The organism is Streptomyces sp. NPDC006997 (genome assembly GCF_040635175.1).
Lineage (GTDB): Bacteria > Actinomycetota > Actinomycetes > Streptomycetales > Streptomycetaceae > Streptomyces.
On the sequence record NZ_JBEYHH010000024.1, the window covers coordinates 1 to 57,380 of the forward strand.

Sequence of the window (57,380 nt, forward strand, 5' to 3'; positions counted from 1 at the left end):
GACCGGCGCCTCGACGCCCGGCTGGCGTCCGCGCTGATGGGCATCCAGGCGATCAAGGGCGTCGAGGTCGGCGACGGCTTCGGCCTCGCCCGGGTCCCCGGTTCCCGGGCGCACGACGAGATCGTCACCACCGACGAGGGCATCCGCCGCGCCACCGGCCGCTCCGGCGGTACCGAGGGCGGCCTGACCACCGGCGAGCTGCTGCGCGTGAGGGCGGCGATGAAGCCGATCGCGACCGTCCCGCGCGCCCTGAGGACGGTGGACGTCGTCACCGGGGAGCCCGCTGCCGCCCACCACCAGCGCTCCGACGTGTGCGCGGTGCCCGCGGCCGGGATCGTCGCGGAGGCGATGGTGGCGCTGGTGCTGGCCGACGCGGTCGCGGAGAAGTTCGGCGGCGACAGCGTCACCGAGACCCGCCGCAACGTCCGCGGCTACCTCGACAACCTGGCGATCCGGTGACCGGGCCGCTGCTCGTCCTGGTCGGCCCGATGGGCGTGGGCAAGTCCACCGTCGGACACCTGCTCGCGGAGCACCTCGGCACCGGCTACCGGGACACCGACGACGACATTGTCACCGCCGAGGGCCGCACCATCGCGGAGATCTTCGTCGACGAGGGAGAGGACGCCTTCCGGGCGATCGAGAAGCGGGCGGTGCGCAGCGCCCTCGCCGAGCACGACGGCGTCCTGGCCCTGGGCGGCGGCGCGGTCCTCGACGCCGACACCCGCGCCCTGCTCGCCGGGCAGCCCGTCGTCTACCTCTCCATGGACGTCGAGGAGGCGGTCAAGCGCACCGGCCTCAACGTCGCCCGGCCGCTGCTCGCGGTCAACCCGCGCAAGCAGTGGCGGGAGCTGATGGAGGCCAGACGGCACCTGTACGAGGAGGTCGCCGCCGCGGTCGTCGCCACGGACGGCCGTACGCCCGAAGAGGTCACCCAAGAGGTCCTGAAAGCCCTGGAGTTGAAGGAAGCATGAGCGAGGCAGTCACCCGGATCCAGGTCGGCGGCACGGCGGGCAGCGACCCGTACGAGGTCCTGGTGGGCCGTCAGCTGCTCGGCGAACTCGGCGGACTGATCGGCGCGAAGGCCAAACGGGTCGCCGTCATCCACCCCGAGGCGCTCGCCGAGACCGGTGAGGCGCTCCGCGCCGACCTGGCCGAGCAGGGCTTCGAGGCGGTCGCCATCCAGGTGCCCAACGCCGAGGAGGCCAAGACCGCCGAGGTCGCCGCCTACTGCTGGAAGGCGCTGGGCCAGTCCGGGTTCACCCGCAGCGACGTCGTCGTGGGCGTCGGCGGCGGCGCCACCACCGACCTCGCCGGGTTCGTCGCCGCGACCTGGCTGCGCGGGGTGCGCTGGATCGCCGTCCCGACGACCGTGCTGGCCATGGTGGACGCCGCGGTCGGGGGCAAGACCGGCATCAACACCGCCGAGGGCAAGAACCTGGTGGGCTCCTTCCACCCGCCCGCGGGCGTCCTGTGCGACCTCGCCGCGCTGGACTCGCTGCCGGTCAACGACTACGTCTCCGGGCTCGCGGAGATCATCAAGGCCGGGTTCATCGCCGACCCGGCGATCCTGGAGCTGATCGAGTCCGACCCCGAGGCCGCCCGCACCCCGACCGGCCCGCACACCGCCGAGCTGATCGAGCGCTCCATCCGGGTGAAGGCCGAGGTGGTCTCGTCCGACCTGAGGGAGTCGGGCCTGCGGGAGATCCTCAACTACGGCCACACGCTCGCCCACGCCATCGAGAAGAACGAGCGGTACCAGTGGCGGCACGGCGCCGCCGTCTCCGTGGGGATGCACTTCGCCGCCGAACTGGGCCGTCTCGCGGGCCGGTTGGACGACGCGACCGCCGACCGGCACCGCGCGGTCCTGGAGTCGGTCGGGCTGCCGCTGACCTACCGCTACGACCAGTGGCCCAAGCTGCTGGAGACCATGAAGGTCGACAAGAAGTCCCGCGGCGACCTGCTGCGCTTCATCGTCCTGGACGGCCTGGCCAAGCCGACCGTCCTGGAGGGCCCGGACCCGGCCGTGCTGCTGGCCGCGTACGGGGAAGTCGCGGAGTAGGACCGTCCGGTCGGGCACTTCGGGTGCTCCCCGGCCGTTCACCAGAGGACGACCGGGGAAGGTACCGTTCGGTAGCAGGCGGAGCCGTGTACGGCGCCGCCGCCAGCGCCAGTTGACTTGCACGAGACGGAGTTGGGACGGGATGCAGCACGCAGTGGGGTCCGAGCTGCCGCCGCCCCACCAGCCGGGACGGGCCCCCGGCTGGTCACCGGCCACCGCCCACCAGGGTCCGGGCCAGGGGCCGGACCCGGCGCACCCCGGCTACGGCGGGGCGCCCGCGGGACCCCCTCCGCCGATGCGGCCCGCACCGCAGTCCGCGGGATCGCGGGGACCGTCCGGGCCGTCTGGTGCGCATCCGCCGGTGCCGCATCCGCCTGGTCCGCCTGGTCCGTCGGGTCCGTGTGGGGGACAGCCTGGCGCGCACCCGCCGGGTCTGCCGGGTCCGTCCGGGCCGTCTGGGGTGCAGCCCGGTGGGCACCCGCCCGTGCCGCGTCCGCCTGGGCCGCCGGGGCCGTCCGGGGGGCAGCCTGGAGCGCACCCGCCGGTCCCGCCCGCGCCGCATCCGCAGGGCCCGTCCGGGCCGCGTCCGGCTGGACCGCCCGCGCCGCCCCCCGGTGCGCACGCGCACCCGCCCGTGCCGCAGCACCCGGCGCCACGGCAGGCGCCGCTCCAGCCTCCGCTCCCGCCCACGCCGGACACCACCGGCCATGTGCCGTTGCCGCCCGGTGGCCCCGTGGGCGTGCCGAGTCCGCCGCCCGCGATGGCCGTTCCCGACGCGGCCACCACCACCCTCGCGGTGCTGCTCATCGGCCCCGCGGGCGCGGGCAAGACCAGCGTCGCCAAGTTCTGGGCCGACCGCCGCCGGGTCCCCACCGCCCACATCAGCCTCGACGACGTCCGCGAATGGGTGCGCTCCGGCTTCGCCGACCCCCAGTCCGGGTGGAACGAACACTCCGAGGCCCAGTACCGCCTGGCCCGCCGCACCTGCGGCTTCGCCGCGCGCAACTTCCTCGCCAACGGCATCTCCTGCATCCTGGACGACGCCGTCTTCCCCGACCGCCCCGTGGTCGGTCTCGGCGGCTGGAAGCGGCACGTCGGCCCCGGGCTGATGCCGGTGGTGCTGCTGCCCGGCCTCGACATCGTCCTGGAGCGCAACGCCGAACGCTCCGGCAACCGCCGCCTCAGCGACGAGGAGGTGGCCCGCATCCACGGCCGCATGGCGGGCTGGTACGGCTCGGGGCTCCCGATCATCGACAACTCCCAGCTCGACGTGGAGCAGACCGCGCAGGTGCTGGACGACGTCCTCGCCCGGTCGATCGCCAGCCCGCCGCAGTGGTAGCCCACTCGGCCGTCCCCGACCGGCGCCCCGGCCGGGAAGCTCTTACGCTCGGGTCATGTCAGAGGTGTACGCGGCGCGCCGGACGCGGCTGAGGGACCGGTGCAACGCGGGCGGCAGCGCGGCGGCGCTGGTCTCCCGGCCCGCCAACGTGCGGTATCTCGCGGGCGCCGCACCCCACGGTGCCGTCCTGCTGCTGGGCGAGCGCGAGGACCTGCTGGTCTGCGCCGGTCCACCGGAGGACCGCCCCATCGACGGGCGGCGCGACGAGACGCTGGGCGTGCACGCCCTGCCCGGCCCCGGCGGTGACACGGCCGTCGCGGCGGCCGACCTCGCCACCGCGCAGGGCGCCGACTCGCTCGCCGTGGAGGAGCACCACCTCACCGTGGCCCGGCACCGCGCCATCGGCTCGGTCGCCCCGCGGCTGCGGCTGGCCGACCTGGCCGGTGCGGTCGAGCAGCTCAGGGTGGTCAAGGACGAGGAGGAGATCTCCTGTCTGCGGATCGGCGCGGAGATCGCCGACCAGGCCCTCGGGGAGCTGCTGGAGTCCATCCTGGTGGGCCGCACGGAACGGCATCTCGCCCTGGAGCTGGAGCGCCGCCTGGTCGACCACGGCGCCGACGGGCCCGCCTTCCCCACCTCCGTCGCCACCGGCCCGCACGCCGGGCGCCGGGGCCACCGGCCCACCGACCGGCGGGTGGAGGAGGGCGACTTCCTCTCCGTCTGCCTGGGCGCCACCTACCGCGGCTACCGCTGCGAGATCGGCCGTACCTTCGTCATCGGCACCAGCCCCGCGGACTGGCAGATCGAGCTGTACGACCTGGTCTTCGCCGCCCAGCGGGCCGGACGCGAGGCGCTGGCGCCGGGCGCCGCCTTCCGCGACGTGGACCGCGCGGCACGCCAGGTACTGGACTCCGCCGGGCACGGCGAAGGGCTCCAGCCGCTGACCGGGCACGGTGTGGGGCTCGAAATCGACGAGGACCCTCAGTTGGCTCCCTCGGCCATGGGTAAACTGGACGCTTGCGTGCCGGTCACCGTCGAACCGGGGGTCCACCTCCCGGGCCGGGGCGGTGTCCGGATCGATGACACGCTCGTCGTACGCCCCGAGGCGGACGGCGGACCCGAGCTACTCACCATCACGACCAAGGAGCTGCTCGCGCTGTAGCGCGTGTCTTCTGGTCGTCCACGTCAGTCCAGGAGATTCCGCAACCGTGGCTTCCACGAACGACCTCAAGAACGGCCTGGTGCTCAAGCTCGAAGGCGGCCAGCTCTGGTCCGTCGTCGAGTTCCAGCACGTCAAGCCCGGCAAGGGCCCGGCCTTCGTGCGCACCAAGCTCAAGAACGTGCTCTCGGGCAAGGTGGTCGACAAGACCTTCAACGCCGGCGTCAAGGTCGAGACGGCCACTGTCGACAAGCGCGACATGCAGTTCTCCTACATGGACGGCGAGTACTTCGTCTTCATGGACATGGAGACCTACGACCAGCTGATGGTCGACCGCAAGGCCGTCGGCGACGCCGCCAACTTCCTCGTCGAGGGCTTCACCGCCACCGTCGCGCAGCACGAGGGCGAGGTGCTCTTCGTGGAGCTGCCCGCCGCCGTCGAGCTGACCGTCAAGGAGACCGAGCCCGGCGTGCAGGGCGACCGCTCCACCGGCGGCACCAAGCCCGCCATCCTGGAGACCGACTACCAGATCCAGGTCCCGCTCTTCATCACCACCGGTGAGAAGATCAAGGTCGACACCCGTTCCAGCGACTACCTCGGCCGGGTGAACAGCTAACCGTGGCTGCCCGCAACACGGCCCGCAAGCGCGCCTTCCAGATCCTCTTCGAGGGCGACCAGCGCGGCGCCGACGTCCTGACGGTCCTCGCGGACTGGGTCCGGCTGTCCCGGAGCGACTCGCGGCAGCCGCCGGTGAGCGAGTACACGATGCGGCTGGTCGAGGGGTACGCGGAGCACGTGACCCGGATCGACGAGCTGCTCGCCCAGTACGCCGTCGGCTGGACGCTGGACCGGATGCCGGTGGTGGACCGCAACATCCTGCGGCTCGGCGCCTACGAGCTGATCTGGGTCGACGAGACCCCGGACGCCGTCGTGCTGGACGAGATGGTGCAGCTGGCGAAGGAGTTCTCCACGGACGAGTCCCCGTCGTTCGTCAACGGCCTGCTCGGCCGTCTGAAGGAGCTGAAGCCGTCGCTCCGGCGTGCCGAGGACTGAGCCGCGCGGGACCCCGGCCGTCCGCCGGTCCGGGGAGACGCGGAGAAGGGGCCACAGCAGCGTGCTGTGGCCCCTTCGGCGTCTCGCGCGCCCGCCGTCCTCGGCGGTACGTTTCTGCGGGTGAGGAGGGCTGTCAGACCTCTTCGTGGGAGACCGCGCGGCGGGCGTCCGCGTCCAGTACGCCCCAGCTGATCAGCTGCTCGGTGAGGACCGAGGGCGACTGGTCGTAGATGACGGCGAGTGTGCGCAGGTCGTCCTGGCGGATCGACAGCACCTTGCCGTTGTAGTCACCGCGCTGGGACTGGATCGTGGCGGCGTAGCGCTGGAGGGGGCCCGCCTTCTCGGCCGGGACCGAGGCCAGCCGCTCCAGGTCGAGGACCAGCTTCGGCGGCGGCTCGGCGGCGCCGCCCGGGGTGGTGCCCGGCAGCAGTTCCTGGACCGGAACGCCGTAGAAATCCGCCAGCTCCGCAAGGCGCTGCACGGTCACGGCGCGGTCGCCACGCTCGTACGAACCGACCACGACCGCCTTCCAGCGTCCCTGGGACTTCTCCTCGACACCGTGGAGGGAAAGGCCCTGCTGGGTGCGGATGGCCCGGAGCTTGGCCCCGAGCTGTTTGGCGTATTCGCTGGACATATAGCTCCCCGGCACTGTGTCGACGCGGCCTGGCCGTGTTCCTGGCCGCGCAGTTGGTAACTCACTGTGAGGTTACGCAGCGTTACTCTCCCGCGTCAAGCCGAATGGTCCGCACCGATGCTTCCGTGGTAGCGGTGGCCGGTTGGGCCGGACGGGTGGTTCTGGGGCGGTCGAGGGGGTGGTCCGGGGGGTGTCCGGGGGTGTCGGAGGGGCCTGCTACCGTGGGTGGCGCAAATCCGACGTCCTTTAAGGTCCGTCCCGTGAGGCGGAGAAGGGGGTCCGTTTCCTATGGACAAGCAGCAGGACAGGCAGCAGGACGAGCAGCAAGCCGGTCAGCGGGACGCGCAGGCGTCCGACGCCCGGCCCGTTCTCGAAGGCCCCGACATCGCGCGGGTCCTGACCCGTATCGCCCACGAGATCGTCGAGCGCGCCAAGGGCGCCGACGACGTGGTGCTCCTCGGCATCCCGACCCGGGGCGTCTTCCTCGCCCAGCGGCTCGCCGCCAAGCTGGAGCAGATCACCGAGCGCAAGGTGCCGTGTGGCTCGCTCGACATCACGATGTACCGCGACGACCTGCGGATGCACCCGCCGCGCGCGCTCGCCCGCACCGAGATCCCCGGTGACGGCCTCGACGGCCGCCTCGTCGTCCTCGTGGACGACGTGCTGTTCTCCGGGCGCACCATCCGCGCCGCCCTCGACGCCCTGAACGACCTCGGGCGCCCCCGCGCGGTCCAGCTCGCGGTCCTCGTCGACCGCGGCCACCGCGAACTGCCCATCCGCGCCGACTACGTCGGCAAGAACCTCCCGACGTCGCTGCGGGAGACGGTCAAGGTCCAACTCGCCGAGGAGGACGGTCGCGACACCGTCCTGCTCGGTGCCAAGCCGACCGCCCAGTAGCAGCCGAGGCGTACGCACCGCCGTACGCCTGCTCCGGCGCGCCCTCACGCGCGCGTGTCTGCCCCGAAATCTCCCGTTCTCCCGAACGAACTGCCTTACGGAGCCTGAAAGATGCAGCGTCATCTCATCTCGGCCGCCGACCTCACCCGCGACGACGCCGTCCTGATCCTCGACACCGCCGAGGAGATGGCCCGGGTCGCGGACCGGCCCATCAAGAAGCTGCCGACCCTGCGCGGCCGCACCGTGGTCAACCTCTTCTTCGAGGACTCCACCCGCACCCGGATCTCCTTCGAGGCCGCCGAGAAGCGGCTGTCGGCGGACGTCATCAACTTCACCGCCAAGGGCTCCAGCGTCTCCAAGGGCGAGTCCCTGAAGGACACCGCCCAGACGCTGGAGGCGATGGGCGTGGACGCGGTCGTCATCCGGCACGGGGCCTCCGGGGCGCCGTACCGGCTGGCCAACTCGGGCTGGATCGACGCCGCCGTCATCAACGCCGGTGACGGCACCCACCAGCACCCCACGCAGGCCCTGCTGGACGCCTTCACCATGCGGCGCCGACTGGTCGGCCGGGACGCCGGGCTCGGGCGGGACCTGTCCGGGCGCCGGATCACCCTCGTCGGCGACGTGCTGCACAGCCGCGTCGCCCGCTCCAACGTCGACCTGCTGCACACCCTCGGCGCCGAGGTCACCCTCGTCGCCCCGCCCACCCTGGTGCCGGTCGGCGTCGAGACCTGGCCCTGCGAGGTCTCCTACGACCTGGACTCCACGCTCACGAAGTCCGACGCCGTGATGATGCTGCGGGTCCAGCGCGAGCGGATGAACGCCGCGTTCTTCCCCACCGAGCGCGAGTACTCCCGCCGCTACGGCCTCGACGGCGACCGGATGGCGCGGATGCCCGAGCACGCCATCGTGATGCACCCCGGCCCGATGGTCCGCGGCATGGAGATCACCGCCGAGGTCGCCGACTCCGACCGCTGCACCGTCGTCGAACAGGTCGCCAACGGGGTCTCCATCCGGATGGCCGTCCTGTACCTGCTGCTCGGCGGCAACGAGCCCGCCGTCACCCACGCCCGCACCAACGAGGAGAAGTAGGACCCATGAGCAAGACCCTGATCCGTGGTGCGAAGGTGCTCGGCGGCGAGCCCCGGGACGTGCTGATCGACGGCGGGACCATCGCCGAGGTGGGCACCGGACTGTCCGCCGACGGCGCCGAGGTCGTCGAGGCCGACGGCAAGGTGCTGCTGCCGGGCCTGGTCGACCTGCACACGCATCTGCGCGAGCCCGGCCGCGAGGACTCGGAGACCGTCCTCACCGGGACCCGCGCCGCCGCCTCCGGCGGCTACACCGCCGTGTTCGCCATGGCCAACACCTTCCCCGTGGCCGACACCGCCGGCGTCGTCGAGCAGGTCTACCGGCTCGGCCGGGAGCACGGCTACTGCGACGTCCAGCCCGTCGGCGCCGTCACGGTCGGCCTGGAGGGCAGCAAGCTCGCCGAACTGGGCGCCATGCACGAGTCGGCCGCCGGGGTCACCGTCTTCTCCGACGACGGCAAGTGCGTCCACGACGCCGTGATCATGCGCCGCGCGCTGGAGTACGTGAAGGCGTTCGGCGGCGTCGTCGCCCAGCACGCCCAGGAGCCCCGGCTGACCGAGGGCGCCCAGATGAACGAGGGCGTCGTCTCCGCCGAACTCGGACTCGGCGGCTGGCCCGCCGTCGCCGAGGAGTCGGTCATCGCGCGCGACGTGCTGCTCGCCGAACACGTCGGCTCGCGCGTGCACATCTGCCACCTGTCGACCGCCGGGTCCGTGGAGATCGTCCGCTGGGCCAAGTCGCGCGGGATCGACGTCACCGCCGAGGTCACCCCGCACCACCTCCTCCTCACGGAGGAGATGGTCCGCAGCTACAATCCCGTCTACAAGGTCAACCCGCCGCTGCGCACCGAGCGTGACGTGCGGGCGCTGCGCGAGGCGCTCGCGGACGGCACGATCGACATCGTCGCCACCGACCACGCCCCGCACCCGCACGAGGACAAGGACTGCGAGTGGGCCGCCGCCGCCATGGGCATGGTCGGCCTGGAGACCGCGTTGTCAGTGGTCCAGGAGACGATGGTCGACACGGGCCTGCTGGACTGGGCCGGGGTAGCCGACCGGATGTCCTTCACGCCCGCCCGGATCGGTCAGGCCCAGGGCCACGGTCGTCCCGTCTCGGCAGGTGAGCCCGCCAACCTCACCCTCGTCGACACGGCATACCGTGGCTCCGTGGACCCCGCGGGCTTCGCCTCGCGCAGCCGCAACACCCCGTACGAGGGGCGTGAGCTGCCGGGCCGGGTCACGCACACCTGGCTGCGGGGCAAGGCCACCCTCGTCGACGGGAAGCTCACGTGACATCCGTAATCCTGCTGGCCGCCGAGAAGGAATCGGCGGAAGTGACCGACTGGGCCGCCCGGATCGGCTGGGTCGTCGGTCTCGCCCTGTTCGTCGCGCTCGTCTACTGGCTGATGCGCGAGGGCTGGAAGTGGCGCGGCACGCTCCAGAGCGACCTGCCGGAGCTGCCCAGCGCGCCGGACGACCCCGGTGAGGCGAGACTGACGATGGAGGGCCGCTACCACGGCTCCACCACCGCCGGCCAGTGGCTGGACCGGATCGTGGCGCACGGCCTGGGCGCCCGCAGCCGGGTCGAGCTGACCCTGACGGACGCCGGACTGGACGTCGTACGCCCCGGGGCGGCCGACTTCTTCGTCCCCGCCGCCGCGCTGCGCGAGGCCCGGCTGGACAAGGGCATCGCGGGCAAGGTCCTCACCGAGGGCGGACTGCTGGTGGTGACCTGGGAGCACGGCGGGAAGCTGCTCGACTCCGGCTTCCGCTCCGACCGCGCGGCCGAGCACACCGAGTGGGTCACCACTCTGAACGACATGATCAACAAGAGGGAAGGCGCACGATGACGACCTCCACCAGGGGAGCCTCCAAGGTTCCCGCCGTACTCGTCCTGGAGGACGGCCGGATGTTCCGCGGCCGCGCCTACGGGGCCGTGGGGGAGACCTTCGGCGAAGCGGTGTTCTCCACCGGCATGACCGGCTACCAGGAGACCCTCACCGACCCGTCGTACCACCGCCAGGTCGTCGTGATGACCGCCCCGCACGTCGGCAACACCGGCGTCAACGACGAGGACCCCGAGTCCCAGCGGATCTGGGTCGCGGGCTACGTCGTGCGCGACCCCGCGCGCGTGCCGTCCAACTGGCGCTCCCGGCGCTCCCTCGACGAGGAACTGCGCCACCAGGGCGTCGTCGGTATCTGCGGCATCGACACCCGCGCGCTCACCCGCCACCTGCGGGAGCGCGGCGCCATGCGCGTGGGCATCTTCTCCGGCCACGCGCTGCCCGACGACGGCACCATGCTCGCCGAGGTCCGCCAGGCCCCCGAGATGACCGGCGCGAACCTGTCGGCGGAGGTCGCCACCAAGGAGGCGTACGTCGTCCCCGCGATCGGCGAGAGGAAGTACACCGTCGCCGCCGTCGACCTCGGCATCAAGGGCATGACCCCGCACCGGATGGCCGAGCGCGGCATCGAGGTGCACGTCCTGCCCGCCACCGCCACCGTCGACGACGTGTACGCCGTCCAGCCCGACGGCGTGTTCTTCTCCAACGGCCCCGGCGACCCCGCCACCGCCGACCAGGCCGTCTCGGTGATGCGGGGCGTCCTGGAGCGGAGCACCCCGCTGTTCGGGATCTGCTTCGGCAACCAGATCCTCGGCCGCGCGCTCGGCTTCGGCACCTACAAGCTGAAGTACGGCCACCGCGGCATCAACCAGCCCGTGCAGGACCGTACGACCGGCAAGGTCGAGGTCACCGCGCACAACCACGGATTCGCCGTCGACGCCCCGCTCGACCAGGTCTCCGACACCCCCTACGGCCGCGCCGAGGTCTCCCACGTCTGTCTCAACGACAACGTCGTGGAGGGGCTCCAGCTCCTCGACCGCCCGGCCTTCAGCGTCCAGTACCACCCCGAAGCGGCAGCGGGCCCCCACGACGCCGCCTACCTGTTCGACCGCTTCGTGAAGCTCATGGAGGGCCAGCGTGCCTAAGCGCACCGATATCCAGTCCGTCCTGGTCATCGGCTCCGGCCCGATCGTCATCGGCCAGGCCGCCGAGTTCGACTACTCCGGCACCCAGGCGTGCCGGGTCCTCAAGGCCGAGGGACTGCGGGTCGTCCTGGTCAACTCCAACCCGGCGACGATCATGACCGACCCGGAGATCGCCGACGCCACCTACGTCGAGCCGATCACCCCCGAGTTCGTAGAGAAGATCATCGCCAAGGAGCGCCCCGACGCCCTGCTGCCCACCCTGGGCGGCCAGACGGCCCTGAACACCGCGATCTCCCTGCACGACAACGGCGTCCTGGAGAAGTACGGCGTCGAACTGATCGGCGCCAAGGTGGAGGCCATCCACAAGGGCGAGGACCGCGACCAGTTCAAGGAGGTCGTCGAGGAGGTCCGCAGGAAGACCGGGCACGGCGAGTCCGCGCGGTCCGTCATCTGCCACTCCATGGACGACGTCCTCGCCGGTGTCGGGGAACTCGGCGGCTACCCCGTCGTCGTACGCCCCTCCTTCACCATGGGCGGCGCCGGTTCCGGCTTCGCCCACGACGAGGACGAGCTGCGCCGCATCGCCGGACAGGGCCTCACCCTCTCGCCGACCACCGAGGTCCTCCTGGAGGAGTCCATCCTCGGCTGGAAGGAGTACGAGCTGGAGCTGATGCGCGACAAGAACGACAACGTCGTGGTCGTCTGCTCCATCGAGAACTTCGACCCGATGGGCGTGCACACCGGCGACTCCATCACCGTCGCCCCCGCGATGACGCTCACCGACCGCGAGTACCAGGTGCTGCGCGACGTCGGCATCGCCATCATCCGCGAGGTCGGCGTCGACACCGGCGGCTGCAACATCCAGTTCGCGGTCAACCCCGCCGACGGGCGGGTCATCGTCATCGAGATGAACCCGCGCGTGTCGCGGTCCTCGGCGCTCGCCTCCAAGGCGACCGGCTTCCCCATCGCCAAGATCGCCGCTAAGCTCGCCGTCGGCTACACCCTCGACGAGATCCCCAACGACATCACCCAGGAGACCCCGGCCTCCTTCGAGCCGACCCTCGACTACGTCGTGGTCAAGGCGCCCCGGTTCGCCTTCGAGAAGTTCCCGCAGGCCGACTCCACGCTGACGACCACCATGAAGTCCGTCGGCGAGGCGATGGCGATCGGCCGCAACTTCACCGAGGCGTTCCAGAAGGCGCTGCGCTCGCTGGAGAAGAAGGGCAGCCAGTTCACGTTCGTCGGCGACCCGGGCGACAAGCGGACGCTGCTGGAGGAGTCCGTCCGGCCCACCGACGGGCGCGTCAACACCGTCATGCGGGCCATCCGCGCGGGCGCCACGCCCGAGGAGGTCTTCGAGTACACGAAGATCGACCCCTGGTTCGTCGACCAGCTCTTCCTGATCAAGGAGATCGCCGACGAGCTGGCGGAGGCCGCCGAGCTGACCCCCGAGCTGCTCGCCGAGGCCAAGCGGCACGGCTTCTCGGACGTCCAGATCGGTGAGATCCGCGGCCTGCGCGAGGACGTGGTCCGCGAGGTGCGGCACGCCCTCGGCGTCCGCCCGGTCTACAAGACCGTCGACACCTGCGCCGCCGAGTTCGCCGCCCGGACGCCGTACTTCTACTCCTCCTACGACGAGGAGACCGAGGTCTCCCCGCGCGAGAAGCCCGCGGTGATCATCCTGGGCTCCGGGCCCAACCGCATCGGCCAGGGCATCGAGTTCGACTACTCCTGCGTGCACGCCTCCTTCGCGCTGTCCGACGCCGGGTACGAGACGGTGATGGTCAACTGCAACCCGGAGACCGTCTCCACGGACTACGACACCTCCGACCGCCTCTACTTCGAGCCGCTGACGCTGGAGGACGTGCTGGAGATCGTGCACGCCGAGCAGCAGGCCGGACCCGTCGCGGGCGTCATCGTCCAGCTCGGCGGCCAGACCCCGCTGGGCCTGGCGCAGGCCCTGAAGGACAACGGCGTACCGATCGTCGGCACCTCCCCGGAGGCCATCCACGCCGCCGAGGACCGCGGCGCCTTCGGCCGCGTCCTCGCCGAGGCGGGCCTCCCGGCCCCCAAGCACGGCACCGCCACCACCTTCGCCGAGGCCAAGGCCATCGCCGACGAGATCGGCTACCCGGTCCTCGTCCGGCCGTCCTACGTGCTCGGCGGGCGCGGCATGGAGATCGTCTACGACGAGGCCCGGCTGTCCGCCTACATCGCCGAGTCGACCGAGATCAGCCCCTCCCGGCCGGTCCTCGTCGACCGGTTCCTGGACGACGCCATCGAGATCGACGTCGACGCCCTCTACGACGGCGAGGAGCTGTACCTCGGCGGTGTGATGGAGCACATCGAGGAGGCCGGCATCCACTCCGGCGACTCCGCGTGCGCCCTGCCCCCGATCACCCTCGGCGGCTTCGACATCAAGCGGCTGCGCGCCTCCACCGAGGGCATCGCCAAGGGCGTCGGCGTCCGCGGCCTGATCAACATCCAGTTCGCGCTCGCCGGGGACATCCTCTACGTCCTGGAGGCCAACCCGCGCGCGTCGCGCACCGTCCCCTTCACCTCCAAGGCGACCGCCGTGCCGCTGGCGAAGGCCGCCGCCCGGATCTCGCTCGGCGCGACCGTCGCGGAGCTGCGCGCGGAAGGGCTGCTGCCGAAGGAGGGCGACGGCGGCGAACTGCCCATGGACGCGCCGATCTCCGTCAAGGAGGCCGTCATGCCGTGGTCGCGGTTCCGCGACATCCACGGCCGCGGCGTCGACACCGTCCTCGGCCCGGAGATGCGCTCCACCGGCGAGGTCATGGGCATCGACTCCGTCTTCGGCACGGCCTACGCCAAGTCGCAGGCCGGGGCCTACGGGCCGCTGCCGACCAAGGGCCGCGCCTTCATCTCCGTCGCCAACCGCGACAAGCGGTCGATGATCTTCCCGGCCCGGGAACTGGTCGCGCACGGCTTCGAGCTGCTCGCCACCTCCGGCACCGCCGAGGTCCTCAGGCGCAACGGCATCAGCGCCACCGTGGTGCGCAAGCAGTCCGAGGGGCCCGGACCGAACGGTGAGAAGACCGTCGTCCAGCTCATCCACGACGGCGAGGTCGACCTCATCGTCAACACCCCGTACGGCACCGGCGGCCGACTCGACGGCTACGACATCCGCACCGCCGCCGTCGCCCGCTCCGTCCCGTGCCTGACGACGGTGCAGGCGCTCGCCGCCGCCGTCCAGGGCATCGACGCGCTCAACCACGGCGATGTGGGCGTGCGTTCCCTGCAAGAACACGCGGAACACCTGACCGCGGCCCGCGACTAGCGGCCCGACGAGGGGGACACCGGAAACGGTGTCCCCCTCTTCATGAGCCCCACCGTTCACGGGGCTCACTTCTCATGAGGCCTACGAGGACACCATGTACAAGACCTTCTTCACGCTCGTCTTCCGGCGGATGGACCCGGAGCGCGCCCACCACCTCGCCTTCCGCTGGATCCGCCTGGCCGCGCGCGTCCCCGTGCTGCGCACCTTCGTCGCGGCCGTCCTCGCCCCCCGCTACGCGGAGCTGCGCACCGAGGCCCTCGGGCTGCGGATGCACGGCCCCTTCGGGCTGGCCGCGGGCTTCGACAAGAACGCCGTCGCGATCGACGGCATGGCGATGCTCGGCTTCGACCACATCGAGATCGGCACCGTCACCGGGGAGCCCCAGCCCGGCAACCCCAGGAAGAGGCTGTTCCGGCTGGTGCCGGACCGGGCGCTGATCAACCGCATGGGCTTCAACAACGACGGCTCCGCGGCCGTCGCCGCCCGCCTGGCGGCCCGCCAGGAGGTCTTCAGGACCGTCGTCGGCGTCAACATCGGCAAGACCAAGGCCGTCCCGGAGGCGGAGGCCGTCGCGGACTACGTCAAGTCCGCCGAGCGCCTCGCGCCGCACGCCGACTACCTCGTGGTCAACGTCTCCTCGCCCAACACGCCCGGACTGCGCGACCTCCAGGCCACCGAGGCGCTGCGCCCGCTGCTGACCGCCGTCCGCGAGGCCGCCGACCGGGCCGTGGCCACCCGGCGCGTCCCGCTGCTGGTCAAGATCGCGCCCGACCTCGCCGACGAGGACGTGGACGCCGTGGCCGACCTCGCCGTGGAACTGGGCCTGGACGGCATCATCGCCACCAACACCACCATCGCGCGCGAGGGGCTGGGCCTCACCGCCGACCCCGCCCTGGTCGCCGAGACCGGCGGCCTGTCCGGCGCCCCCCTCAAGGCCCGCTCCCTGGAGGTACTGCGGCGCCTGTACGCGCGCGTGGGGGACCGCGTCACCCTGGTCGGCGTCGGCGGCGTCGAGAACGCCGAGGACGCCTGGCAGCGCATCCTCGCGGGCGCCACCCTGGTCCAGGGCTACAGCGCCTTCATCTACGAGGGCCCCTTCTGGTCCCGGGCGATCCACAAGGGCCTCGCCGCCCGGCTGCGCACCAGCCCGTACGCCACCCTCGCCGACGCGGTCGGCGCCGACGTGAAGGAGACCGCATGACCGCCCTGGAGCCCTTCGGCGCCCGGCTGCGCCGCGCCATGGACGAGCGCGGCCCGCTCTGTGTCGGCATCGACCCGCACGCGTCCCTGCTCACCGCCTGGGGACTGAACGACGACGTCGCCGGACTGGAGCGGTTCAGCCGCACGGTCGTCGAGGCGACGGCGGACCGGGTCGCCGTCCTGAAGCCGCAGAGCGCGTTCTTCGAGCGGTTCGGCTCGCGCGGGGTCGCCGTCCTGGAGAAGTCCGTGGCGGAGGCCCGCGCGGCCGGCGCCCTGGTCGTCATGGACGCCAAGCGCGGCGACATCGGCTCCACCATGGCCGCCTACGCCGAGTCCTTCCTGCACAAGGACGCCCCGCTGTTCTCCGACGCGCTGACCGTCTCGCCGTACCTGGGCTACGGCTCGCTGCGGCCCGCCGTCGCGCTGGCCCGGGAGAGCGGCGCCGGGCTCTTCGTGCTGGCGCTGACCTCCAACCCGGAGGGCGGCGAGGTGCAGCACGCGGTGCGCGCGGACGGCCGGAACGTGGGCGCGACCATGCTCGCCCACCTGGCCGCCGAGAACGCCGACGAGCACCCGCTGGGCTCCTTCGGCGCCGTCGTCGGGGCCACGCTGGGTGACCTGTCGTCGTACGACCTGGAGATCAACGGGCCGCTGCTCGCGCCCGGCATCGGCGCCCAGGGGGCGAGTCCGGCCGATCTTCCGCAGGTCTTCGGCGCGGCGGCGCGCAACGTGGTGCCGAACGTCAGCCGGGACGTGCTGCGGCACGGTCCCGACGTCGTCGCGCTGCGTGGTGCCACGGACCGGTTCGCCGAGGAGATCCGGGCGGCGCTGGCGGCGGTCTGAGGTGGTCCGGGAGGGACCGCGGAGAGGTCGGCGTCTGGATACATCCTCAAATCCAGGGCAGTATGTCTGAAATGTACTGTCCTGACAGAGGCTGACCAGGACTTTTCCGCTGTTCTCGCTGACTCTGGCGGACTTGCCCGCTAGTCTCCGACGAGTGAGGGCCCCTCCCCCACTCCCAAGGCGGTGGGGGAGAAGCGGGCGAGCGTGTTGCTCGTGGCCCCGCAGGTGTGGGGCGACTAGGTTCCTCACCGGTCCGTATCCGACAGTTCGACATCCGAGGTGACGTAGGCGTGGCTCTTCCGCCCCTTACCCCCGAACAGCGCGCAGCCGCGCTCGAAAAGGCCGCCGCGGCTCGCCGGGAGCGGGCCGAGGTCAAGAATCGACTCAAGCACTCCGGCGCCTCCCTTCACGAGGTCATCAAGCAGGGCCAGGAGAACGACGTCATCGGCAAGATGAAGGTCTCCGCACTCCTGGAGTCCCTGCCGGGCGTGGGCAAGGTCCGCGCCAAGCAGATCATGGAGCGACTGGGGATCTCCGAGAGCCGCCGTGTGCGCGGTCTCGGTTCCAACCAGATCGCCTCCCTGGAGCGCGAGTTCGGCAGCACCGGCTCCTGAGTCCCGGGCGCCGGGCGATTGCTGGAATAATCGCCGCATGAGTGAACGTCCGCGGCTGACCGTGCTCTCCGGCCCTTCGGGGGTCGGCAAGAGCACGGTCGTCGCCCATATGCGCAAGGAACACCCCGAGGTCTGGCTCTCGGTGTCGGCGACGACCCGTAAGCCCCGCCCCGGCGAGCGGCACGGAGTCCACTACTTCTTCGTCACCGACGAGGAGATGGACAAGCTGATCGCCAACGGCGAGCTGCTGGAGTGGGCCGAGTTCGCCGGCAACCGCTACGGCACACCGCGCGCGGCCGTGCTGGAGCGGCTGGAGGCGGGTGAGCCGGTGCTGCTGGAGATCGACCTCCAGGGTGCCCGGCAGGTCCGCGACACCATGCCGGAGGCCCAGCTGGTGTTCCTGGCTCCGCCCTCCTGGGAGGAGCTGGTGCGCAGGCTCACCGGCCGGGGCACCGAGCCGCCCGAGGTCATCGAACGCCGCCTGGGCGCGGCCAGGGTCGAGCTGGCGGCCGAGCCGGAGTTCGATATGACCCTGATCAACACCTCTGTCGAGGACGTGGCGCGCGAGCTGCTAGCCTTGATGGCAGTTGTGTGATCATGACTGGTCTTTTCCCATCCATCGGAAGGTAGAGCGTGTCCTCTTCCATCTCCGCGCCCGAGGGCATCATCAACCCGCCGATCGACGAGCTTCTCGAGGCAACCGACTCGAAGTACAGCCTCGTGATCTACGCGGCCAAGCGTGCCCGTCAGATCAACGCGTACTACTCGCAGCTCGGCGAGGGCCTCCTTGAGTACGTCGGTCCGCTCGTCGACACCCACGTCCACGAGAAGCCGCTCTCGATCTCCCTCCGTGAGATCAACGCGGGCCTGCTGACCTCCGAGGCCATCGAGGGCCCGGCGCAGTAAGTACTATCTTCAGCTTGAAGCTGGCTTATCCACAGGCCCGGCAGCGCGACTGCCGGGCCTGTGGTGTGTGATGGGGGGCGTACGGTCGTCGAGGTGCGGGGAGTGACGGTGGACAAGCCGAGGGTCGTTCTGGGGGTCAGCGGTGGCATCGCCGCCTACAAGGCGTGTGAGCTGCTGCGCCGGCTGTCGGAATCCGGTCATGACGTGCGGGTCGTCCCCACCGACTCCGCGCTGCACTTCGTCGGCGCCGCGACCTGGTCGGCCCTGTCCGGCCACCCCGTCTCCACCGAGGTGTGGGACGACGTCCACGAGGTGCCGCACGTCCGCATCGGCCAGCACGCCGACCTGGTGGTGGTCGCCCCGGCCACCGCGGACATGCTGGCCAAGGCGGCTCACGGCCTCGCCGACGACCTGCTGACCAACACCCTCCTCACCGCCCGCTGCCCGGTCGTCTTCGCCCCCGCCATGCACACCGAGATGTGGGAACACCCGGCCACCCAGGAGAACGTGGCGACACTGCGCCGCCGCGGTGCCGTCGTCATCGAACCGGCCGTCGGCCGCCTCACCGGCGTCGACACCGGCAAGGGCCGCCTGCCCGACCCCGCCGAGATCTTCGAGGTCTGCCGCCGGGTGCTCGCCCGGGGCGTGGCCGGACCCGACCTCGGGGGCCGCCATGTCGTCGTCAGCGCGGGCGGCACCCGTGAGCCCCTCGACCCCGTCCGCTTCCTCGGCAACCGCTCCTCCGGCAAGCAGGGCTACGCCCTCGCGCGGACGGCGGCGGCCCGCGGCGCCCGCGTCACCCTGGTCGCCGCCAACACCGGCCTGCCGGACCCGGCGGGTGTGGACGTCGTCCCGGTCGGCACGGCCGTGCAGCTCCGGGAGGCGGTGCTGAAGGCGGCGGCCGACGCCGACGCCGTGGTGATGGCCGCGGCGGTGGCGGACTTCCGCCCGGCGGTGTACGCCGCGGGGAAGATCAAGAAGCAGGACGGCCAGGACCCCGAGCCCGTCGCGCTGATACGCAATCCCGACATCCTCGCGGAGATCTCGGCCGGCCGCCCCCGCGCGGGACAGGTCGTCGTGGGCTTCGCCGCCGAGACCGACGACGTCCTGGCCAACGGCCGCACCAAGCTCCGCCGCAAGGGCTGCGACCTGCTCGTGGTGAACGAGGTCGGCGAGCGCAAGACCTTCGGTGCCGAGGACAACGAGGCCGTGGTGCTCGGCGCCGACGGCAGCGAGACGCCCGTGCCGCACGGTCCCAAGGAGGCGCTGGCGGACGTCGTCTGGGACCTGGTCGCGGCTCGGCTCGGGTGACCTCACAGGCGGCCGGAGTGTGGCTGGAGTGGCGACATTGCGGTGTGGCGACCCTGGCCAAGGCGGCGGGCCATTGGGCAGAATGCGGGTGCCGCAGGTCACAGCGCTTCCGAGAGGCGAGACAGGGGGGCCGGTGACCGAACGCGACCGATAAACTGTTCTTGGACGACGCCGGGCGCAGCCCCCGTCCCGTCCGCCAATGATCAGCCAGCAGCCGCTGCAACCCCAGGGAGCGTTGTGTCCCGTCGCCTGTTCACCTCGGAGTCCGTGACCGAGGGCCACCCCGACAAGATCGCTGACCAGATCAGCGACACCATTCTCGACGCCCTGCTCCGCGAGGACCCCTCCTCCCGGGTCGCCGTCGAGACCCTGATCACCACCGGTCTCGTGCACGTGGCGGGTGAGGTCACGACCAAGGCCTACGCGCCGATCGCCCAGCTGGTGCGCGACAAGATCCTGGAGATCGGCTACGACTCCTCGAAGAAGGGGTTCGACGGCGCCTCCTGCGGCGTGTCGGTGTCGATCGGCGCGCAGTCCCCGGACATCGCGCAGGGCGTGGACACGGCGTACGAGAGCCGAGTCGAGGGTGCCTCCCGAAGGGAAACGGAAGACGAGCTGGACCGGCAGGGCGCCGGCGACCAGGGCCTGATGTTCGGCTACGCGACGGACGAGACGCCGACGCTGATGCCGCTGCCCATCTTCCTCGCGCACCGGCTCTCCAGCCGCCTGTCCGAGGTCCGCAAGAACGGCACCATCCCCTACCTGCGCCCGGACGGCAAGACCCAGGTCACCATCGAGTACGACGGCGACAAGGCGGTCCGCCTGGACACCGTCGTGGTCTCCTCGCAGCACGCCTCCGACATCGACCTGGAGTCGCTGCTCGCCCCGGACATCCGGGAGTTCGTCGTCGAGCCCGAGCTGAAGGCGCTGCTGGAGGACGGGATCAAGCTCGACACCGAGGACTACCGCCTGCTGGTCAACCCCACCGGCCGCTTCGAGATCGGCGGCCCGATGGGCGACGCCGGACTGACCGGCCGCAAGATCATCATCGACACCTACGGCGGCATGGCCCGGCACGGCGGCGGCGCCTTCTCCGGCAAGGACCCCTCCAAGGTGGACCGCTCCGCCGCGTACGCGATGCGCTGGGTCGCCAAGAACGTCGTCGCGGCCGGTCTCGCCTCCCGCTGCGAGGTCCAGGTCGCCTACGCCATCGGCAAGGCCGAGCCGGTGGGTCTGTTCGTGGAGACCTTCGGCACCCACAAGATCGACACGGACAAGATCGAGCAGGCCATCGAGGAGGTCTTCGACCTCCGTCCGGCCGCCATCATCCGCGACCTCGACCTGCTGCGCCCGATCTACTCCGCGACCGCCGCGTACGGCCACTTCGGCCGTGAGCTGCCCGAGTTCACCTGGGAGCGCACGGACCGGGTGGACGCGCTGCGCGAGGCCGTCGGCCGGTAAGGCCACCGTCCGCTGCGCCGAGCTCGTCGGCGGGGCCCGGTCTCCCCTCGGGGCGGCCGGGCCCTTCGCGTGGGGTGGTCGCGGGCCGCGGCGATGTCAGTGCCGTTTGTAACAATGCAACCGTGAGCAGCGACGACGGGCAGGGGAGCGGGGGTGCCGAAGGGGCGCCGCCGGAGCAGCTCGCGCTCATCAGGGAGAGTGTGCGGGGGGCGAAGGCGCCGCGGGCCAAGCCGCGGACCTGGCGGGGGGCCGCGCTGGCCCGGGAGTTGCCGGTCGCGCGGGTGCTCGTCGACAAGGGCGTGCTCCATCTCGACCGGTACTTCGACTACGCCGTCCCCGAGGAGCTGGACGCCGACGCGCAGCCCGGGGTGCGGGTGCGGGTGCGGTTCGGGGCCGGGCGGCACCGGGTGCGGGAGGGGCGCCGGGAGGGCGGCGGGCTGATCGACGGCTTCCTGATCGAGCGGCGGGCCGAGTCCGACTACTCCGGGCCGCTCGCCGCGCTCGCCCAGGTCGTGTCCCCCGAGCCGGTGCTGGACGACGAACTCCTCGGACTGGCCCGCGCCGTCGCCGACCGGTACGCCGGGAGCCTCGCCGACGTGCTGCAACTGGCCATCCCGCCGCGCAGCGCGCGTGCCGAGCAGCGTCCCTCGCCGGCGCCGCTGCCGCCGCCACCGGCGCCGGAGGCGGGGTCCTGGGCGCGTTACGAGCACGGGCCCGCGTTCCTGGCGGCGCTGGCCTCCGGAGGCGCCCCACGCGCCGTCTGGCACGCCCTGCCCGGACCCCGTTGGAGCGCGGAGCTGGCCCGGTCCGTCGCCGCGACGCTGGCCTCCGGGCGCGGGGCCCTGGTCGTCGTGCCCGACGGGCGGGCCGCCGCGCGGGTCGACGCCGCGCTGACGGAGCTGCTGGGTGAGAGGCGGCACGCGCTGCTCACCGCCGACGCCGGGCCCGAGAAGCGGTACCGCGAGTGGCTCGCGGTCCGGCGCGGGTCCGTACGGGCCGTCGTCGGGACGCGCGCCGCCATGTTCGCGCCCGTGCGGGACCTCGGGCTCGTCGCCCTCTGGGACGACGGGGACGACAGCCACAGCGAACTGCACGCCCCGCAGCCGCACGCCCGTGAGGTGCTGCTGCTGCGGGCCGCGCAGGACCGGTGCGCGTTCCTGCTGGGCGGCCTCGGCTGCACCGTGGAGGCCGCCCAGCTCGTCGAGAGCGGCTGGGCCCGGCCGCTGGTCGCCTCCCGCGAGCAGGTGCGGGCCGCCGCGCCGCTGGTGCGCACGGTCGGGGACACCGACCTGGCCCGCGACGAGGCCGCCCGCGCCGCCCGGCTGCCCACGCTGGCCTGGCAGGTCGTCCGGGAGGGGCTCACGCACGGGCCGGTCCTCGTGCAGGTGCCCCGGCGCGGTTACGTCCCGCGGATGGCGTGCGCCCAGTGCCGGGCGCCCGCGCGGTGCCGACACTGCGCCGGGCCGCTCCAGGCCCGCGACTCCGCGGCGCTGGCCTGCGGCTGGTGCGGGCGCGAGGAGAACGCCTGGCACTGCCCCGAGTGCGGGTCCTTCCGGCTGCGGGCCCAGATCGTCGGAGCGCGGCGGACGGCGGAGGAACTGGGCCGCGCCTTTCCCGCCGTGCCGGTGCGTACGTCGGGGCGGGAGCAGGTGCTCGACACCGTGTCCGGCGCGCCCGCGCTGGTGGTGAGCACGCCGGGCGCCGAACCGGTCGCCGAGGGCGGCTACGCGGCGGCTCTGCTGCTCGACGGCTGGGCCATGCTGGGGCGGCCCGACCTGCGGGCCGGTGAGGACGCGCTGCGCCGCTGGATCGCCGCGGCGGCGCTCGTCCGGCCGCAGGGCGAGGGCGGCACGGTGGTCGCCGTCGCCGAGCCGACCCTGCGGCCCGTGCAGGCGCTGGTGCGCTGGGACCCGGTCGGGCACGCGGTGCGCGAACTGGCCGAGCGGGCCGAGCTGGGCTTCCCGCCGGTGTCCCGGATGGCGGCGGTGTCCGGGCCACCGGAGGCGGTCGCGGAGTTCCTCGGCATGGCCGAACTGCCCGCGGAGGCGGAGGTGCTGGGACCGGTACCGGTGCCCGGGACGACGGCGCGGCGGCCCCGTCGCCCGGGCGCGCCCCCCGTCGGCGAGCACTGGGAGCGGGCGCTGATCCGGGTGCCGCCGGGGCGGGGCGCGGCACTGGCGGCGGCGCTGAAGACCGCGCAGGCGGCACGGATGGCCCGGGGGAGCGGACCGGCGGGGGCGGGCACGGGAGCGGCGGGGCAGGCGGTGCGGGTGCGGATCGATCCGCCCGACATTGGCTGAGGCGGCGCGGGCTGGGCTGGTCGCTGGGTGTGGGCTGGGGTGATGTGGGGCGGGCTGGTCGCTGGGTGTGGGCTGAGATGGCGTGGGCCGGGCTGGCCGTCTCACCTGAGGATGCAAGGCAGATGCCGTCGGGCGATACGGCTGCCCTCCCGGGCGTGGGCCGGGAGGGCAGGGCGGCTCAGCCGGACTGGGCGGCCGGGGTCAGCCGGACTCGGCGGCCAGGGTCAGCCGTAGGGTGTTGAGCGGGTCAGCCGTTGCGGGGGCCCGGGAAGGCGGTCGGGCGGATGTCCTCGCGGAGGGCGGGGCTGCCCGCCGTCGGCTGGGTCGGCATCGAGCGGGCCGCGGGGACCGTGGGCATCGCGGGGATGCCCGTGTTGACGCTGACCGTGCGGGTGCCCGAGGGCTCGGTGGACCGCTCCGCCTCGGCGGTGGCCTGGGCGCTGGCGCGGCGGGAGCCGTAGCGGCGGTGGACCGCCTGCTTGGTGACCCCGAGCGCGGAGCCCACCGCGTCCCACGAGAAGCCGAGCGAGCGGTCGAAGTCGACCGCGGCCGTGACCAGGGTCTCGACACTGTCCCGCAGCTCCTGGGCGAGGCGGACGGTCGGGGCGGGGGCGCGTCCGTAGACGACGAAGCCCGTGGCGGGGCCGGAGCGGCGCGGGCGGTAGACGTTGCCGAGTTGGGCGGTGAGCGTGCGCAGTGCGTCCACCTGCCGGCGGACCCGCTCGATGTCCCGCACCAGCAAGTGCAGGCTGGCCCGAGCCTGGGCGTCGTGGGTTGCGTGGTCGGCCATGAACAAGCCTCTCGAACCGGCGTTGAGGAGAAAGGATCGGGCCACAACGGCGGCCCGTAGGTCAACTCTTTCTAGACCAACGCCTTTTTGCGTGACTGGTCACGCTCCAGGGGCGTATGGGCTTATGCGTACGCCCCCGGCGGGAAGTGTGCGCGGGAGCGTGGACGGGAGTGTGCGGGGAGGCACCCATAGACTGGTGCGTCGCCCGTCGTTCACCCCGCCCGAGAGGCCCGTGTCCCCTCATGAAGCTCGTCTTCGCCGGTACCCCCGAGGTCGCCGTTCCCGCCCTGGACGCCCTGATCGCCTCCGGGCGGCACGAGGTGGCCGCCGTCGTCACCCGGCCGGACGCCCCGGCGGGGCGGGGGCGCAGGCTGGTCGCCTCCCCGGTCGCCGAGCGGGCCGAGGAGGCCGGGATCGAGGTACTGAAGCCCGCCAAGCCGCGCGACCCCGAGTTCCTGGAGCGGCTGCGGGGGATCGCCCCCGACTGCTGCCCCGTCGTCGCCTACGGCGCCCTGCTGCCCCGCGTCGCCCTCGACATCCCCGCGCACGGCTGGGTCAACCTGCACTTCTCCCTGCTGCCCGCCTGGCGCGGCGCAGCCCCGGTGCAGCACGCCGTCATGGCGGGCGACGAGATCACGGGCGCGTCGACCTTCCTGATCGAGGAGGGCCTCGACTCCGGCCCGGTGTACGGGACGGTCACGGAGACCGTCCGGCCCACCGACACCAGCGGCGACCTGCTGACCCGGCTCGCCTTCGCGGGCGCCGGGCTGCTGGCCGCGACCATGGACGGCATCGCGGACGGCACCCTGAAGGCCGTACCGCAGCCCGCCGAGGGCGTCACCCTCGCGCCGAAGATCACCGTCGAGGACGCCCGCGTCGACTGGGCCACGCCCGCCCTGCGCGTGGACCGGGTGGTGCGGGGGTGCACGCCCGCACCCGGCGCCTGGACCACCTTCCGCGGTGAGCGGCTCAAGCTCGTCCAGGTGGCCCTGGCGCCCGAGCTGACCGACCTCACCCCGGGGCAGCTCGCCGTCGGCAAGAACAGCGTCCACGTCGGCACCGGCTCGCACGCCGTGGAGCTGGTGTGGGTGCAGGCGCAGGGCAAGAAGCCGATGCGCGCGGCGGACTGGGCGCGCGGGGTGCGCATCGCCGACGGGGAGACGCTCGGCGCGTGAGCCGACGCGGGGACGCCCGGTGCGTGCCCCGACCTGACGCCGGGGCGCCCGGGGCGTGTCCCGACCCGACGGAGGAGACGCTCGGCGTGTGCGCTGGCGTGGATCGTACCGGCGTACGCTGGGTGCACACCGTATACAGACATTCCGGAGCACCTTTTCGTGAGCGACACCTCCCGGCGCCCCCGCAAGCCCGGCAAGCCCTACCGTCGGCCCAAGAAGGACCCCGTACGCGTCCTCGCCTTCGAGGCGCTGCGCGCGGTGGACGAACGGGACGCCTACGCCAACCTCGTGCTGCCGCCGCTGCTACGCAAGGCGCGGGAGCAGGGGGACTTCGACGGGCGGGACGCCGCGCTCGCCACCGAGCTGGTGTACGGGACCCTGCGACGGCAGGGCACGTACGACGCCGTGATCGCGGCCTGCGTCGACCGGCCGCTGCGGGAGGTCGACCCGCCGGTGCTGGACGTGCTCAGCCTCGGCGCGCACCAACTGCTCGGCACCCGGATCCCCACGCACGCCGCCGTCTCCGCCTCCGTCGAGCTGGCGCGCGTGGTGCTCGGCGACGGGCGCGCGAAGTTCGTCAACGCCGTGCTGCGCAAGGTCGCCCAGCATGATCTGGACGGCTGGCTCGCCCAGGTCGCGCCGCCCTACGACGACGACCCCGAGGACCATCTCGCCGTCGTGCACTCGCATCCGCGGTGGGTCGTCTCCGCGCTGTGGGACTCGCTCGGCGGCGGGCGGGCCGGGATCGAGGAGCTGCTGGCCGCCGACAACGAGCGGCCCGAGGTGACGCTGGTCGCCCGGCCGGGGCGGGCCACCGTCGAGGAACTGCTCGGCGAGGACGCCGCCGAGCCGGGGCGCTGGTCGCCGTACGCCGTGCGGCTCACCGAGGGCGGTGAGCCCGGGGCCGTCGCTGCCGTGCGGGAGGGCCGGGCGGGAGTGCAGGACGAGGGCAGTCAGCTCGTCGCGCTGGCGCTGGCCAACGCGCCGCTGGACGGGCGGGACGAGAAGTGGCTCGACGGGTGCGCCGGGCCGGGCGGGAAGGCGGCGCTGCTCGCCGCGCTCGCCGCGGAGCGGGGGGCGACCCTGCTTGCCTCGGAGAAGCAGCCCCACCGGGCCGGGCTGGTGGCGAAGGCGCTGCACGGCAACCCCGGGCCGTACCAGGTCATCGCCGCAGACGGGACCCGGCCGCCGTGGCGGCCCGGCAGCTTCGACCGGGTGCTGGTGGACGTGCCGTGCACGGGGCTCGGGGCGCTGCGTCGGCGGCCCGAGGCGCGGTGGCGTCGGCGGCCCGAGGACCTCGACGGGTTCGCGCCGTTGCAGCGGGGGCTGTTGCGCACCGCGCTGGAGTCGGTGCGGGTGGGCGGCGTGGTCGGCTACGCCACCTGCTCGCCGCACCTCGCGGAGACGCGGGCGGTCGTCGCCGACGTGCTCAAGCAGTTCCCGGAGACGGAACTCGTGGACGCCCGCCCGCTGCTGCCCGGGGTGCCCGATCTCGGTGACGGGCCGGACGTGCAGCTGTGGCCGCATGTGCACGGGACGGACGCGATGTATCTGGCGGTGATCCGCCGGGTGGGCTGACGGCAGCGGATATCGCCCCCGCCGCCCTACCCTTCCCGTTCCTGGGGGCCGCTGCCCCCAGGCCCCCGCTGCGGCCCTGAAGGGGCCGCGTCCTCAACCGCCAGACGGGTCGGGTCTCCCTCCGGGTGGCTCAGGCGGCTTGGCCACCACACCCCGTCGCCCACGTCCAGGAACAGCGACGTCACCAGGACCGAGCGGACGATGAAGGTGTCCAGGAGGACGCCCAGTGCCACCGCGAAGCCGATCTCGGCGAAGGCGACCATCGGCAGGGTGCCGAGGGCGGCGAAGGTGCCGGCGAGGACCAGGCCCGCCGAGGTGATGACCGCGCCGGTCGCGGCGAGGCCGGTCACCACGCCCGCGCGGGTGCCCTGGCGGGCCGCCTCCTCGCGGATGCGGGTGGTCAGGAAGATGTTGTAGTCGATGCCCAGGGCGACCAGGAACACGAAGACGAAGAGCGGGAAGTCGGTCGTCTCGCCCGCGTAGTCGAAGAGGTGCCGGAAGGCGAGCGCGCTGATGCCCAGGGCCGCCGCGAAGGACAGGATCACCGTGCCGATCAGCAGCAGCGGCGCGATCAGCGCCCGCAGCAGGGCGCACAGGATCAGCAGCACCACGGCCAGCACCAGCGGGATGATCAGGACGTTGTCGTGGGTGGTCGCCTCGTCCATGTCCCGCAGGGCCGCCGTACCGCCGCCCACCAGCGCGTCGGCGTCGGGAACGTCGTGCACGGCGTCCCGGACCCGTTCCACGGTCTGCTTCGCGGCCTCGCTGTCGGCGGGGTCGGACAGGGTCGCCTCGAACAGCACCCGGCCCTCGTACACCGTCTTCGCGCCGGGCGCCGGACCCAGCGACTCCGGTACCACCCCCTCCGTCTCGGCCACCGCCCGGCCCACCTCCTCGGCCTGCGGCCGGTCGGCCACGATCACGAGCGGGTCACCGCTGCCCGCCGGGAAGTAGCGCGCGGAGACCTCCTGCCCGACGATCGAGTCCGGCTCGCCGGTGAACGCGTCGGCGTTGCTGATGCCCTCCGCGCGCAGTTGGACCAGGCCGAGGGAGCAGACCGCCAGGACCCCGGCCGTCACGGCCCACACCATGCGCGGTCGGCGTGCGATACGGCGGCCGGTGCGCGCCCAGACGCCGTGCTCGGTGGGGTCGGGGGAGCCGTAGCGGGGGATCACCGGCCAGAAGATCCAGCGGCCGAAGACCACCAACAACGCCGGGAACAGCGTCAGCATCGCCAGCAGGGCGACGGCGACCCCGATGGCCGCGACCGGGCCGAGCCCGCTGGTGGAGTTCATCTCGGCGGCCATCAGGACCAACATGCTCAGCACGACCGTCGCGCTGGACGCGACCACCGCCGGACCCGCGCGGTGCAGGGCCAGCGCCATCGCCTCGTGCCGGTCCTCGTGGCGGCGCAGCTCCTCCCGGTAGCGGGCCACCAGCAGCAGCGCGTAGTCCGTGCCCGCGCCGAAGACCAGGACGAGCAGGATGCCCGCGCTCTGCCCGTTCACCGTGAGCCCGCCGTGCTCGGCCAGCAGGTACACCAGCGCCTGCGCGGTGAACAGCGCGCCGACCACCGACAGCAGCGGCACCACCAGCAGCGTCGGGCTGCGGTAGGTGAGCAGCAGCATCACGATGACGACCGTCATCGCGGCGAACAGCAGCGTGGAGTCGATGCCCTCGAACGCCTCCGCGAAGTCGGCCGAGGTGCCGCCGGGACCGGTGATGTGGACCGCCAGCCCGCCGGTGCTCTCCCCGACGTCGTCGCGGATCGAGTCGACGGCCGGGGAGATCCGCTCCCAGCCCTTCTCGTCCATCGTGATCGGTACGAAGACCTGGGCGGCCCTCGGGGCGGTGGCGCGGTCGAAGACAGGGCCGCGGGTCTCGGCGCCCCGGACGCCGTGGTCGCGCAGTTCCCTCAGCTCCCGCACGTCCTCGGCGATCCGGGCCCGGTCCGCGTCCGTCAGCCCGCCGTCGCGGGCGTAGACGACGACGGCCGGGATCTGCTCCGGTCTGAAGTCCTCGGAGATCTCCAGGACCCGGGTGGACTCCGCCGACCCCGGCAGCCACGACTGCGCGTCGTTGTCCTGGGCGTCGGTCAGCTTCTGCGCGAGCGGCGCGACGACGAGCAGCACCACCACCCACAAGCCCAGCACCAGCCACTTGGTCCGCCGCCCGCAGACCAGATGCCCTATCCCCCGGTCACCCGTCATGCCCACCTCCACACCAGCGCCCCCTCAGGGGTGCGGGGAACCACGCGACCATCCCCTCGGCCCGCAGTCGACCCACCACCCTAGCCATCAGGGACCCCCGTTACAGCGGGCGCCGCGACATGGCAGTCTTGGGCCATGGCCCCGCAGATCAACCCGAGCATCCTGTCCGCCGACTTCGCCCGCCTCGCGGAGGAGGCCAAGGCCGTGCAGGGAGCCGACTGGCTCCATGTCGACGTCATGGACAACCACTTCGTCCCGAACCTCACCCTCGGTGTGCCGGTCGTAGAGTCGCTGGCCCGTGCGACGGACACCCCGCTGGACTGCCATCTGATGATCGAGGCCCCCGATCGGTGGGCCCCGCAGTACGTCGAAGCGGGTGCCGGATCAGTCACCTTCCACGTCGAGGCCGCCACCGCTCCGGTACGGCTCGCGCGGGAGATCCGGGCCAAGGGTGCCCGCGCCGCCATGGCGCTCAGGCCCGCGACGCCCGTCGAACCGTACGAGGATCTGCTCCCCGAACTCGACATGCTGCTGGTCATGACGGTTGAGCCGGGCTTCGGGGGGCAGGCGTTCCTCGACATCATGCTGCCGAAGATCCGGCGGACCCGCGAGTTGATCAGCAAGCACGGGCTCCAGCTCTGGCTCCAGGTGGACGGGGGCGTCTCGGCCGCCACCATCGAACGGTGCGCGGAGGCGGGCGCCGACGTCTTCGTCGCCGGGTCCGCGGTCTACGGGGCCGAAGACCCGGCCGAGGCGGTGCGTGCACTGCGCACCCAGGCGGCGACGGCGACGTCCGCCGCGTCCTGGTCATGCGGCCACTGAACCACGGGAACGTGAACGGCTCTCATCCGGGCTGATCAACCGCGCCGTATCTGCAAGGATGAACGGCGTATCCAGAGTGTGAACAGCAGTGAGGAGAACGCCGTGTCGGGTATGTCGGCGGGCCGGTCAGCCATGCGGATGGGACCCGCTGAGCTGGTGCAGGCGGCGGCCATGGCCCGCCGCTTCTACCTTGAGGGGAAATCCAAGATCCAGATCGCGGAGGAGTTCGGCGTCAGCCGCTTCAAGGTGGCCCGGGTCCTGGAGACCGCTCTCGAACGGGATCTCGTGCGCATCGAGATCCGAGTCCCCGCCGAACTGGACGCCGAGCGCTCCGACGCGCTGCGCGCCCGGTACGGCCTCAGACACGCCGTCGTGGTCGAGTCACCGGCCGACGCGGAGGAGACCCCGGACCCGGAGAACCTCGGGGAGGTGGCCGCCGACCTGCTCGGCGAACTCGTCAACGAGGGCGACGTCCTGGGCCTGGCCTGGGGCCGCTCCACCATCCACATGGCGGCGGCCCTGAACCGGCTGCCGCCGTGCACGGTGGTGCAGCTGACGGGCGTGTACGACGCCGGAACCGCCGAGCGCGGCTCGGTGGAGGCCGTCCGCCGCGCCGCCCAGGTGTCCGGCGGCGACGCCCACCCCATCTACGCGCCGATGCTGCTGCCCGACGAGGCCACGGCGGCCGCGCTGCGCCACCAGACCGGGATCGCCCGCGCCTTCGAGTACTTCGACAAGGTCACGGTCGCCTGTGTCTCCATCGGCTCCTGGGAGCCCGGCATCTCCACGGTGCACGACATGCTCAGCGACGAGGAGCGGGCGCACTACGCCTCGCTCGGCGTCGCCGCGGAGATGTCCGCGCACCTCTTCGACGCCGAGGGGCGCCGGGTCGGCCGGGACCTGGGGGAGCGGTGCATCACGGTCAAGGCCGACCAGCTCCGCCGTATCCCCGAGGTGGTGGCGATCGCGGGCGGGCAGCGCAAGGCCGCCGCGATCGACGCCGTACTGCGGTCCGGGCTCGTCACCAGCCTGGTGACGGACACCTCCGCCGCCGACTACCTGATGGCCGCCGGGTCCACCCCGCGCCCGGCCCTGAACCGGGCCGACCCGGACGGCCCCTGAACGGCGGGTGGCGAGGCGCCGGGGAGGATCCTTGGAGGAACCTCCCACGGCGCCTCCGACCTGCCTGGATGATCCGACCGGGCAGGGCGTCACGGCCGCCGTGGGACAATGAGGTACGTGCTCTTCCCCCTGGCTGACCTGTCCGGGGGCCACCTCTGAACGACTGGGATGTGCAGCACGTGCGTTTCCTCAACGACATCCAGCCCTCGTACGACCTGACGTACGACGACGTCTTCATGGTGCCGAGCCGGTCCGCCGTGGGCTCCCGGCAGGGTGTGGACCTCAGCTCCCCGGACGGCACCGGTACCACCATCCCGCTGGTCGTCGCCAACATGACCGCCATCGCGGGCCGCCGGATGGCCGAGACCGTGGCCCGGCGCGGCGGCCTCGTGGTCATCCCGCAGGACATCCCGATCGACGTGGTCACCGATGTCGTCTCCTGGGTGAAGAGCCGCCACCTGGTGCTGGACACCCCGATCGTGCTGGCCCCCCACCAGACCGTCGCCGACGCGCTCGGCCTGCTCTCCAAGCGCGCGCACGACGCCGGGGTCGTCGTGGACGACGCGGGCCGCCCGGTCGGCGTGGTCACCGACGCCGACCTCAGCGGCGTCGACCGCTTCACCCAGCTCGAAGTGGTCATGTCGAAGGACCTGCTCCTGCTGGACGCCGACATAGACCCGCGCGAGGCCTTCAACACCCTCGACCAGCACAACCGCCGCTACGCCCCCGCCGTGGACGCCGACGGGAAGCTGGCCGGGATCCTGACCCGCAAGGGCGCCCTGCGCGCCACCCTCTACACCCCGGCCGTCGACGCGCGCGGCAGGCTGCGGATCGCCGCCGCCGTCGGCATCAACGGCGACGTGGCGGGCAAGGCCAAGCAACTCCTCGACGCGGGCGTGGACACCCTCGTCATCGACACCGCGCACGGCCACCAGGAGTCGATGATCACCGCCGTCCGGGTGGTGCGGGCGCTCGCCCCCGAGGTGCCGATCGCCGCGGGCAACATCGTCTCCGCCGAGGGCGTGCGCGACCTGGTCGAGGCGGGCGCCGACATCATCAAGGTCGGCGTCGGACCGGGCGCCATGTGCACCACCCGCATGATGACCGGCGTCGGGCGGCCGCAGTTCTCCGCGGTCCTGGAGTGCGCCGCCGAGGCCCGCACGTACGGCAAGCACGTGTGGGCCGACGGCGGCGTCCGGCACCCGCGCGACGTGGCGATGGCGCTCGCGGCCGGGGCGTCCAACGTGATGGTCGGCTCCTGGTTCGCGGGCACCTACGAGTCGCCGGGCGACCTCCAGCAGGACGCCAGCGGGCGCCTCTACAAGGAGTCCTTCGGCATGGCCTCCGCGCGGGCCGTGCGCAACCGCACCAGCGAGGAGTCGTCCTACGACCGCGCCCGCAAGGCGCTGTTCGAGGAGGGCATCTCCACCTCCCGGATGTACCTCGACCCGGCCCGCCCCGGCGTCGAGGACCTGATCGACTCGATCATCGCGGGCGTCCGCTCCTCCTGCACCTACGCCGGTGCCGCCTCCCTGGAGGAGTTCGCCGAGAGGGCCGTCGTCGGCGTCCAGAGCGCCGCGGGCTACGCCGAGGGCAAGCCGCTGCACGCCAGCTGGAGCTGAGCCGGACACCGGCCGGCGTGATCTACTTCGGGTGCGGTGCCCCACCGCGCCCGTCCCGCCCCAGCCGAAGTGAAGTGAACGACCCGCAGTGCTGAACGATCTCGACGAACGCATCGTGCACGCCCTCGCCGAGGACGCCCGCCGCTCCTACGCGGACATCGGGCAGCTCGTCGGCCTGTCCGCGCCCGCCGTGAAACGCCGCGTGGACCGGCTGCGCGCCACCGGGGCGATCACCGGGTTCACCGTACGGGTGGACCCGGCCGCCCTCGGCTGGCACACCGAGGGGTTCGTCGAGATCCACTGCCGCAGCAACACCTCCCCGGAGACCATCCAGCGGGGCCTGGAGCGCTACCAGGAGGTCGTCGCCGCGTCCACCGTCACCGGCGACGCCGACGCCGTCGCCCAGGTCTTCGCCTCCGACATGCGGCACTTCGAACGGGTCCTGGAGCGGATCGCGGGGGAGCCGTTCGTGGAGCGCACCAAGTCGGTGCTGGTGCTCTCCCCGCTGCTGCGCCGCTTCTCGTCCGGCTCCCCGACCTGACCACCGGGGCGCCCGCGCGCAACGAATCGCCGGGCAGCGGCCCACCGACGCAATGATCCGCGCCTCAGTGCGCAACGGGTGCTCCTTGTCCGGGTGCGGCGGCCGAACGTACCTTCTTCATGGCCTCCACTGAGGGGCCGGACGCCCCCCTCCCTCCCGTGAGGAACCCGTATGCGCACCGCCCTGCTCCAGAGCTCCGGCCGTCCCGGCTCGGCCGTCGAGAACCTCAAGGTCCTCGACGAGGCCGCCGGCCGGGCCGCCGCCGCGGGCGCCGGGCTGCTGGTCGCGCCGGAGATGTTCCTCACCGGCTACGCCATCGGCGACGACATCGCCCGCCTCGCCGAGCCCGCCGACGGGGACGGCGCCGACGCGGTCGCCGACATCGCCGGACGGCACGGCCTCGCCATCGCCTACGGCTACCCGGAGCACGCCGGGGGCACCGTCTACAACGCCGCCCAGCTGGTCTCCGCGGACGGCGCCCGGCTGGCCAACTACCGCAAGACCCACCTCTTCGGCGGCTTCGAGCGCGACCACTTCACGCCGGGCGAGCGGCCGGTCGTCCAGGCCGAGCTGGACGGTCTGCGGGTCGGCCTGATGATCTGCTACGACGTGGAGTTCCCGGAGAACGTCCGGGCCCACGCCCTCGCGGGCACCGACCTGCTGCTGGTGCCGACCGCGCAGATGCACCCGTTCCAGTTCGTCGCCGAGTCGCTGGTGCCGGTACGGGCCTTCGAGAACCAGATGTACGTCGCGTACGTCAACCGGGTCGGCGCCGAGGGCCCGTTCGAGTTCGTCGGCCTGTCCACGCTGGCCGGTCCGGACGGCATCGCCCGCGCCCGCGCCGGACGCGTCGAGGAACTCGTCCTCGCCGACGTGGACCCCGCCCTCCTGGCCGCCTCCCGCGAGGCGAACCCGTACCTGAGGGACCGCCGCCCCGTTCTGTACGGCTCCCTCGTCTGAGCCTCTCGTTCCCCCAGTTCCGCGCAAGGAGTCCGTACCCCATGACGTCCACCGTGCCCAACGCCGTCGAGCACGCCGACGGACAGCAGCCGCCGATCACCATGTTCGGCCCGGACTTCCCCTACGCCTACGACGACTTCCTCGCCCACCCGGCGGGCCTCGGCCAGATCCCGGCGACCGAGCACGGCGCCGAGGTCGCCGTCATCGGCGGCGGACTCTCCGGCATCGTGGCGGCGTACGAGCTGATGAAGATGGGTCTCAGGCCGGTCGTCTACGAGGCCGACCAGATCGGCGGGCGGCTGCGGACCGTCGGCTTCGACGGCTGCGACCCGACGCTCACCGCCGAGATGGGCGCGATGCGCTTCCCGCCGTCCTCCACCGCCCTCCAGCACTACATCGACCTGGTGGGCCTGGAGACGCGGCCGTTCCCCAACCCGCTCTCCGAGGCGACCCCGTCGACCGTCGTCGACCTCAAGGGCGAGTCGCACTACGCCGAGACCGTCGACGACCTGCCGCAGGTGTTCCGGGACGTCGCCGACGCCTGGAACCGGTGCCTGGAGGAGGGCGCCGACTTCTCCGCGATGAACCGCGCCCTGCGCGAGCGGGACGTGCCGCGCATCCGCGAGATCTGGGCGAGGCTCGTCGAGAAGCTGGACAACCAGACCTTCTACGGCTTCCTCTGCGACTCCGAGGCGTTCCGCTCCTTCCGGCACCGGGAGATCTTCGGGCAGGTCGGCTTCGGCACCGGCGGCTGGGACACCGACTTCCCCAACTCCATCCTGGAGATCCTCCGCGTCGTCTACACCGAGGCGGACGACCACCACCGCGGCATCGTCGGCGGCTCCCAGCAGCTCCCGCTGCGGCTCTGGGAGCGCGAGCCGCAGAAGACCGTCCACTGGCCGTACGGCACCTCGCTCGCCAGCCTGCACGAGGGCGGCGCGCCCCGCCCGGCCGTGACCCGGCTGCACCGCACCGCGGGCGACCGGATCACCGTGACGGACGCGGACGGTGCCATCCGCACCTACCGGGCGGCGGTCTTCACCGCGCAGTCGTGGATGCTGCTGTCGAAGATCGACTGCGACGACGACCTCTTCCCGATCGACCACTGGACCGCCATCGAGCGCACCCACTACATGGAGTCCAGCAAGCTGTTCGTGCCCGTGGACCGGCCGTTCTGGCGGGACAAGGACGAGGACACGGGGCGGGACGTGATGTCCATGACCCTGACCGACCGGATGACCCGCGGCACGTACCTCCTCGACGACGGTCCGGACAGGCCCGCCGTCATCTGCCTGTCGTACACCTGGTGCGACGACAGTCTGAAGTGGCTGCCGCTGTCCGCGAACGAGCGGATGGAGGTCATGCTGAAGTCGCTCGGCGAGATCTATCCCAAGGTCGACATCAGGAAGCACGTCATCGGCAGCCCGGTGACGGTCTCCTGGGAGAACGAGCCCTACTTCATGGGTGCCTTCAAGGCCAACCTGCCCGGTCACTACCGGTACCAGCGGCGCCTGTTCACGCACTTCATGCAGGACCGGCTGCCCGCGGACAAGCGGGGCGTCTTCCTCGCCGGTGACGACATCTCCTGGACGGCGGGCTGGGCCGAGGGCGCCGTGCAGACCGCGCTGAACGCCGTCTGGGGTGTCATGCGGCACTTCGGCGGGACGACCGACCCGGCCAACCCGGGGCCCGGCGACCGCTACGACGAGATCGCGCCGGTCGAGCTGCCGGAGGACTGAGGCCCGGTTCCTGGTGCCGCGACGGGGCGAACGCCGCCTGCCGGGGCGCTAGGCGGGCAGCGGGGTGAGCATCATGCGGCCCGCGAAGCCGACCGCCGCGTCCAGGCGGTCGGTGAACTCCGTGGCCAGGTCCGGCAGGTGGCGCAGGACCCACAGCGCCCGCGCCGCCGCCCAGGTGGCGTCGCGGGCCCGCTCCAGGCTCCAGGCGCCCAGCAGATGGGTCAGCGGGTCGGCGATCCGCAGGAGGTCGGGGCCCGGCATCAGCTCCTCGCGGACCCGCTCCTCCAGCGCCGTGAGGAGATCGGCCACGCGGTCGAACTCGCCCTCCAGCTCGGCGGGTTCGCAGTCATGCGCCCGACAGGCGTCCACCACCGCCAGCGCCAGGTCGTGGCCGACGTGCGCGTGCACACCCGCCAGCGCGAACTGCAGCGGCCGTACGCCGGGATGGCGGCGGAACGCGAACAGGGGCCGCCAGCAGGCCGGGGGACGACGGCCCTCCGTGACCGCGTCGACCGCCGCGAGGTAGCGCTCCGCGAACCGGACGTCCAGCGTGCTCGCCGCCCGGCGGTCCGGGGAACGGCCGTTGTCGGACTGCCGGTCGGTGTCCTCGATGACGCTGAGGTAGACGCGGTTGAACACCGCGACGCCGTCCCGCGCGGGCAGCTCCGCCGCCAGGACCCGCATCCGGGAGACGACCGCGTCGACGGGAGGGGTGCCCCGCTCCCCCTGCTGCAACTGCTCCGACTGCGCCATGGGGGCAGCGTCCCAGCCCCCGGCCGTACGGTGGGCCGACGGGCCGGGCGCTTCCCCAGAACGGGGGAACGCGCCCGGTGCCCTCTCCGCCGCGTACGGCTACGACGTGGCGCGCGGGGCGTCCTCGTCGTAGCTGGACGTGCCCTCGTCCAGCAGCGGTTCCTGGGCCCTGAGGTGGGCGGGGGCGAAGGCGCGCAGGGCGTGGTAGCCGGTGATGACGACCAGGGTGCCGAGGGCGATGCCGCTGAGGGAGAAGGTGTCGGTGATCTCCAGGGAGACGTTGCCGACGCCGATGATGATGCCCGCGGCGGCCGGGACGAGGTTGAGCGGGTTGCGCAGGTCGACCTTGGCGTTGATCCAGATCTGCGCGCCGAGCAGGCCGATCATGCCGTACAGGATGACGGTGATGCCGCCGAGGACCCCGCCCGGGATCGCGGCCACGACCGCGCCGAACTTGGGGCAGAGGCCGAACAGCAGGGCGAAGCAGGCGGCGGCCCAGCAGGCGGCCGTGGAGTAGACGCGGGTCGCGGCCATCACGCCGATGTTCTCGGAGTAGGTGGTGGTGGGCGGACCGCCGACCGCGGTGGACAGCACGGAGCCGACGCCGTCCGCGGAGATCGCCGTACCGAGCTCGTCGTCGAGGTCGTCGCCGGTCATCTCGCCGACCGCCTTGACGTGTCCGGCGTTCTCCGCGATCAGCGCGATCACCACCGGCAGCGCGACCAGGATCGCCGACCACTCGAACGACGGGCCGTGGAAGGTGGGCAGGCCGATCCAGTCGGCCTGCCCGACGGCGGAGAAGTCCAGCCGCCAGTGGTCGGTGACCTCGCCGCCGGGGTCGGCGGAGTGGATGCGGCCGAAGACCCGGTCGAAGGCCCAGGAGATGCCGTAGCCGAAGACCAGGCCGAGGAAGATCGCGATCCGGGACCAGAAGCCGCGCAGACAGACCACGGCGAGACCGGTGAACAGCATCACCAGCAACGCCGTCCACTGGTCCTGCGGCCAGTACGTGGAGGCGGTCACCGGCGCCAGGTTGAAGCCGATCAGCATCACCACGGCGCCGGTGACGATCGGCGGCATCGCGGCGTGGATGATCCGCGCGCCGAACCGGCGTACGGCGAGTCCGGCCAGGAACAGCACGGCGCCGACGACGAGCACGGCACCGGTGACGGTGGCGCTGGAGCCGCCGTCGGCGCGGATCACCGCGGCCACGCCGACGAAGGAGAGCGAACAGCCGAGGTAGCTCGGCACCCGGCCGCGGGTGGCCAGCAGGAAGACGACCGTCGCGACGCCGGACATCATGATCGCCAGGTTGGGGTCCAGGCCCATCAGGACCGGGGCGACGAACGACGCCCCGAACATCGCGACGACGTGCTGGGCGCCGAGCCCGGCGGTGCGCGGCCAGGAAAGCCGTTCATCGGGGCGGACGACCGCTCCGGGCGCGGGCGTGCGCCCGTCTCCGTGCAGCTTCCAACGCACGCCGAGGTCCATGGTGTGTCGCTTTCTCGCGGTGCTGTGCAGGTGAAACGTTCCGGACCATTGTGGGGGCTGCGGAGGGGTGTGCTGGACCGGCCCCGGAGCGGGGCTGTGGATGTCCGGGGCCGGTGGTCTGTCGGCTAGCCGCGCTGGTCGACGGCGACCGTGCTCGGCGCGGTGATCTTCGGGCGGTCGCGGTCGGCGCCGCGCAGGACGCCCGCGAAGGCGGCGAGCCCGCAGGACAGCACCGTTACGAGTGCGAACGACACGACCAGACTGGTGAGTTGGGCCAGGGTGCCGATCGCGCTCGGCGCCACCAGGCCGGAGGTGTAGGTGATCGTCGCGACACCCGCGATGGCCTGGCTCGGGTTGGGTCCGCTGCGCCCCGCCGCGGCGAAGCAGAGCGGGACGACGACCGCGATGCCGAGGCCCACCAGGCCGAAGCCGGTCATGGCGACCGCCGGATGCCCCGCGACGACGATCAGCAGCCCGCCGAGGACGGCGAGGACACCGCCGTAGCGGACCGTGCGGACCGAGCCGAAGCGGTCCACCACCCGGTCCCCGGCGATCCGGGCGACGGCCATGGTGAGGGTGAAGCCGGTGGTGCAGGCGGCGGCCAGACCCGCCGAGGTCTCCAGCTCGTCGCGCAGGTAGACCGCCGACCAGTCCAGGCTCGCCCCCTCCGCGAACACCGCGCAGAACCCGACCGCGCCGATCAGCAGCGCCGAGCGGGGCGGCAGCGCGAACCGCGCCGGCGGCTCCTCGTCCTCGGCGGGCTGGAGGTCGAGCACCCAGGCGCAGGCCACCAGGCCGACGACGGTCAGTACGGCGGCGGCGAGGACGTGGTGCAGCCGGGCGTCCGCGCCCAGGTGGGCGGCGAGGGTGCCGCCCGCCGAGCCGATCAGCGCGCCCGCGCTCCACATGCCGTGCAGCCCGGACATGATCGACCGGCCGAGCCGGTTCTCCACCTCGACGCCGAGCGCGTTCATCGCCACGTCCGACATCCCGGCCGTGGCGCCGAAGACGAACAGGGCCAGACAGAGCGCCGGGAGGTTGGGCGCGAGGGACGGCAGGGTGAGCGCCAGCGTCCACAGCGCGAGCAGTCCGCGCAGCGCCGTCCGGGCGCCGAAGCGGTGGCTGACGCGGCCCGCGAGCGGCATCGCCAGGGAGGCGCCGAGGGCGGGGAAGGCGAGCGCGAGGCCGAGCTGGCCCGCGCTGACGGCGGAGTGTTCCTGGATCCACGGCACCCGGGTGGCGAAGGAGCCGGTCACCGCGCCGTGCACGGCGAAGACCGCGGCCACGGCGTACCGGGCGCGCCTCACCTCGCGTTGCTCGTAGACCACTGCGCTCATTGTTCCGCCCTCTCGGTCGCCGCTTCCGCACGGTCGGCGTACTGCCGTGGCGTAAACTATCAGGAAGCCTGCCTGATAGATAGATGATTATCGGCGACACCGGCCCGCACCACCGCCTATCTGGGAGGATCCCGGTATGCCCGCATCCCCGAGCACCGCCAGGGCCATCAACGACCGGTCCGCGCTGGAACTGCTCCAGCGGGAGGGTCCGTTGACGGCGGGGCAGCTGAAGCAGCTCACCGGCCTGTCGAGGCCGACCGTCGCGGACCTCGTCGACCGTCTCACCGCCGCCGGTCTGATCGCGGTCGTCGGCGAGGCGGGGGAGCAGCGCCGCGGCCCGAACGCCAAGCTGTACGGCCTCGTGGCCGACCGCGCCCACCTCGCCGCCCTCGACGTCCGCACCGAGGGCGTCGCCGTGGTCGTCGCGGACCTGCTCGGGCGGGCGCTCGCGGAGGCGTCGCTGCCGATCGACGCGGCGTCGGGGACCGGGGCCGCGGTGGAGCAGGCGGTGGCGTTCGTCGAGCGGGTGGTGAAGGAGGCGGGCGCGGACCGGCTGCACACCGTCGGGATCGGCGCGCCCGGCCTGATCGACCCGGTGACCGGGGAACTCCGGGACTCCGTGAGCCTGCCCGAGTGGCACCGGCGGCTGGCCGCCGCGCTCCAGGAACGGCTCCCCGGGACCCGGGTCAGCGTCGAGAACGAGACCAACCTCGCCGCCCTGGCCGAGCAGCGCGACGGCGCCGCCCACGACCGGGACACCTTCGTGCTGCTCTGGCTCGGGCACGGCACCGGCGCGGCCGTCGTCCTCGACGGCGCCCTGCGCCGCGGTGCCTCCGGCGGCACCGGCGAGATCGGCTTCCTGCCCGTCCCCGGCACCTCCGGCGTGCCCACCGCGACCGACTGCGGGGGCGGCTTCCACTCCCTCGCGGGCTCGGCGGCGGTCGTCGAACTGGCCGGGGAGTACGGCCTGACCGTGCCGGAGACGGCGAGCGAGCCGCCCGCCTCCGCGGTGGTGCGGCACGCCGTGGCGGGACTGCCGGACGCCGACCGCGCCGGGCGCTTCCTGGACGCCTTCGCCGACCGCCTCGCCCTCGGCGTCGCCTCCGTCGCCGCCGTCCTCGACCCCGGCTGCGTGGTGCTCGGCGGCGAGGTCGGCCAGGCCGGCGGCACCCGCCTGGCCGCCCGCGTCGGGGAGCGCGTCCGGCGGATGTCCCCGCTGCCCACCGAGGTGCGGGCCGGGGCCCTGGGCGGTGGCGCGGTCCTGCGCGGCGCCCTGCTGACGGCCCGCGACCGTGCCCAGGAGGACCTGTTCGCGCCGCGGTGACGCGTGCCCTCGGCTCCTGGCCGGGGCGCCCCGCGGGCTCCCTCAGTCGCGTGGCCGTCGGCCGAAGCGCCTCGTCAGGTGTTCCTCGAAGGTGCCCTTCCCCTCCGCCCGCTCGGGCGCGAGGTGGCCGCCCGCGCGGAAGGCGCGGTAGGTCGCGCCCCACAGCGGTACGGAGAGCAGGGGGCGGCGTCGGCCCGTGGCGCGCAGGTAGGAGCGGGCCAGGGAGGGGAAGTCGCGGACCTCGGGGCCGCCCAGGTCCGGCGCCCGCCCGGCCGGAGCGCCCGCCGCCAGCTCCGCCAGCCGCGCCGCGACCTCGGTGACCTCGACGGGCTGGTCCCGTACCCCCGCGGGCAGCAGCAGCACGGGCGACTTGCACAGCATCCCGAACAGCCGCGCCAGCAGATCGTGGAACTGCGTCGTCCGCAGCACGGTCCAGCCGAGCCCCGACTCCTCGACCTGCCGCTCCACGGCGAGCTTGGTCCGGTAGTAGCCGAACGGCACCCGGTCGACGCCGACGATGGAGATGTAGACCAGATGCCCCACCCCGGCCCGCCGCGCCGCCGCGATCAGGTTGGCCGCCGCCCGCTCGTCGCCGCGCGGCGAGGACGCGCAGTGCACGACGGTGTCCACGCCGTCGAGCGCCGCGTCCAGCGCCCCGCCGCCCTCGCGCAGGTCGACGGCGTAGGGCTGGGTGGTCCGGCTGAGTACCCGTACCTCGTGCCCGTCCGTCCGCAGCCGCTCGGTGACATGCCGGCCGAGGGTTCCGGTGCCGCCGGTCACCAGGATCGTCGTCATGCTGTTCCGTCCCTTCCGATACCGCGCTCCCGGTGGGAGCGCCCCGCGTCAGCTCGGACCGAGCGGCCCCGCCGGAATGTGACAGCGCGCGGCTACGCGCCCAGGAGCTGACGCCGTACGAAACCCAGCTTCTCCGGGTTCATCACGCTCCGCACGTGCGCGATCCGCTCCTCGCGCACCTCGAAGGCGACCACGATCCGCAACTCGTCGCCGGTCCACCCGGTCAGCGCGGTCGCGCCGTTGACCTCGGCGAGCCGGAAGTCGATCCCCGCCGAGAACTTCTCCAGCGCCCCCAGCACGAACCGTGCGACGCGCTCGTGACCCTCGATGACGCGCCGGGCCGCGCGGACCTTGCCGCCGCTGTCGGTCCGCCAGGTGGCGTCGTGCGCCAGCAGCTTCTCCAGCCCGGCCAGGTCGCCGTCCCGGGCCGCGGTGATGAAGGACCTGACGAGTTCCTCCTGCCGCTCCGGCACCGGGGTGAATCGATTCTCCTGGGCGGAGACCCGCCGTACCGCCCGCCGGTAGAGCTGACGGCAGTTGGCCTCGCTCAGCTCCAGCGCCTCGGCGATGTCCCGGTGCCCGTAGCCGAACGCCTCCCGCAGCACGTACACCGCGCGCTCGGCCGGGGTGAGCCGCTCCAGCAGCATCAGCATGGCCACCGACACCGCCTCCCGCTGCTCGGCCGACTCCAGCGGCCCGAGCGTGCCGTCGGAGGTGGCGACCGGTTCCAGCAGCCACTCCCCGACGTACTGCTCACGCCGGGCGCGGGCGGAGGTCAGCCGGGTGAGGCAGAGGTTGGTGACGACCTTGGCCAGCCAGGCCGCCGGGTGCTCGATGGACTGCCGGTCGGCGCCGCTGAAGCGCAGGTAGGCGTCCTGGACCGCGTCCTCCGCCTCGTGGGCCGAGCCGAGCATCCGGTAGGCCAGGCCGAAGAGTCTCGGCCGGTGCTGTTCGAACTCGGCGGCGGGTGCGGCGGCGATCGTCATCCCCTCAGCCTGCCAGAGGGCCCTTGCCGGGTCCTGGTGAGGCCCGGCGGCGGGCAAGGGCCGTCGTCACCGCCGCCGGGCCGGTTCGCGGTGGGGGTCAGCAGGCGCCGAGGTCCTGCCAGACGCCCCATTCGCCGGTGGTGCCGGGCTCCTCGCCCTTCGTCCACCACTTGGCCTTCCAGGTGCGCGCCTGGTGCGACACCGTGCTGCCGCCGCCGTACGCCGTGCCCGCGTCCCAGGCCGGTGCCGCGCACGACCCACCGGGCCCGGTGGGCGTCGGCGTCGGAGTCGGCGTGGGCGTCGTACCCGTGCCCGGGTTCACCACGGTGGTGCCGCGGGCCAGGTCACCGGCGAGTGCGTACGTCTTCCCGCCGAACGTCACCGTCCAGTTGGACGGCGTCGACACCGGCAGGTAGTAGACGAAGTCCAGCTCCACCGACGCGCCGGGCGCCAGCGACTGCCAGCCCGGCAGCTTCAGCGAGACCCGGTGGTAGTCGCCCTTGAGGCCGCCCACGTTGGCGCCGGTGTGGTCGCTGCGGATCACCGAGGTGCCCCAGCCGGACTGGTCCTTGGCGTTGCCGGGCGCCGAGGTGGCGTAGTCGAACTGGAACTCCGTGCCGCCGGGCAGCGCCGTCGAGGTGTTGTTGGTGATCTTCAGCTTGGGGCTGATCGGGTAGTTGGAGTCCCCGAGCGGGAACTGCCCGAACCGGACGTCGACGTCGAGCGCCTCGGTCGGCAGGTCGGTCGTCGCGCGCCGGGCGCCGTACGGCGTGGCCGACCTGAACTTCTCGTACATCGCGGTGGTCAGCGTGGAGCCCGGCTCGTACTGGCCCTTGGCCGCGTTCCAGGCGTAGTCGCCCGCCAGCTCCCACACCATCGTGCCGCCGATGCCGCGGTCCACGACGTAGTCCGCCTTCGCCCTGACCGACTGCTCGTCCTCGGTGGACAGGAACACCTTCTTCTCGGCGTTCCACAGCCAGGGCGCGACCAGCGTGGAGTCGTACTTGCGGGCGTAGGTGCCGGTCAGCCGGGTGTCGGCCGGGAAGCCGTACCGCGTGACGTAGTCGCCGACGACGCCCTTCTCCAGGTTCTTGGCGTGCCACATGGGGTTGGAACCGGCCGGGGACTCCTCGCCGTTGGTGTCCAGGTCGTGCCAGAGGTTGTCGATGCCGGTGGCGCCGTCACCGCACTTGGTCAGACCGGCGCCGGCCGGGCAGTCGGTGGTCGCCGCCCTGCCCCACAGGCCGTCGGTGCCGCCGGTGACGTTCTTGAACCCACGGGTGTAGTAGGGGAGCCCGATGTTGATCCGGCCCGCGGGCATCGAGCCGCGGAAGTAGTGGTACGCCCAGTCGGTGTTGAGGTACCCGATCCCGCCGTACTGGGACGTCGAGTACACGCCCGCCGCGGCGAGTTCGGCGTCCTTGCCGTCGTCGAAGAGCGAGGCGTTCGGACCGACGTACTCGTTCCAGGCGCCGTGCAGGTCGTACGACATGATGTTGACGTAGTCCAGGTACTTCTGGACCTGGAAGGTCTCCATGCCGCGCAGCAGGTACCCGGAGGACGGCGCGGCCACGGTCAGCATGTAGTGCCGTCCGTCCGAGGCGCCCGCGCGGTCGAGCTTCTCGCGCAGGGTCTTCATCAGCGCCGCGTAGCCCTTGACCAGGCCGGCCCGGCGGGCGTTGGAGACCGAGTAGTCGAGCGGGTTGCCCGCGTCCTTCATGGAGGTCGGGTACTCGTAGTCGATGTCGACGCCGTTGAAGCCGTACGTCCGGAGGAACTGCACGGTCGAGTCGGCGAAGGTGTCGATGCCGGACTGGTTGACCGAGCCGTCGGCGTTGGTCGCCATCGAGTAGAAGCCGCCGGAGTCGACGCGCTTGCCGCTGTCGTCGAAGTAGCCGCCGGTCTCGGCCCAGCCGCCCACCGAGATCAGCGTCTTGACGTCCGGGTGCTGCTTCTTGAACTTGTTCAGCAGGTTGAAGTGGCCCTTGTAGGGGAGCGTGGCGTCCATCTCGGCGCCGCTCACCCCCGGCCAGGTCATCCCGGTGGCCGCGTTCGTGGCGCCGTCCGCGCCGACCGAGATCCGGTTGCCGCCGTCGACGTGCGCGAAGGCGTAGTTGATGTGGGTGACCTTGTCCCACGGGATGTCGGAGGCGAGGTAGGCGGGCGTGCCGTCCTTGCCGGTGCGCCAGCCGGTGAAGTAGCCGATCACCCGGCGCTGGTGGTCGGCGCCCATCTTCTCGCGGCCCGCCGAGTCGTAGACCGAGCAGTACGGGACGTCGACGCCGGGGGTGCGGTAGAGGCCGTCGGGGCGGCAGGACTCCTGGTCGGCGGCGTGCGAGACGCCCGCCGGGAGCAGCCCGGCCAGCACCAGGCCCGCCGCGGCCCCGGCGACGGCGAGCAGGGCGGGTCTCTTCTGGCTGCGCGACGGACGGCGCGACAGATTGCGCGAGGGGGTGCGTGTGGGGGACAGCAAAGTCGGTTCCTCTCCACGGAAGTTGGGCCAGACCGTAGAGAGGACTAGACCAATACGTCAATAGGTATGGACCAATTCGGATGCGGCGGGGTGCCCGACGCACGGTCTGTGAGCCACCCCACACGATGCGCATACATGAATACGGATCGGGCGTGGCACACTGGCCCTGTACCAACAGCAGCGCACTCCGGGGTCGGTGAAAGTCCGAACCGGCGGTTACAGTCCGCGACCCGGTCGCCTCCAGCGACCGGTTGACCAGGTGAAATTCCTGGACCGACGGTTAAAGTCCGGATGGGAGGCAGTGCGCGGCGGGCGGGCACACGTGCGCGCCGCCGATATCGGGTCCGTCCTCGGGCGGGCCTCTGTCCGGCGTCGTTCCCCGTGTCCCCGTTCGTATCCTCTGTCGTCATCGACAGCCCCGGAGTCCGTGCCCGAAGAGGCAGGAGGACCCGGGAAGTGTTCACCGGAATCGTCGAAGAGCTGGGCGAGGTCACCGCCGTCGAGAACCTCGGCGACGCCTCCCGCTTCCGGCTGCGCGGCCCCGTCGTGACCCAGGGCGCGAAGCACGGCGACTCCATCGCCGTCAACGGCGTCTGCCTCACGGTCGTCGACCACGAGGGCGACGAGTTCACCGCCGACGTCATGGCCGAGACCCTCAAGCGCTCCAGCCTGGGCGCCCTCACCGTCGGCTCCCGCGTCAACCTCGAACGCCCCACCGCCGTCGGCGACCGCCTCGGCGGCCACATCGTGCAGGGCCACGTCGACGGCACCGGCACGGTCCTGGAGCGCACCCCTTCCGAACACTGGGAGATCGTGCGGATCTCCCTCCCCGCCGACCTCGCCCGCTACGTCGTCGAGAAGGGCTCCATCACCGTCGACGGCATCAGCCTCACCGTCGTCGACGCCGGGGCCGACCACTTCACGGTCAGCCTCATCCCCACCACCCTCGACCTGACCACGCTCGGCCACAAGCAGCCCGGTGCCCCGGTCAACCTCGAAGTCGACATCATCGCCAAGTACGTCGAGCGGATGCTCGGGGCGGCGGGCCGGGGGGCGACCCGGTGAACGCGCTGAACTCCGAGGCGTTCGTCCTCCTCGACCAGCACATCCTCTGGTCGGACATGATCGGCAACGTCTTCGGCCTGGTCGCCCTCGCCCTCGGCTGGCGGCGCTCGCTGTGGACCTGGCCCGTGCAGTTCCTCGCCGGTCTCGTCCTCTTCGGCGCCTTCTTCGGCCACCTCACCGGCAGCGCGGGCAAGCAGGCCGTCGTCATGGCCGTCGCGCTGTACGGCTGGCGGCAGTGGAACCGCGGCCGGGACAGGGCGGAGGACGGCCAGATATCCGTCCGCTTCGCCACCTGGACCGAGCGCGGCGCGATGACCGTGGCGGCCGCCGCGGGCACCGTCGCGGTGGCGCTGCTGTTCAAGGCGTACCCCAGCCTGTCCTGGGACCCCTGGCCGGACGCCTACATCTTCGTCGGCACCATCGTCGCCATGTACGCCCAGGCCCGCGGCATGGTCGAGTTCTGGTTCGCCTGGCTGCTCGTCGACGTCGTCGGCGTCCCCCTGAACTTCGCCAACGGCTACGCCTTCTCCGGCTTCGTCTACGTTATCTACGGCGCGCTCGTCCTGTGGGGCCTGCGCGACTGGTGGCTGCGCTCCCGCACGGCGGCGGCGCGGCCCGTCCCGGAAGGAGCCCGCGCATGACCGCGGCACCCGTCCTGCTCAGCGCCGACGGCGCCGAGGACCTCGCCCTCGACCCGGTCGAGCGGGCCATCGCCGACATCGCCGCCGGCCGTCCCGTCGTCGTCGTCGACGACGAGGACCGCGAGAACGAGGGCGACCTCGTCATCGCCGCCGAGAAGGCGACCCCCGAGATCGTCGCCTTCATGATGAGCGAGTGCCGCGGCCTGATCTGCGCCCCCATGGAGGGCGCCGAACTGGACCGGCTCCGGCTCCCGCAGATGGTCGAAGAGAACACCGAGTCGATGAAGACCGCGTTCACCGTCTCCGTGGACGCCTCCGCCGCGCACGGCGTGACCACCGGCATCTCCGCCTCCGACCGCGCCACCACGCTCCAGCTGCTGGCCAGCGGCACCGCCGAGCCGGACGACCTGGTCCGCCCCGGCCACGTCTTCCCGCTGCGCGCCAGGACCGGCGGCGTCCTCGTCCGCAACGGCCACACCGAGGCCGCCGTCGACCTCGCCCGGCTCGCGGGGCTCCGCCCGGCCGGGGCCATCGTGGAGATCGCCGGGGAGGACGGCCGGATGCTGCGGCTGCCCGAGCTGGTCCCGTTCGCCCGCGGGCACGGACTGTCGATCATCTCCATCGCGGACCTCGTCGCCTACCGCCGTTCCCCCCGGCTCCCCGCCCCGCCCGAGCAGGCCACGCCGCCCGCCGAGCCCACCGTCCGCCGCGAGGCCGAGGTCCACCTGCCGACCCGGCACGGCACCTTCACCGCGTACGGCTACCGCTCCACCGTCGACGGCCTCGAACACGTCGCCCTCGTCCACGGCGACCTCGGCGACGGCGAGGACGTCGTCGTCCGCGTCCACTCCGAGTGCCTCACCGGCGACGTCTTCGGCTCCCTGCGCTGCGACTGCGGCCCCCAGCTCGACACCGCCCTGGAGCGCATCCAGACCGAGGGCCGCGGAGTCGTCGTCTACCTGCGCGGACACGAGGGCCGCGGCATCGGCCTGCTCTCCAAGCTGCGCGCCTACGAACTCCAGGAGCGCGGCCGGGACACCCTCGACGCCAACCTGGAGCTCGGCCTGCCCGCCGACGCCCGGGACTACGCGGCGGGCGCCCAGATCCTCGACGACCTCGGGGTGCGCAGCGTGCGGCTGCTCACCAACAACCCCGACAAGTCCGACGCCCTCACCCGGCACGGCATCAAGGTCGCCGACCGCGAGCCGATGCCCGTGACCGTGGGCGAGCACAACCTCCGCTACCTGCGCACCAAGCGGGACCGGATGGGCCACGACCTGCCCTGGCTGGACACGACCACCGTGCCCACCTGCGGCGACCAGTAAGCGAACCAACGAGGAGACACAGGAACGTGAGCGGCAAGGGCGCACCGGAGCTGTCCGTGACCGGCGTGGGTGACCTGAGGGTCGCCGTCATCGCGGCGCAGTGGCACGAGAAGGTGATGGACGGACTGGTGGAAGGCGCCCTGCGCGCCCTGCGCGACCTGGGCATCGACGAGCCCACCGTGCTGCGGGTCCCCGGCAGCTGGGAACTCCCGGTGGTCGCCAAGGGCCTCGCGGACCGGGGCTACGACGCGGTGGTGGCCCTCGGCGTCGTCATCCGTGGCGGCACCCCGCACTTCGACTACGTGTGCCAGGGCGTCACCCAGGGCCTCACCCAGGTCTCCGTCGACACCGGCGTCCCCGTCGGCTTCGGCCTGCTGACCTGCGACACCGAGGAACAGGCCCTGGACCGGGCCGGACTGCCCGGCTCCAGCGAGGACAAGGGGCACGAGGCGGTGACCGCGGCGGTGGCGACCGCGGCGACGCTGCGTTCAGTATCCGAACCCTGGCGCTGAGGAACCCGGCGGTTGGCATAGGCTGAGCCTCACCATGTCCAATAAGACGTTCGAGCAGCTCTTCACCGAGTTGCAGCAGAAGGCCGCCCACGGCGACCCCGCCACCTCCCGCACCGCCGAACTGGTCGGGAAGGGCGTCCACGCCATCGGCAAGAAGGTCGTCGAAGAGGCCGCCGAGGTCTGGATGGCCGCCGAGTACGAGGGCAAGGAGGCGGCGGCCGAGGAGATCTCGCAGCTGCTGTACCACGTCCAGGTGATGATGGTCGCCCGCGGCATCTCCCTCGACGACGTCTACGCCCACCTCTGAACCGCCGTTCCCCCGCAACCCCGCGAACAAAGGAAGCCGACCTCATGCTGCGCATCGCCGTCCCCAACAAGGGTTCACTCTCCGGCCCTGCGGCGGACATGCTGCATGAGGCCGGCTACCAGCAGCGCCGCGAGTCCAAGGAACTGCGCATCGTCGACCCGGAGAACGAGGTCGAGTTCTTCTACCTCCGCCCCCGCGACATCGCGATCTACGTCTCCTCCGGCCGCCTCGACATCGGCATCACCGGCCGCGACCTGCTGATCGACTCCGGCGCCAACGCCGAGGAGATCCTCCCGCTCGGCTTCGCCCGCTCCACCTTCCGGTACGCCACCAAGCCGGGCACCGCGGGCGGCGTCGAGGACCTGAACGGCCTGACCGTCGCCACCTCCTACGAGGGCATCGTCGCCAAGCACCTCGCGGACAGCGGCATCGACGCCTCCGTGGTGCACCTCGACGGCGCCGTCGAGACCGCCATCGAACTGGGCGTCGCCGAGGTCATCGCCGACGTCGTCGAGACCGGCACCTCGCTGCGCAACGCGGGCCTGGAGGTCATCGGCGAGCCGATCATGAGGTCCGAGGCGATCGTCATCCGGCGCACCGGCGCCGACACCGACGAGCCCAAGGCGCAGCAGTTCCTGCGCCGTCTCCAGGGCGTCCTGGTGGCCCGGACCTACGTGATGATGGACTACGACATCCGCGCCGAGCACCTGGAACAGGCCGTCGCCATCACGCCAGGGCTCGAGGGGCCGACCGTCTCCCCGCTGCACAACGAGGGCTGGGTCGCCGTCCGCGCCATGGTGCCCTCCAAGGGCGCCCAGCGGGTCATGGACGACCTCTACGAGATCGGCGCCCGCGCCATCCTCACCACCGCCATCCACGCCTGCCGACTCTGAGGGGCGGCGCACCATGTCGGACCAGGCAGCCCTCCCCGAGGCTCCCGCGCTCCCGCACACCTTCCGGCCGGGCCGCACCCGCGCCGTGCTGCTCGCCGCGGCCGTGGCGATCTTCGCGGTCGTCTCGGCCCTCGCGCTGCTCCTCGACCGGCTCAGCCCGGGGGAGCGGATCAGCTTCGTCCTCACCGGGGCCCTGCTGGCGAGCGTGGCGGTCATCCTCGCCCGGCCCAGGGTCGTCGCCGAGGAGTCCGGCGTCACCGTCGTGAACTTCGCCAGCACCCGCCGACTGGAGTGGGCGGAAATCATCCGGGTGAACCTGCGCGTCGGGGACCCCTGGGTCTTCCTCGACCTCGGCGACGGCACCAGCCTGGCCGCCATCGGCATCCAGCCCGGCATCGACAAGCAGCAGGCCATCGCGGACGCCGGCGCCCTGCGCGCGCTGGTGGAGGCCCACGCGCGGGAACACCGGGACTGAGACGCGCGGGGAACATCCGGGACGGCTCCGGGTGTTCACCCTGACGCATACGCCCCTGTCTTGATTAATCTGGTGGCGAGGACGCGGTCCGCGCGTCCTCGCCCCTGTCGTACCGCCCGGTGCGCGGGGGTTCCTGCTACCCGAGGAGTGACTCCCCCCGGCGATGGACGGATCGTCCTGCAGTACCTGCGCCGCCCCCGGCCGACATAGCGCGCACCGCACCGACCCCGTGCGCGCCCAGGCGACGGCGGCGGCATCATGATCACCCCCTTGCTGCTCCTGGCAGCCGCGTTCGTGCTGATCCTCGCCAACGGCTTCTTCGTGGCCGCCGAGTTCGGCCTGGTGACGGTCGAACGCGCGGACGCCGAGCGGGCCGCGGCCGAGGGCGACCGACGGGCCCGTACGGTCGTCGAGTCGCTGAAGGAGCTGTCCTTCCAGCTCTCCGGCACCCAGCTCGGCATCACCATCACCTCCCTGGTCGTCGGAATGCTCGCCGAGCCCGCGCTCGCCGCGGTACTGCGCGGCCCGCTGACCGCGACCGGCCTCCCCGCGGGCGTGGTGCCCGGGGTCGCCGTCGCCGTGGGCATGTTGCTGGCCTCGGCCGTGCAGATGGTCGTCGGCGAACTCGTGCCCAAGAACTGGGCGGTGTCCCGTCCGCTCCAGGTGGCGCGCTTCGTCGCCGCCCCGCAGCACCTCTTCGCGCGGGCGTTCCGGCCGGTGATCGCCGCCCTGAACGCCGTAGCCAACCGTCTGGTCCGCGCGCTCGGCATCGAGCCCACCGAGGAGCTGGCCTCCGCCCGCACCCCCGGCGAACTGGTCTCCCTGGCCCGGCACTCGGCACTCGCCGGAGCCCTGGAGCAGGACACCGCGGACCTCTTCGTCCGCACCCTGTCGCTCGGCGGGCTGACCGCGCAGGCCGTGATGACCCCGCGCGTGCGGGTCAGCGCCCTGCAGTCGTCGGCCACCGCCGAGGACGTGGTCAACCTGACCCGCGCCACCGGCCTGTCCCGTTTCCCGGTCTACCGGGAGCGGATCGACGAGGTGGTGGGCATGGTCCACCTCAAGGACGCGCTGGCGGTCCCCGTGGCCGACCGGCTGCGCACCCCCGTCGGCCGGATCGCCCGCCCTCCGCTGCTGGTCCCCGAGACCCTGCCGGTGCGGCCGCTGCTGGCCCGGCTGCGCAGCGGGCAGCCCATCGCGGTGGTCGTCGACGAGTACGGCGGCACCGCCGGGGTCGTCACCCTGGAGGACATCGTCGAGGAGATCGTCGGCGAGGTCCGCGACGAACACGACGACGTGCTCGACGAGGCCCCGGAACTCGCCCCCGCCCCGCCGGAGGACGGCCGCCCCGCCTGGGACGTCGACGGCAGCTGCCGCGTCGACACCCTGACCCGGGTGGGCCTGACCGCGCCCGAGGGGCCGTACGAGACCGTCGCCGGACTCGTCGCCGACCTGCTCGGCCGTATCCCCGCCGTCGGTGACAGGGCGGAACTCCCGGGCTGGCGCCTCACCGTTCGCCGCGTCGGCCACTACCGCGCGGAACGCGTCCGCCTGGTCGCGACCGCGCAGTCCCCGGCCCCGGCCCCGGCGCCGACGACCGCCAGCGTGACCATCGCGGCGCCCGGCGGCTCCGCCGCCCCGGCCCTGGCCCCGGCCCCGGCCCCGGCCGTCACCCGCGCCGCGCAGCCCGTAGCCCTGTCCGCTCCGGAGGGGGCGCGATGACCCTGTTGCAGCTTCTCTTCGCGGCGTTGCTCGTGCTGGCCAACGGGTTCTTCGTGGGCGCCGAGTTCGCGCTGGTGTCGGTCCGCCGCAGCCAGATCGAACCGCTCGGCACGGCGCGGGCCCGCCAGGTGCTGTACGGCCTGGAGCGGCTGCCGCAGATGATGGCGGCGGCGCAGTTCGGCATCACGGTGTGCTCCCTGACGCTGGGCGCGGTTGCCGAGCCGACCGTGGCGCACCTGCTGGAGCCGGTCTTCGCGTGGGTCCACCTGCCGCACGCCATGATCCATCCGCTGGGCTATGTGATCGCCCTGGCCACCGTGGTCTTCTTCCACCTCGTCATCGGCGAGATGGTCCCGAAGAACCTGGCGATGGCCGCCCCGGAGAAGGCCGCGCTGTGGCTGAGCCCGGGCCTGGTCGCCTTCGCCCGGCTGTGCCGCCCGATCACCGTCGCCCTCGGCGCCTGCGCCCGGGCCGTCCTGAGGCTCTTCCGAGTCGAGCCGAAGGACGAGGTGGAGGCCGTCTTCACCAGCGAGCAGCTCAACCGGCTGGTGGAGGACTCCGGCCAGGCGGGCCTGCTCGACCCGGAGGAGGCGGAGCGGCTGGAGGACGCCCTGGAACTGGGCTCCCGCCCGGTCACCGACGTCCTCCTCACCCGCGAGTCACTCATCACCGTCAGCCCCTCGGTCACCCCGGCCCGGATCGTGGAGCTGACCGCCCGCACCGGGTACTCCCGCTTCCCGGTCGCGGCGGGCGGCGGCGCCTTCATGGGCTATCTGCACGTGAAGGACGTACTCGACCTGGAGGAGTCCGAGCGGGCGGTGCCGCAGCAGATGTGGCGGCCGATGACGACCCTGCGGTCCGAGCTCCCGCTGGACGACGCCCTCACCGTGATGCGCCGCGCGGCCACCCACCTCGCGCAGGTGGCGGACGCCTCCGGCCGGGTGCTGGGGCTGGTCGCGCTGGAGGACGTGCTGGAGCTGCTGGTGGGCGAGGTCCGCGACCCGGCCCACCGCGACCCGGCGCCCAGCCGGTCGGCGCCGGGCCAGGGGGTCCTGGCGGGCTGAGCGGCAGGCCGCGGGATCCGTCCGTCACAGGGCCGACGGATCCTGCGGCCCCCGCCCCGACAGCACCTCGCCGTACGCCTGCATCAGGTCCGGCAGCCGCAGTGTCGACAAGTCGTCCCGGGTCAGCGTGTCCGGGTACACCGAGAGCCGCAGATCGCGGTACGCGCAGCTCTTCTCGTACAGGGTGCGCAGGAACCGCCCGTTGCCGAGTTCGTCGATCCACCCCTGGTCGACGACGTGCCCGGCGATGGCGCGCAGCTCGTCGAGCGCCTCCTCGTCCCAGACGTCGCCGTTCTCCGTGGCCAGCGCCTCGCCGATCGAGGTGAGTTCCAGCGGCCGGTAGGACGGGAAGTCCACCCGGGTGGTGAAGCGCGAGGACAGGCCCGGGTTGGCGGCCAGCAGCCGGTCCATGCCCTCCGGGTAGCCCGCGAGGATCACCACCAGGTGGTCGCGGTTGTCCTCGGCCCGCTTCAGCAGCACCTGCAACGCCTCGTCGCCGTACGCGTCGCCCTTGCCGTACCCGGAGTTGGACAGCGAGTACGCCTCGTCGACGAAGAGGACCCCGCCGAGCGCGGAGTCGATCAGCTCGTTGGCCTTCACCGCGGTCTGCCCCAGGTACTCGCCCACCAGGTCGGCCCGCTGCGCCTCCACCAGGTGGTCGCCGCCGAGCAGGCCGAGGGCGTAGAAGACCCGGCCCAGGATGCGGGCGACGGTGGTCTTGCCGGTGCCGGACGGGCCGGAGAAGACGAAGTGCCGCTTGGGCGGCTGCACGGGCAGCCCCTGCCCGGCCCGCAGCCGCGCCATGTTCAGCTGCGCCGACAACGCCTTGACCTGCCGCTTCACCGGTTCCAGCCCGACCATCCGCTCCAGCTCGGCGAGCGCCTGGGCCAGCAGCGCCGGATCCGTCGGCCCGGCGGGCAGCGGCCCGGACGGTACGGCGTCCCGTTCACGCACCACCGGGTCGCTGACCGAGGGCGGCGGACCGGTGGGCGGCGGATCGGGCTCGGAGAGTTTGAGGTCCCGTCCCCCGGTGTCGAAGAGCGGGTCGGTCGCGTCCAGGCCGTCGAGATCGGGACCGGTGCCGGTGAGGACGATCGCGCCGAGACCGTCGGAGTCGTCGTAGCCGTCGCCCTCGGCGATCGCGGCGAGCCGGGCCGAGGTGTCCATGAACGCCGGGTCGACGCGGTGCACCGCCCGGTACAGGGGGAGCGCCGCCGCCGAACGGCCGGTGCCCTCGTGCGCCCGCGCCAGCCAGTACCGCAGCTCCTTGCGCTGCGGCTGCTCGCTGCGGCAGCGCATCAGCGCGGTGGACAGCAGGGGCTCGGCCTGCCCGTACATCTCCAGGCGGACCCGGGCCATGCCGCCGAACAGCCCGGCCTCTATGCCGAGCAGCGCGTCGTCGAGCAGCGGGTCGGTGTGCCGGACGAGCTGTTCCCAGTCCTTGACGAGGTAGGCGCGGCAGGCGTGCAGGAAGCGCACCTGCGGGTCGGTGTCCACCGGCGGCAGTCCGGCGAGCGCCCGGTCCAGCTCCGGGACGTGGCGGCCGTCCAGCCAGTGCGAGGCGTGCGCGAGCAGCAGGTCGCGGGGGCTCTCCAGCACCGGCTGCACCCACCAGCCCAGCCAGTACCAGGAGTTGAGGGTACGGCGGTGCCGGGCGCGCTGTTCGCCGAAGCGCTCACGGTGCCGGAACATCCGCAGCAGCGCGGTGGTGGTGTCGACGCGCAGTGCGTGCAGCCCGAGCCAGCCGTCCGCCATCCCGGGGTCGAGGCGCACCGCGGTGCGGAACTCCTCCTCCGCCTGCGGATAGGCGCCCATGGTGTAGGCGTCGACGCCCCGCAGCCAGGCGAGGTCGGCCGGGGCCTCGGGACCCTGCGTGCCGAAGTCCATCGCGTCCCCCCACAAACCGTGCCCCCGCTGGTTCACCGCCGGGCCGTCGCCCGTCGGATGTCTGGCCGAACCGCCGTGCCCCGCACGTGAGTTGCGGCGGTGCGAGACATCGTCGTCCGGAAGGCCGCACCCGAGGGCATCGTACCCGCGGGCCGTCGCCCGCCGAAGGGGGCCGCAACGGCCGTTTGGCGAGGTGGGAGCGGATGGCGGGCGGTGCGGACGGTGACCCAGGGTGAGCGGATCGCGCCGCACCGCGCCGGTGGAAGGGGAGCGGGGGCAGAACGAAGCCCCCGGTCACGGGGGAACAACCGGGGGCTTCGCGTAGAGGGCGGCCTCGACGGGCCGCACATTGAGAACGTAAGTCCTGTACGGCCCCCTGGTCAAGCGGAGTTGAGGCACTTCGGCAAGTTCGGGAGCAGGGTTTTCACAGCTTCACCACATCAGGGGTGAGCGGTTACTGACTGTCACGTACCGGGCCGTTGACGTGCTGCCCCACGGGCCCCGGCAGCACCTCGTACCCCTGATTTTTCTGCCGCACCAGCAGATCGGCGAAGGGCCGGGAGGGGTCGTCGGCGAAGTGGCGCCGTTCCGCGCGGACCCAGCCGTCCCAGAACTCCCGCTGTTCCGCCCCGTCCCGGTCCCGGCCGCGCCGCCAGGACTCCGCGGGCGGCAGGTCCATCCACAGCAGCCGGGCCAGGTGGGGGCGGAGCGCGCGGCGTCCGGCGCCGACCCCTTCGATGAGGACCACCGGCGCGGGCTCCAGGACACGGGGCGGGTCGAAGCGGCGGGCCCGCCAGTCGTAGGGGGCGTAGTGCGCGGGGACACCGTGCCGGAGGGGTTCGACCACCTGGGCCAGCAGCCGGTCGGTCCACTCGAACAGCTCGCGGTGGCTGGCGATGTCGTCCAGCCGCAGCACCGGGGCGCCGCCGAGCGCGCCGGAGAGGTGCCCGGTGAACGTGGACTTCCCCGACCCGGCGTGCCCGTCGACCCCGACGAGCCGAACCGGCCCGAGCGACGGCGGCGACGCGCGCAGCGCACCGGCGAGGACGTCGAGCCCGGCCGGGGGGTGGAGGGGGCGGTGGGAGGAGGACGGCACCCCCCCCATCATCCGACATCGCCCACGGCGCCCGGATGCCGGACCTCAGGGTCCCGGGCGGGAGACCGCCGCAGCTGACACCACTGGTCGAGACCAATATTGCCGGACGCGCCATGGTCCCAAGTGCTGGCCCGACGGCCCGGTCAGCGGCCATAGTTGGCCCACGATCCAAGCACTGACCTGCCCCGACTTCGACACCTGGGGGTCTTCCGCCCATGAGCAGAGCCGAACAGCCGTCCCGCAGAACCGTCCTGACCGCCGCCGCCGTCGTGGTCGCCGCGGTGGGCAGCGGCGCGGGAGGGGCGGTGGCCCACGCGGCGGGCGCCGCCGCGGGTCCCGCCGCGGCCCCGGCCCGCCCCATCGACAACCGCGCCTGGACGACGTACACCGACTGGCGCGCCGGAGCCGCGCACGGCACCCGGGTCCTCGGCGGCGCCCGCCCCGGCGTGGTCATCGCCACGCCCGCCGGGACGGCCGACTACACCGACCCGCACACCGGACGCACCGCCGCCTGGGAGTACGCCACCTGGACCTCCCCGGCGCACCGGCTGACCGTGCCCGCCACCGAGGTGATCGCCTCCTGGAACGCGCGCACCCCGGACGGCACCTGGCTCCAGGTCGAGCTGAAGGGCACCTACTCCGACGGCACCGACACCCCCTGGTACGTCATGGGCCGCTGGGCGGCGGGCGACCAGGACATCCGGCGCACGTCCGTCGACGACCAGGGCGACGGCAAGAGCAGCGTCTGGACGGACACCTTCGCCATCGACGACGCCTCGACGGGCCTCCGCCTGACCGCGTACCGGCTGCGCCTGACCCTCTACCGCGCGCCGGGCTCGAAGGCGACCCCGACCGTGTGGCGGCTCGGCGCGATGGGTTCCGACATCCCCGACCGCTTCACCGTGCCCGCCTCCACCCCGGGCGTCGCCCGCGAGCTGGCCGTCCCGCGCTACTCGCAGGAGATCCACGCGGGCCAGTACCCCGAGTACGACAACGGCGGCGAGGCGTGGTGCAGCCCCACCTCCTCGCAGATGATCGTCGAGTACTGGGGCGGACGGCTCACCCCCGAGCAGCTCTCCTGGGTCGACCCCTCCTACGCGGACCCGCAGGTCTGCCACGCGGCCCGGTACACCTACGACTACCAGTACGCGGGCTGCGGCAACTGGCCCTTCAACGCCGCCTACGCCGCCACCTTCGACGGCATCCAGGGCGTGGTCACCCGGCTCGCCTCGCTCACCGACCTGGAGACGCTGGTCGCGGCGGGCATCCCGGCCATAACGTCCCAGTCGTTCCGCGAGGAGGAGCTGACCGGGTCCGGCTACGGCACCTCCGGGCACCTGATGACGGTGATCGGCTTCACCGCCGACGGCGACGTGATCGCCAACGACCCGGCATCACCGAGCAACGAGGCGGTGCGCCGCGTCTACCTGCGGCGGGAGTGGGAGAACATCTGGCTGCGGACCAAGCGGTACAACGCCTCCGGCAAGGTCGTCTCCGGCACCGGCGGCGTCTGCTACC

The 57,380-nt window shown here is 72.7% G+C and carries 51 protein-coding genes and 1 riboswitch (1 of these 52 running past the window's edge); of the genes, 40 read left to right on the top strand and 11 right to left on the bottom strand.

Annotated features, from left to right (window positions below; all coding sequences use genetic code 11):
• The 7 genes from ABZ659_RS23450 to nusB all read left to right on the top strand — a co-directional run.
• Positions 1 to 459 (top strand): chorismate synthase (locus ABZ659_RS23450; RefSeq protein ID WP_360223430.1); only part of this gene is annotated, 459 nt, incomplete at its 5' end.
• Positions 456 to 971, top strand: coding sequence for a shikimate kinase (locus ABZ659_RS23455; protein WP_360223433.1), 516 nt, complete (start codon positions 456 to 458; stop codon positions 969 to 971). The genes ABZ659_RS23450 and ABZ659_RS23455, both read left to right, overlap by 4 nt.
• On the top strand, positions 968 to 2,059 hold the full coding sequence (aroB, locus tag ABZ659_RS23460; RefSeq protein ID WP_360223436.1) for a 3-dehydroquinate synthase: 1,092 nt from the start codon (positions 968 to 970) through the stop codon (positions 2,057 to 2,059). Before ABZ659_RS23455 ends, aroB begins: the two co-directional genes overlap by 4 nt.
• 295 nt (positions 2,060 to 2,354) lie before the next feature.
• Entirely contained in the window at positions 2,355 to 3,398 is a 1,044-nt protein-coding gene (locus ABZ659_RS23465; RefSeq protein WP_360223637.1) for an AAA family ATPase, read from the top strand.
• Between the two features lie 55 nt (positions 3,399 to 3,453).
• A complete protein-coding gene (locus tag ABZ659_RS23470; RefSeq protein ID WP_360223439.1) occupies positions 3,454 to 4,560 on the top strand; it encodes an aminopeptidase P family protein in 1,107 nt (368 codons plus the stop codon).
• A gap of 46 nt (positions 4,561 to 4,606) precedes the next feature.
• Positions 4,607 to 5,173, top strand: coding sequence for an elongation factor P (gene efp, locus ABZ659_RS23475; RefSeq protein ID WP_360223442.1), 567 nt, complete (start codon positions 4,607 to 4,609; stop codon positions 5,171 to 5,173).
• A 2-nt stretch (positions 5,174 to 5,175) separates the two neighbouring features.
• Positions 5,176 to 5,610: a transcription antitermination factor NusB gene (gene nusB / locus ABZ659_RS23480; protein ID WP_360223445.1), complete on the top strand. Its 435-nt coding sequence runs from the start codon at positions 5,176 to 5,178 to the stop codon at positions 5,608 to 5,610.
• A gap of 133 nt (positions 5,611 to 5,743) precedes the next feature.
• On the opposite strand, the gene bldD is transcribed toward nusB, so the two are convergent.
• Entirely contained in the window at positions 5,744 to 6,244 is a 501-nt protein-coding gene (gene bldD, locus ABZ659_RS23485) for a transcriptional regulator BldD (RefSeq protein ID WP_360223448.1), read from the bottom strand.
• A gap of 288 nt (positions 6,245 to 6,532) precedes the next feature.
• On the opposite strand from bldD, the gene pyrR reads away from it, so the two are divergent.
• The 14 genes from pyrR to ABZ659_RS23555 all read left to right on the top strand — a co-directional run bounded on the left by pyrR (position 6,533) and on the right by ABZ659_RS23555 (position 23,157).
• A complete protein-coding gene (gene pyrR, locus ABZ659_RS23490) occupies positions 6,533 to 7,141 on the top strand; it encodes a bifunctional pyr operon transcriptional regulator/uracil phosphoribosyltransferase PyrR (protein ID WP_360223451.1) in 609 nt (202 codons plus the stop codon).
• A 111-nt stretch (positions 7,142 to 7,252) separates the two neighbouring features.
• Positions 7,253 to 8,233: an aspartate carbamoyltransferase catalytic subunit gene (locus tag ABZ659_RS23495; protein ID WP_360223454.1), complete on the top strand. Its 981-nt coding sequence runs from the start codon at positions 7,253 to 7,255 to the stop codon at positions 8,231 to 8,233.
• A 5-nt stretch (positions 8,234 to 8,238) separates the two neighbouring features.
• The gene (locus tag ABZ659_RS23500; protein ID WP_360223457.1) at positions 8,239 to 9,525 is read left to right on the top strand and encodes a dihydroorotase; all 1,287 of its coding nucleotides are present in this window, start codon (positions 8,239 to 8,241) and stop codon (positions 9,523 to 9,525) included.
• Entirely contained in the window at positions 9,522 to 10,082 is a 561-nt protein-coding gene (locus ABZ659_RS23505; protein WP_360223460.1) for a hypothetical protein, read from the top strand. Before ABZ659_RS23500 ends, ABZ659_RS23505 begins: the two co-directional genes overlap by 4 nt.
• Positions 10,079 to 11,221 carry a glutamine-hydrolyzing carbamoyl-phosphate synthase small subunit gene (carA, locus tag ABZ659_RS23510; RefSeq protein ID WP_360223463.1) on the top strand — a complete coding sequence of 381 codons (1,143 nt, stop codon included), beginning with the start codon at positions 10,079 to 10,081 and terminating at the stop codon, positions 11,219 to 11,221. Before ABZ659_RS23505 ends, carA begins: the two co-directional genes overlap by 4 nt.
• Positions 11,214 to 14,522 (top strand): carbamoyl-phosphate synthase large subunit, encoded by a 3,309-nt coding sequence (carB, locus tag ABZ659_RS23515; RefSeq protein ID WP_360223466.1) that lies wholly within the window; start codon positions 11,214 to 11,216, stop codon positions 14,520 to 14,522. The genes carA and carB overlap by 8 nt, the downstream gene beginning before the upstream one ends.
• A 94-nt stretch (positions 14,523 to 14,616) precedes the next feature.
• Positions 14,617 to 15,723 carry a quinone-dependent dihydroorotate dehydrogenase gene (locus ABZ659_RS23520; RefSeq protein ID WP_360223469.1) on the top strand — a complete coding sequence of 369 codons (1,107 nt, stop codon included), beginning with the start codon at positions 14,617 to 14,619 and terminating at the stop codon, positions 15,721 to 15,723.
• Positions 15,720 to 16,565 carry an orotidine-5'-phosphate decarboxylase gene (pyrF, locus tag ABZ659_RS23525; protein WP_360223472.1) on the top strand — a complete coding sequence of 282 codons (846 nt, stop codon included), beginning with the start codon at positions 15,720 to 15,722 and terminating at the stop codon, positions 16,563 to 16,565. The genes ABZ659_RS23520 and pyrF overlap by 4 nt, the downstream gene beginning before the upstream one ends.
• A gap of 290 nt (positions 16,566 to 16,855) precedes the next feature.
• Entirely contained in the window at positions 16,856 to 17,179 is a 324-nt protein-coding gene (locus tag ABZ659_RS23530; RefSeq protein ID WP_003977346.1) for an integration host factor, read from the top strand.
• 37 nt (positions 17,180 to 17,216) lie between these two features.
• The gene (gene gmk / locus ABZ659_RS23535; RefSeq protein WP_360223475.1) at positions 17,217 to 17,774 is read left to right on the top strand and encodes a guanylate kinase; all 558 of its coding nucleotides are present in this window, start codon (positions 17,217 to 17,219) and stop codon (positions 17,772 to 17,774) included.
• 38 nt (positions 17,775 to 17,812) lie between these two features.
• Positions 17,813 to 18,085 carry a DNA-directed RNA polymerase subunit omega gene (gene rpoZ / locus ABZ659_RS23540; RefSeq protein WP_067025681.1) on the top strand — a complete coding sequence of 91 codons (273 nt, stop codon included), beginning with the start codon at positions 17,813 to 17,815 and terminating at the stop codon, positions 18,083 to 18,085.
• Positions 18,086 to 18,193: 108 nt separating this feature from the next.
• On the top strand, positions 18,194 to 19,396 hold the full coding sequence (coaBC, locus tag ABZ659_RS23545) for a bifunctional phosphopantothenoylcysteine decarboxylase/phosphopantothenate--cysteine ligase CoaBC (protein WP_360223479.1): 1,203 nt from the start codon (positions 18,194 to 18,196) through the stop codon (positions 19,394 to 19,396).
• 237 nt (positions 19,397 to 19,633) lie between these two features.
• The gene (gene metK / locus ABZ659_RS23550; protein ID WP_360223482.1) at positions 19,634 to 20,857 is read left to right on the top strand and encodes a methionine adenosyltransferase; all 1,224 of its coding nucleotides are present in this window, start codon (positions 19,634 to 19,636) and stop codon (positions 20,855 to 20,857) included.
• Between the two features lie 122 nt (positions 20,858 to 20,979).
• Positions 20,980 to 23,157, top strand: a complete 2,178-nt coding sequence (locus ABZ659_RS23555; protein ID WP_360223485.1) for a primosomal protein N' — start codon at positions 20,980 to 20,982, stop codon at positions 23,155 to 23,157.
• A gap of 247 nt (positions 23,158 to 23,404) precedes the next feature.
• On the opposite strand, the gene ABZ659_RS23560 is transcribed toward ABZ659_RS23555, so the two are convergent.
• Complete coding sequence (locus tag ABZ659_RS23560) at positions 23,405 to 23,947, bottom strand: hypothetical protein (protein ID WP_360223488.1); 543 nt, start codon at positions 23,945 to 23,947, stop codon at positions 23,405 to 23,407.
• 242 nt (positions 23,948 to 24,189) lie between these two features.
• On the opposite strand from ABZ659_RS23560, the gene fmt reads away from it, so the two are divergent.
• Together fmt and ABZ659_RS23570 are read left to right on the top strand one after the other, a co-directional pair.
• Complete coding sequence (gene fmt, locus ABZ659_RS23565; protein ID WP_360223491.1) at positions 24,190 to 25,122, top strand: methionyl-tRNA formyltransferase; 933 nt, start codon at positions 24,190 to 24,192, stop codon at positions 25,120 to 25,122.
• Positions 25,123 to 25,281: 159 nt separating this feature from the next.
• Complete coding sequence (locus ABZ659_RS23570; RefSeq protein ID WP_360223494.1) at positions 25,282 to 26,700, top strand: transcription antitermination factor NusB; 1,419 nt, start codon at positions 25,282 to 25,284, stop codon at positions 26,698 to 26,700.
• 26 nt (positions 26,701 to 26,726) lie between these two features.
• On the opposite strand, the gene ABZ659_RS23575 is transcribed toward ABZ659_RS23570, so the two are convergent.
• Complete coding sequence (locus tag ABZ659_RS23575) at positions 26,727 to 28,910, bottom strand: MMPL family transporter (RefSeq protein WP_360223497.1); 2,184 nt, start codon at positions 28,908 to 28,910, stop codon at positions 26,727 to 26,729.
• A gap of 135 nt (positions 28,911 to 29,045) precedes the next feature.
• On the opposite strand from ABZ659_RS23575, the gene rpe reads away from it, so the two are divergent.
• The 6 genes from rpe to ABZ659_RS23605 all read left to right on the top strand — a co-directional run bounded on the left by rpe (position 29,046) and on the right by ABZ659_RS23605 (position 35,716).
• Positions 29,046 to 29,732, top strand: a complete 687-nt coding sequence (rpe, locus tag ABZ659_RS23580) for a ribulose-phosphate 3-epimerase (RefSeq protein WP_360223500.1) — start codon at positions 29,046 to 29,048, stop codon at positions 29,730 to 29,732.
• 78 nt (positions 29,733 to 29,810) lie between these two features.
• Positions 29,811 to 30,854: a sugar-binding domain-containing protein gene (locus ABZ659_RS23585; RefSeq protein WP_360223503.1), complete on the top strand. Its 1,044-nt coding sequence runs from the start codon at positions 29,811 to 29,813 to the stop codon at positions 30,852 to 30,854.
• 179 nt (positions 30,855 to 31,033) lie between these two features.
• A complete protein-coding gene (locus ABZ659_RS23590; protein WP_360223639.1) occupies positions 31,034 to 32,476 on the top strand; it encodes a GuaB1 family IMP dehydrogenase-related protein in 1,443 nt (480 codons plus the stop codon).
• An 88-nt stretch (positions 32,477 to 32,564) separates the two neighbouring features.
• Positions 32,565 to 33,017 (top strand): Lrp/AsnC family transcriptional regulator, encoded by a 453-nt coding sequence (locus ABZ659_RS23595; RefSeq protein ID WP_360223506.1) that lies wholly within the window; start codon positions 32,565 to 32,567, stop codon positions 33,015 to 33,017.
• 171 nt (positions 33,018 to 33,188) lie between these two features.
• The gene (locus ABZ659_RS23600; protein WP_360223509.1) at positions 33,189 to 33,977 is read left to right on the top strand and encodes a carbon-nitrogen hydrolase family protein; all 789 of its coding nucleotides are present in this window, start codon (positions 33,189 to 33,191) and stop codon (positions 33,975 to 33,977) included.
• 41 nt (positions 33,978 to 34,018) lie between these two features.
• Positions 34,019 to 35,716 carry an NAD(P)/FAD-dependent oxidoreductase gene (locus ABZ659_RS23605; RefSeq protein WP_360223511.1) on the top strand — a complete coding sequence of 566 codons (1,698 nt, stop codon included), beginning with the start codon at positions 34,019 to 34,021 and terminating at the stop codon, positions 35,714 to 35,716.
• A gap of 48 nt (positions 35,717 to 35,764) precedes the next feature.
• Here the strand turns inward: ABZ659_RS23605 and ABZ659_RS23610 are convergent, their stop codons facing one another.
• The 3 genes from ABZ659_RS23610 to ABZ659_RS23620 form a co-directional block, all read right to left on the bottom strand.
• Positions 35,765 to 36,469 (bottom strand): DUF5995 family protein, encoded by a 705-nt coding sequence (locus tag ABZ659_RS23610; RefSeq protein ID WP_360223514.1) that lies wholly within the window; start codon positions 36,467 to 36,469, stop codon positions 35,765 to 35,767.
• 99 nt (positions 36,470 to 36,568) lie between these two features.
• The gene (locus tag ABZ659_RS23615) at positions 36,569 to 37,960 is read right to left on the bottom strand and encodes a solute carrier family 23 protein (RefSeq protein WP_360223517.1); all 1,392 of its coding nucleotides are present in this window, start codon (positions 37,958 to 37,960) and stop codon (positions 36,569 to 36,571) included.
• Positions 37,961 to 38,085: 125 nt separating this feature from the next.
• Positions 38,086 to 39,297 (bottom strand): MFS transporter, encoded by a 1,212-nt coding sequence (locus tag ABZ659_RS23620; protein ID WP_360223520.1) that lies wholly within the window; start codon positions 39,295 to 39,297, stop codon positions 38,086 to 38,088.
• 136 nt (positions 39,298 to 39,433) lie between these two features.
• On the opposite strand from ABZ659_RS23620, the gene ABZ659_RS23625 reads away from it, so the two are divergent.
• A complete protein-coding gene (locus tag ABZ659_RS23625) occupies positions 39,434 to 40,621 on the top strand; it encodes an ROK family transcriptional regulator (RefSeq protein WP_360223523.1) in 1,188 nt (395 codons plus the stop codon).
• A 42-nt stretch (positions 40,622 to 40,663) separates the two neighbouring features.
• Here ABZ659_RS23625 and ABZ659_RS23630 read toward each other — a convergent pair whose 3' ends face one another.
• The 3 genes from ABZ659_RS23630 to ABZ659_RS23640 form a co-directional block, all read right to left on the bottom strand.
• A complete protein-coding gene (locus tag ABZ659_RS23630) occupies positions 40,664 to 41,416 on the bottom strand; it encodes an SDR family oxidoreductase (protein ID WP_360223526.1) in 753 nt (250 codons plus the stop codon).
• A 92-nt stretch (positions 41,417 to 41,508) separates the two neighbouring features.
• Positions 41,509 to 42,402, bottom strand: coding sequence for an RNA polymerase sigma-70 factor (locus ABZ659_RS23635; RefSeq protein WP_360223529.1), 894 nt, complete (start codon positions 42,400 to 42,402; stop codon positions 41,509 to 41,511).
• A 97-nt stretch (positions 42,403 to 42,499) separates the two neighbouring features.
• Positions 42,500 to 44,842, bottom strand: coding sequence for a chitinase C-terminal domain-containing protein (locus tag ABZ659_RS23640; RefSeq protein ID WP_360223641.1), 2,343 nt, complete (start codon positions 44,840 to 44,842; stop codon positions 42,500 to 42,502).
• Positions 44,843 to 45,053: 211 nt separating this feature from the next.
• Positions 45,054 to 45,184: riboswitch (FMN riboswitch) on the top strand.
• A 147-nt stretch (positions 45,185 to 45,331) separates the two neighbouring features.
• Here ABZ659_RS23640 and ABZ659_RS23645 point away from each other — a divergent pair.
• The 9 genes from ABZ659_RS23645 to ABZ659_RS23685 all read left to right on the top strand — a co-directional run bounded on the left by ABZ659_RS23645 (position 45,332) and on the right by ABZ659_RS23685 (position 52,879).
• Complete coding sequence (locus ABZ659_RS23645) at positions 45,332 to 45,940, top strand: riboflavin synthase (RefSeq protein ID WP_360223532.1); 609 nt, start codon at positions 45,332 to 45,334, stop codon at positions 45,938 to 45,940.
• Positions 45,937 to 46,581, top strand: a complete 645-nt coding sequence (locus ABZ659_RS23650) for a nicotinamide mononucleotide transporter family protein (RefSeq protein ID WP_360223534.1) — start codon at positions 45,937 to 45,939, stop codon at positions 46,579 to 46,581. Before ABZ659_RS23645 ends, ABZ659_RS23650 begins: the two co-directional genes overlap by 4 nt.
• Positions 46,578 to 47,906, top strand: a complete 1,329-nt coding sequence (locus ABZ659_RS23655) for a bifunctional 3,4-dihydroxy-2-butanone-4-phosphate synthase/GTP cyclohydrolase II (protein ID WP_360223537.1) — start codon at positions 46,578 to 46,580, stop codon at positions 47,904 to 47,906. The genes ABZ659_RS23650 and ABZ659_RS23655 overlap by 4 nt, the downstream gene beginning before the upstream one ends.
• A 26-nt stretch (positions 47,907 to 47,932) precedes the next feature.
• Positions 47,933 to 48,418 carry a 6,7-dimethyl-8-ribityllumazine synthase gene (gene ribH / locus ABZ659_RS23660; protein ID WP_360223539.1) on the top strand — a complete coding sequence of 162 codons (486 nt, stop codon included), beginning with the start codon at positions 47,933 to 47,935 and terminating at the stop codon, positions 48,416 to 48,418.
• Between the two features lie 34 nt (positions 48,419 to 48,452).
• Complete coding sequence (locus ABZ659_RS23665; protein WP_360223541.1) at positions 48,453 to 48,725, top strand: phosphoribosyl-ATP diphosphatase; 273 nt, start codon at positions 48,453 to 48,455, stop codon at positions 48,723 to 48,725.
• A 44-nt stretch (positions 48,726 to 48,769) separates the two neighbouring features.
• A complete protein-coding gene (hisG, locus tag ABZ659_RS23670) occupies positions 48,770 to 49,618 on the top strand; it encodes an ATP phosphoribosyltransferase (protein ID WP_360223543.1) in 849 nt (282 codons plus the stop codon).
• A gap of 13 nt (positions 49,619 to 49,631) precedes the next feature.
• Positions 49,632 to 50,093: a PH domain-containing protein gene (locus ABZ659_RS23675; RefSeq protein WP_360223545.1), complete on the top strand. Its 462-nt coding sequence runs from the start codon at positions 49,632 to 49,634 to the stop codon at positions 50,091 to 50,093.
• 258 nt (positions 50,094 to 50,351) lie between these two features.
• Positions 50,352 to 51,815: a hemolysin family protein gene (locus ABZ659_RS23680; protein ID WP_360223547.1), complete on the top strand. Its 1,464-nt coding sequence runs from the start codon at positions 50,352 to 50,354 to the stop codon at positions 51,813 to 51,815.
• Complete coding sequence (locus tag ABZ659_RS23685; RefSeq protein ID WP_360223549.1) at positions 51,812 to 52,879, top strand: hemolysin family protein; 1,068 nt, start codon at positions 51,812 to 51,814, stop codon at positions 52,877 to 52,879. Before ABZ659_RS23680 ends, ABZ659_RS23685 begins: the two co-directional genes overlap by 4 nt.
• A 24-nt stretch (positions 52,880 to 52,903) precedes the next feature.
• Here ABZ659_RS23685 and ABZ659_RS23690 read toward each other — a convergent pair whose 3' ends face one another.
• Both ABZ659_RS23690 and ABZ659_RS23695 read right to left on the bottom strand, forming a co-directional pair.
• Entirely contained in the window at positions 52,904 to 54,766 is a 1,863-nt protein-coding gene (locus ABZ659_RS23690; protein WP_360223551.1) for an AAA family ATPase, read from the bottom strand.
• 454 nt (positions 54,767 to 55,220) lie between these two features.
• Positions 55,221 to 55,862, bottom strand: coding sequence for a hypothetical protein (locus ABZ659_RS23695; RefSeq protein ID WP_360223553.1), 642 nt, complete (start codon positions 55,860 to 55,862; stop codon positions 55,221 to 55,223).
• A gap of 215 nt (positions 55,863 to 56,077) precedes the next feature.
• Between ABZ659_RS23695 and ABZ659_RS23700 the strand changes: the two genes are divergently transcribed.
• Positions 56,078 to 57,380: the 5' portion of a peptidase C39 family protein gene (locus ABZ659_RS23700; protein ID WP_360223555.1), read on the top strand. The gene runs 65 nt beyond the window's last position; the window shows 1,303 of its 1,368 coding nt (coding positions 1-1,303); the start codon lies at positions 56,078 to 56,080; its stop codon lies beyond the right edge, outside the window.

Coding starts and splice junctions, on each gene's coding strand:
- aroB (WP_360223436.1), top strand. CDS start 968: ATGAGCGAGGCAGTCACCCGGATCCAGGTCGGCGGCACGGCGGGCAGC.
- ABZ659_RS23465 (WP_360223637.1), top strand. CDS start 2,355: ATGCGGCCCGCACCGCAGTCCGCGGGATCGCGGGGACCGTCCGGGCCG.
- ABZ659_RS23470 (WP_360223439.1), top strand. CDS start 3,454: ATGTCAGAGGTGTACGCGGCGCGCCGGACGCGGCTGAGGGACCGGTGC.
- bldD (WP_360223448.1), bottom strand. CDS start 6,244: ATGTCCAGCGAATACGCCAAACAGCTCGGGGCCAAGCTCCGGGCCATC.
- pyrR (WP_360223451.1), top strand. CDS start 6,533: ATGGACAAGCAGCAGGACAGGCAGCAGGACGAGCAGCAAGCCGGTCAG.
- ABZ659_RS23495 (WP_360223454.1), top strand. CDS start 7,253: ATGCAGCGTCATCTCATCTCGGCCGCCGACCTCACCCGCGACGACGCC.
- ABZ659_RS23500 (WP_360223457.1), top strand. CDS start 8,239: ATGAGCAAGACCCTGATCCGTGGTGCGAAGGTGCTCGGCGGCGAGCCC.
- carA (WP_360223463.1), top strand. CDS start 10,079: ATGACGACCTCCACCAGGGGAGCCTCCAAGGTTCCCGCCGTACTCGTC.
- ABZ659_RS23520 (WP_360223469.1), top strand. CDS start 14,617: ATGTACAAGACCTTCTTCACGCTCGTCTTCCGGCGGATGGACCCGGAG.
- pyrF (WP_360223472.1), top strand. CDS start 15,720: ATGACCGCCCTGGAGCCCTTCGGCGCCCGGCTGCGCCGCGCCATGGAC.
- gmk (WP_360223475.1), top strand. CDS start 17,217: ATGAGTGAACGTCCGCGGCTGACCGTGCTCTCCGGCCCTTCGGGGGTC.
- ABZ659_RS23560 (WP_360223488.1), bottom strand. CDS start 23,947: ATGGCCGACCACGCAACCCACGACGCCCAGGCTCGGGCCAGCCTGCAC.
- fmt (WP_360223491.1), top strand. CDS start 24,190: ATGAAGCTCGTCTTCGCCGGTACCCCCGAGGTCGCCGTTCCCGCCCTG.
- ABZ659_RS23575 (WP_360223497.1), bottom strand. CDS start 28,910: ATGACGGGTGACCGGGGGATAGGGCATCTGGTCTGCGGGCGGCGGACC.
- rpe (WP_360223500.1), top strand. CDS start 29,046: ATGGCCCCGCAGATCAACCCGAGCATCCTGTCCGCCGACTTCGCCCGC.
- ABZ659_RS23600 (WP_360223509.1), top strand. CDS start 33,189: ATGCGCACCGCCCTGCTCCAGAGCTCCGGCCGTCCCGGCTCGGCCGTC.
- ABZ659_RS23605 (WP_360223511.1), top strand. CDS start 34,019: ATGACGTCCACCGTGCCCAACGCCGTCGAGCACGCCGACGGACAGCAG.
- ABZ659_RS23610 (WP_360223514.1), bottom strand. CDS start 36,469: ATGGCGCAGTCGGAGCAGTTGCAGCAGGGGGAGCGGGGCACCCCTCCC.
- ABZ659_RS23615 (WP_360223517.1), bottom strand. CDS start 37,960: ATGGACCTCGGCGTGCGTTGGAAGCTGCACGGAGACGGGCGCACGCCC.
- ABZ659_RS23620 (WP_360223520.1), bottom strand. CDS start 39,297: ATGAGCGCAGTGGTCTACGAGCAACGCGAGGTGAGGCGCGCCCGGTAC.
- ABZ659_RS23625 (WP_360223523.1), top strand. CDS start 39,434: ATGCCCGCATCCCCGAGCACCGCCAGGGCCATCAACGACCGGTCCGCG.
- ABZ659_RS23630 (WP_360223526.1), bottom strand. CDS start 41,416: ATGACGACGATCCTGGTGACCGGCGGCACCGGAACCCTCGGCCGGCAT.
- ABZ659_RS23635 (WP_360223529.1), bottom strand. CDS start 42,402: ATGACGATCGCCGCCGCACCCGCCGCCGAGTTCGAACAGCACCGGCCG.
- ABZ659_RS23655 (WP_360223537.1), top strand. CDS start 46,578: ATGACCGCGGCACCCGTCCTGCTCAGCGCCGACGGCGCCGAGGACCTC.
- ABZ659_RS23665 (WP_360223541.1), top strand. CDS start 48,453: ATGTCCAATAAGACGTTCGAGCAGCTCTTCACCGAGTTGCAGCAGAAG.
- hisG (WP_360223543.1), top strand. CDS start 48,770: ATGCTGCGCATCGCCGTCCCCAACAAGGGTTCACTCTCCGGCCCTGCG.
- ABZ659_RS23675 (WP_360223545.1), top strand. CDS start 49,632: ATGTCGGACCAGGCAGCCCTCCCCGAGGCTCCCGCGCTCCCGCACACC.
- ABZ659_RS23680 (WP_360223547.1), top strand. CDS start 50,352: ATGATCACCCCCTTGCTGCTCCTGGCAGCCGCGTTCGTGCTGATCCTC.
- ABZ659_RS23685 (WP_360223549.1), top strand. CDS start 51,812: ATGACCCTGTTGCAGCTTCTCTTCGCGGCGTTGCTCGTGCTGGCCAAC.
- ABZ659_RS23690 (WP_360223551.1), bottom strand. CDS start 54,766: ATGGACTTCGGCACGCAGGGTCCCGAGGCCCCGGCCGACCTCGCCTGG.